At 66.1% G+C, this 54099-nt stretch carries 61 protein-coding genes and 1 pseudogene (2 of these 62 only partly in view); 37 read left to right on the forward strand and 25 right to left on the reverse strand.

Annotation, left to right across the window (positions count from 1 at the left end; all coding sequences use genetic code 11):
• A protein-coding gene (locus tag AmiPiv_RS15090) for a cation:proton antiporter domain-containing protein (protein WP_340038297.1) crosses the window boundary here: on the reverse strand, positions 1–1440 show its 5' portion. It extends 294 nt beyond the left edge of the window; only the first 1440 of its 1734 coding nucleotides appear in the window; its start codon is at positions 1438–1440; its stop codon lies beyond the left edge, outside the window.
• A gap of 205 nt (positions 1441–1645) precedes the next feature.
• Between AmiPiv_RS15090 and AmiPiv_RS15095 the strand changes: the two genes are divergently transcribed.
• Positions 1646–2008: a hypothetical protein gene (locus AmiPiv_RS15095; protein WP_340038298.1), complete on the forward strand. Its 363-nt coding sequence runs from the start codon at positions 1646–1648 to the stop codon at positions 2006–2008.
• Positions 2009–2067: 59 nt separating this feature from the next.
• On the opposite strand, the gene AmiPiv_RS15100 is transcribed toward AmiPiv_RS15095, so the two are convergent.
• Positions 2068–2478: a Kazal-type serine protease inhibitor family protein gene (locus tag AmiPiv_RS15100; protein ID WP_340038299.1), complete on the reverse strand. Its 411-nt coding sequence runs from the start codon at positions 2476–2478 to the stop codon at positions 2068–2070.
• Positions 2479–2901: 423 nt separating this feature from the next.
• Between AmiPiv_RS15100 and AmiPiv_RS15105 the strand changes: the two genes are divergently transcribed.
• The 4 genes from AmiPiv_RS15105 to AmiPiv_RS15120 all read left to right on the forward strand — a co-directional run bounded on the left by AmiPiv_RS15105 (position 2902) and on the right by AmiPiv_RS15120 (position 4749).
• A complete protein-coding gene (locus tag AmiPiv_RS15105) occupies positions 2902–3114 on the forward strand; it encodes a cold-shock protein (RefSeq protein WP_006202520.1) in 213 nt (70 codons plus the stop codon).
• Between the two features lie 176 nt (positions 3115–3290).
• The gene (locus tag AmiPiv_RS15110; RefSeq protein WP_340038300.1) at positions 3291–3698 is read left to right on the forward strand and encodes a hypothetical protein; all 408 of its coding nucleotides are present in this window, start codon (positions 3291–3293) and stop codon (positions 3696–3698) included.
• Between the two features lie 179 nt (positions 3699–3877).
• Positions 3878–4090 carry a cold-shock protein gene (locus AmiPiv_RS15115; protein ID WP_024925394.1) on the forward strand — a complete coding sequence of 71 codons (213 nt, stop codon included), beginning with the start codon at positions 3878–3880 and terminating at the stop codon, positions 4088–4090.
• 209 nt (positions 4091–4299) lie between these two features.
• Positions 4300–4749 (forward strand): BA14K family protein, encoded by a 450-nt coding sequence (locus AmiPiv_RS15120; protein ID WP_340038301.1) that lies wholly within the window; start codon positions 4300–4302, stop codon positions 4747–4749.
• Between the two features lie 88 nt (positions 4750–4837).
• Here AmiPiv_RS15120 and AmiPiv_RS15125 read toward each other — a convergent pair whose 3' ends face one another.
• The 3 genes from AmiPiv_RS15125 to AmiPiv_RS15135 form a co-directional block, all read right to left on the reverse strand.
• On the reverse strand, positions 4838–5479 hold the full coding sequence (locus AmiPiv_RS15125) for an MBL fold metallo-hydrolase (RefSeq protein WP_340038302.1): 642 nt from the start codon (positions 5477–5479) through the stop codon (positions 4838–4840).
• Between the two features lie 136 nt (positions 5480–5615).
• Positions 5616–5909: a hypothetical protein gene (locus AmiPiv_RS15130; RefSeq protein ID WP_340038303.1), complete on the reverse strand. Its 294-nt coding sequence runs from the start codon at positions 5907–5909 to the stop codon at positions 5616–5618.
• Between the two features lie 152 nt (positions 5910–6061).
• A complete protein-coding gene (locus AmiPiv_RS15135; RefSeq protein ID WP_340038304.1) occupies positions 6062–6955 on the reverse strand; it encodes a branched-chain amino acid aminotransferase in 894 nt (297 codons plus the stop codon).
• 238 nt (positions 6956–7193) lie between these two features.
• Here AmiPiv_RS15135 and AmiPiv_RS15140 point away from each other — a divergent pair, with 238 nt between their 5' ends.
• The 3 genes from AmiPiv_RS15140 to AmiPiv_RS15150 all read left to right on the forward strand — a co-directional run bounded on the left by AmiPiv_RS15140 (position 7194) and on the right by AmiPiv_RS15150 (position 9951).
• Positions 7194–7724: a MarR family winged helix-turn-helix transcriptional regulator gene (locus AmiPiv_RS15140; RefSeq protein WP_340038305.1), complete on the forward strand. Its 531-nt coding sequence runs from the start codon at positions 7194–7196 to the stop codon at positions 7722–7724.
• On the forward strand, positions 7714–8433 hold the full coding sequence (locus AmiPiv_RS15145) for a response regulator transcription factor (protein ID WP_340038306.1): 720 nt from the start codon (positions 7714–7716) through the stop codon (positions 8431–8433). The genes AmiPiv_RS15140 and AmiPiv_RS15145 overlap by 11 nt, the downstream gene beginning before the upstream one ends.
• Before the next feature lie 105 nt (positions 8434–8538).
• Positions 8539–9951, forward strand: coding sequence for an ATP-binding protein (locus tag AmiPiv_RS15150; protein ID WP_340038307.1), 1413 nt, complete (start codon positions 8539–8541; stop codon positions 9949–9951).
• A gap of 4 nt (positions 9952–9955) precedes the next feature.
• Here the strand turns inward: AmiPiv_RS15150 and AmiPiv_RS15155 are convergent.
• Positions 9956–10030, reverse strand: a pseudogene (locus tag AmiPiv_RS15155) (ABC transporter permease); the annotation flags it as partial.
• Positions 10031–10155: 125 nt separating this feature from the next.
• On the opposite strand from AmiPiv_RS15155, the gene AmiPiv_RS15160 reads away from it, so the two are divergent.
• Positions 10156–11160 (forward strand): glycosyltransferase family 4 protein, encoded by a 1005-nt coding sequence (locus tag AmiPiv_RS15160; RefSeq protein WP_340038308.1) that lies wholly within the window; start codon positions 10156–10158, stop codon positions 11158–11160.
• Between the two features lie 155 nt (positions 11161–11315).
• On the opposite strand, the gene AmiPiv_RS15165 is transcribed toward AmiPiv_RS15160, so the two are convergent.
• From AmiPiv_RS15165 to AmiPiv_RS15175, 3 genes are all read right to left on the reverse strand, one after another.
• Positions 11316–11675, reverse strand: a complete 360-nt coding sequence (locus tag AmiPiv_RS15165; RefSeq protein ID WP_340038309.1) for a tRNA-binding protein — start codon at positions 11673–11675, stop codon at positions 11316–11318.
• Positions 11676–11695: 20 nt separating this feature from the next.
• Complete coding sequence (locus AmiPiv_RS15170) at positions 11696–12196, reverse strand: YbjN domain-containing protein (RefSeq protein ID WP_340038310.1); 501 nt, start codon at positions 12194–12196, stop codon at positions 11696–11698.
• Positions 12197–12513: 317 nt separating this feature from the next.
• On the reverse strand, positions 12514–12828 hold the full coding sequence (locus AmiPiv_RS15175) for an accessory factor UbiK family protein (RefSeq protein ID WP_340038311.1): 315 nt from the start codon (positions 12826–12828) through the stop codon (positions 12514–12516).
• Positions 12829–13042: 214 nt separating this feature from the next.
• Here AmiPiv_RS15175 and lgt point away from each other — a divergent pair, with 214 nt between their 5' ends.
• From lgt to AmiPiv_RS15205, 6 genes are all read left to right on the forward strand, one after another.
• Positions 13043–13897: a prolipoprotein diacylglyceryl transferase gene (gene lgt / locus AmiPiv_RS15180; RefSeq protein WP_340038312.1), complete on the forward strand. Its 855-nt coding sequence runs from the start codon at positions 13043–13045 to the stop codon at positions 13895–13897.
• Positions 13894–14979, forward strand: a complete 1086-nt coding sequence (locus tag AmiPiv_RS15185; RefSeq protein ID WP_340038313.1) for a class I SAM-dependent methyltransferase — start codon at positions 13894–13896, stop codon at positions 14977–14979. The genes lgt and AmiPiv_RS15185 overlap by 4 nt, the downstream gene beginning before the upstream one ends.
• Positions 14980–15083: 104 nt before the next feature.
• Entirely contained in the window at positions 15084–15875 is a 792-nt protein-coding gene (gene pgeF, locus AmiPiv_RS15190; protein ID WP_340038314.1) for a peptidoglycan editing factor PgeF, read from the forward strand.
• 4 nt (positions 15876–15879) lie between these two features.
• Positions 15880–17031, forward strand: coding sequence for a M24 family metallopeptidase (locus AmiPiv_RS15195; RefSeq protein WP_340038315.1), 1152 nt, complete (start codon positions 15880–15882; stop codon positions 17029–17031).
• A gap of 45 nt (positions 17032–17076) precedes the next feature.
• Positions 17077–17667: a hypothetical protein gene (locus tag AmiPiv_RS15200; RefSeq protein ID WP_340038316.1), complete on the forward strand. Its 591-nt coding sequence runs from the start codon at positions 17077–17079 to the stop codon at positions 17665–17667.
• Positions 17668–17778: 111 nt separating this feature from the next.
• Positions 17779–18714, forward strand: a complete 936-nt coding sequence (locus tag AmiPiv_RS15205) for a ribose-phosphate pyrophosphokinase (RefSeq protein ID WP_340038317.1) — start codon at positions 17779–17781, stop codon at positions 18712–18714.
• 91 nt (positions 18715–18805) lie between these two features.
• Here AmiPiv_RS15205 and chrA read toward each other — a convergent pair whose 3' ends face one another.
• The 3 genes from chrA to AmiPiv_RS15220 form a co-directional block, all read right to left on the reverse strand.
• The gene (gene chrA / locus AmiPiv_RS15210) at positions 18806–20143 is read right to left on the reverse strand and encodes a chromate efflux transporter (RefSeq protein ID WP_340038318.1); all 1338 of its coding nucleotides are present in this window, start codon (positions 20141–20143) and stop codon (positions 18806–18808) included.
• A gap of 1 nt (position 20144) precedes the next feature.
• Positions 20145–20948: a chromate resistance protein ChrB domain-containing protein gene (locus AmiPiv_RS15215; RefSeq protein WP_445206962.1), complete on the reverse strand. Its 804-nt coding sequence runs from the start codon at positions 20946–20948 to the stop codon at positions 20145–20147.
• Between the two features lie 150 nt (positions 20949–21098).
• A complete protein-coding gene (locus AmiPiv_RS15220) occupies positions 21099–21863 on the reverse strand; it encodes a sulfite exporter TauE/SafE family protein (RefSeq protein WP_340038320.1) in 765 nt (254 codons plus the stop codon).
• A 269-nt stretch (positions 21864–22132) separates the two neighbouring features.
• Here AmiPiv_RS15220 and AmiPiv_RS15225 point away from each other — a divergent pair, with 269 nt between their 5' ends.
• The 8 genes from AmiPiv_RS15225 (at position 22133) to AmiPiv_RS15265 (ending at position 27371) form a co-directional block, all read left to right on the forward strand.
• Positions 22133–22744 (forward strand): 50S ribosomal protein L25/general stress protein Ctc, encoded by a 612-nt coding sequence (locus AmiPiv_RS15225; RefSeq protein WP_340038321.1) that lies wholly within the window; start codon positions 22133–22135, stop codon positions 22742–22744.
• Positions 22745–22771: 27 nt separating this feature from the next.
• Positions 22772–23509: an aminoacyl-tRNA hydrolase gene (pth, locus tag AmiPiv_RS15230; protein ID WP_340038322.1), complete on the forward strand. Its 738-nt coding sequence runs from the start codon at positions 22772–22774 to the stop codon at positions 23507–23509.
• A 129-nt stretch (positions 23510–23638) separates the two neighbouring features.
• On the forward strand, positions 23639–23890 hold the full coding sequence (locus AmiPiv_RS15235; RefSeq protein ID WP_340038323.1) for a hypothetical protein: 252 nt from the start codon (positions 23639–23641) through the stop codon (positions 23888–23890).
• Complete coding sequence (locus AmiPiv_RS15240; RefSeq protein ID WP_340038324.1) at positions 23880–24320, forward strand: PIN domain-containing protein; 441 nt, start codon at positions 23880–23882, stop codon at positions 24318–24320. The genes AmiPiv_RS15235 and AmiPiv_RS15240 overlap by 11 nt, the downstream gene beginning before the upstream one ends.
• A gap of 12 nt (positions 24321–24332) precedes the next feature.
• The gene (gene ychF / locus AmiPiv_RS15245) at positions 24333–25436 is read left to right on the forward strand and encodes a redox-regulated ATPase YchF (RefSeq protein ID WP_340038325.1); all 1104 of its coding nucleotides are present in this window, start codon (positions 24333–24335) and stop codon (positions 25434–25436) included.
• Between the two features lie 395 nt (positions 25437–25831).
• Entirely contained in the window at positions 25832–26161 is a 330-nt protein-coding gene (locus tag AmiPiv_RS15250) for a YMGG-like glycine zipper-containing protein (protein WP_340038326.1), read from the forward strand.
• Positions 26162–26451: 290 nt separating this feature from the next.
• Positions 26452–26916, forward strand: coding sequence for a MaoC family dehydratase (locus AmiPiv_RS15260; RefSeq protein WP_340038327.1), 465 nt, complete (start codon positions 26452–26454; stop codon positions 26914–26916).
• A complete protein-coding gene (locus tag AmiPiv_RS15265) occupies positions 26913–27371 on the forward strand; it encodes a MaoC family dehydratase (RefSeq protein WP_340038328.1) in 459 nt (152 codons plus the stop codon). The genes AmiPiv_RS15260 and AmiPiv_RS15265 overlap by 4 nt, the downstream gene beginning before the upstream one ends.
• A 145-nt stretch (positions 27372–27516) precedes the next feature.
• Here AmiPiv_RS15265 and AmiPiv_RS15270 read toward each other — a convergent pair whose 3' ends face one another.
• Positions 27517–28062, reverse strand: a complete 546-nt coding sequence (locus AmiPiv_RS15270; RefSeq protein ID WP_340038329.1) for an adenine phosphoribosyltransferase — start codon at positions 28060–28062, stop codon at positions 27517–27519.
• A gap of 136 nt (positions 28063–28198) precedes the next feature.
• Between AmiPiv_RS15270 and AmiPiv_RS15275 the strand changes: the two genes are divergently transcribed.
• Both AmiPiv_RS15275 and AmiPiv_RS15280 read left to right on the forward strand, forming a co-directional pair.
• Entirely contained in the window at positions 28199–28558 is a 360-nt protein-coding gene (locus tag AmiPiv_RS15275) for a hypothetical protein (protein ID WP_340038330.1), read from the forward strand.
• On the forward strand, positions 28539–28874 hold the full coding sequence (locus AmiPiv_RS15280; RefSeq protein WP_340038331.1) for a type II toxin-antitoxin system PemK/MazF family toxin: 336 nt from the start codon (positions 28539–28541) through the stop codon (positions 28872–28874). Before AmiPiv_RS15275 ends, AmiPiv_RS15280 begins: the two co-directional genes overlap by 20 nt.
• A 51-nt stretch (positions 28875–28925) precedes the next feature.
• Here AmiPiv_RS15280 and AmiPiv_RS15285 read toward each other — a convergent pair whose 3' ends face one another.
• The 8 genes from AmiPiv_RS15285 to AmiPiv_RS15320 form a co-directional block, all read right to left on the reverse strand.
• On the reverse strand, positions 28926–29741 hold the full coding sequence (locus AmiPiv_RS15285) for a cytochrome c1 (RefSeq protein ID WP_340038377.1): 816 nt from the start codon (positions 29739–29741) through the stop codon (positions 28926–28928).
• Between the two features lie 168 nt (positions 29742–29909).
• Positions 29910–31208 (reverse strand): cytochrome b, encoded by a 1299-nt coding sequence (locus tag AmiPiv_RS15290; protein WP_340038332.1) that lies wholly within the window; start codon positions 31206–31208, stop codon positions 29910–29912.
• Between the two features lie 19 nt (positions 31209–31227).
• Positions 31228–31791, reverse strand: coding sequence for a ubiquinol-cytochrome c reductase iron-sulfur subunit (petA, locus tag AmiPiv_RS15295; protein WP_340038333.1), 564 nt, complete (start codon positions 31789–31791; stop codon positions 31228–31230).
• Positions 31792–32113: 322 nt separating this feature from the next.
• Positions 32114–32422: a DUF6665 family protein gene (locus AmiPiv_RS15300; protein WP_340038334.1), complete on the reverse strand. Its 309-nt coding sequence runs from the start codon at positions 32420–32422 to the stop codon at positions 32114–32116.
• Between the two features lie 9 nt (positions 32423–32431).
• Positions 32432–34300: an ABC transporter ATP-binding protein gene (locus AmiPiv_RS15305; RefSeq protein WP_340038335.1), complete on the reverse strand. Its 1869-nt coding sequence runs from the start codon at positions 34298–34300 to the stop codon at positions 32432–32434.
• A gap of 205 nt (positions 34301–34505) precedes the next feature.
• Positions 34506–36383 carry an ABC transporter ATP-binding protein gene (locus AmiPiv_RS15310; protein ID WP_340038336.1) on the reverse strand — a complete coding sequence of 626 codons (1878 nt, stop codon included), beginning with the start codon at positions 36381–36383 and terminating at the stop codon, positions 34506–34508.
• Between the two features lie 604 nt (positions 36384–36987).
• A complete protein-coding gene (locus tag AmiPiv_RS15315; RefSeq protein WP_340038337.1) occupies positions 36988–38847 on the reverse strand; it encodes an ABC transporter ATP-binding protein in 1860 nt (619 codons plus the stop codon).
• Between the two features lie 154 nt (positions 38848–39001).
• Positions 39002–39202, reverse strand: coding sequence for a hypothetical protein (locus AmiPiv_RS15320; RefSeq protein WP_340038338.1), 201 nt, complete (start codon positions 39200–39202; stop codon positions 39002–39004).
• Positions 39203–39602: 400 nt separating this feature from the next.
• On the opposite strand from AmiPiv_RS15320, the gene AmiPiv_RS15325 reads away from it, so the two are divergent.
• Together AmiPiv_RS15325 and soxR are read left to right on the forward strand one after the other, a co-directional pair.
• Entirely contained in the window at positions 39603–40061 is a 459-nt protein-coding gene (locus tag AmiPiv_RS15325; RefSeq protein WP_340038339.1) for a tRNA (cytidine(34)-2'-O)-methyltransferase, read from the forward strand.
• A gap of 140 nt (positions 40062–40201) precedes the next feature.
• On the forward strand, positions 40202–40642 hold the full coding sequence (soxR, locus tag AmiPiv_RS15330) for a redox-sensitive transcriptional activator SoxR (protein WP_340038340.1): 441 nt from the start codon (positions 40202–40204) through the stop codon (positions 40640–40642).
• A 93-nt stretch (positions 40643–40735) separates the two neighbouring features.
• Here the strand turns inward: soxR and AmiPiv_RS15335 are convergent, their stop codons facing one another.
• Positions 40736–40993: a hypothetical protein gene (locus tag AmiPiv_RS15335; RefSeq protein ID WP_340038341.1), complete on the reverse strand. Its 258-nt coding sequence runs from the start codon at positions 40991–40993 to the stop codon at positions 40736–40738.
• A gap of 78 nt (positions 40994–41071) precedes the next feature.
• On the opposite strand from AmiPiv_RS15335, the gene hemF reads away from it, so the two are divergent.
• The 7 genes from hemF (at position 41072) to AmiPiv_RS15370 (ending at position 47317) form a co-directional block, all read left to right on the forward strand.
• Positions 41072–41986, forward strand: a complete 915-nt coding sequence (hemF, locus tag AmiPiv_RS15340) for an oxygen-dependent coproporphyrinogen oxidase (protein ID WP_340038342.1) — start codon at positions 41072–41074, stop codon at positions 41984–41986.
• A gap of 136 nt (positions 41987–42122) precedes the next feature.
• The gene (locus AmiPiv_RS15345; RefSeq protein ID WP_340038343.1) at positions 42123–42719 is read left to right on the forward strand and encodes a hypothetical protein; all 597 of its coding nucleotides are present in this window, start codon (positions 42123–42125) and stop codon (positions 42717–42719) included.
• On the forward strand, positions 42685–43776 hold the full coding sequence (locus AmiPiv_RS15350; RefSeq protein ID WP_340038344.1) for a helix-turn-helix domain-containing protein: 1092 nt from the start codon (positions 42685–42687) through the stop codon (positions 43774–43776). Before AmiPiv_RS15345 ends, AmiPiv_RS15350 begins: the two co-directional genes overlap by 35 nt.
• Before the next feature lie 112 nt (positions 43777–43888).
• Positions 43889–44152 (forward strand): helix-turn-helix domain-containing protein, encoded by a 264-nt coding sequence (locus tag AmiPiv_RS15355; RefSeq protein ID WP_340038345.1) that lies wholly within the window; start codon positions 43889–43891, stop codon positions 44150–44152.
• Between the two features lie 305 nt (positions 44153–44457).
• A complete protein-coding gene (locus AmiPiv_RS15360; RefSeq protein WP_340038346.1) occupies positions 44458–46338 on the forward strand; it encodes a DEAD/DEAH box helicase in 1881 nt (626 codons plus the stop codon).
• Between the two features lie 274 nt (positions 46339–46612).
• A complete protein-coding gene (locus AmiPiv_RS15365) occupies positions 46613–46876 on the forward strand; it encodes a DUF1344 domain-containing protein (protein WP_340038347.1) in 264 nt (87 codons plus the stop codon).
• A gap of 255 nt (positions 46877–47131) precedes the next feature.
• A complete protein-coding gene (locus AmiPiv_RS15370; RefSeq protein ID WP_340038348.1) occupies positions 47132–47317 on the forward strand; it encodes a DUF1059 domain-containing protein in 186 nt (61 codons plus the stop codon).
• 4 nt (positions 47318–47321) lie between these two features.
• Here AmiPiv_RS15370 and AmiPiv_RS15375 read toward each other — a convergent pair whose 3' ends face one another.
• From AmiPiv_RS15375 to AmiPiv_RS15385, 3 genes are read right to left on the reverse strand one after another with little or no spacing between them, the layout of a single operon-like run.
• Positions 47322–48581, reverse strand: coding sequence for a CCA tRNA nucleotidyltransferase (locus AmiPiv_RS15375; RefSeq protein ID WP_340038349.1), 1260 nt, complete (start codon positions 48579–48581; stop codon positions 47322–47324).
• Positions 48578–49210, reverse strand: coding sequence for a CoA pyrophosphatase (locus AmiPiv_RS15380; RefSeq protein ID WP_340038350.1), 633 nt, complete (start codon positions 49208–49210; stop codon positions 48578–48580). The genes AmiPiv_RS15375 and AmiPiv_RS15380 overlap by 4 nt, the downstream gene beginning before the upstream one ends.
• Positions 49210–49854: a DUF1285 domain-containing protein gene (locus AmiPiv_RS15385; RefSeq protein WP_340038378.1), complete on the reverse strand. Its 645-nt coding sequence runs from the start codon at positions 49852–49854 to the stop codon at positions 49210–49212. The genes AmiPiv_RS15380 and AmiPiv_RS15385 overlap by 1 nt, the downstream gene beginning before the upstream one ends.
• A 281-nt stretch (positions 49855–50135) precedes the next feature.
• Between AmiPiv_RS15385 and AmiPiv_RS15390 the strand changes: the two genes are divergently transcribed.
• The 3 genes in view from AmiPiv_RS15390 to AmiPiv_RS15400 are tightly spaced (each overlapping or abutting the next) and all read left to right on the forward strand, a layout consistent with a single transcriptional unit that may run on beyond the window.
• The gene (locus AmiPiv_RS15390; protein ID WP_340038351.1) at positions 50136–51140 is read left to right on the forward strand and encodes an AAA family ATPase; all 1005 of its coding nucleotides are present in this window, start codon (positions 50136–50138) and stop codon (positions 51138–51140) included.
• On the forward strand, positions 51140–52054 hold the full coding sequence (locus tag AmiPiv_RS15395) for a DUF58 domain-containing protein (RefSeq protein WP_340038352.1): 915 nt from the start codon (positions 51140–51142) through the stop codon (positions 52052–52054). Before AmiPiv_RS15390 ends, AmiPiv_RS15395 begins: the two co-directional genes overlap by 1 nt.
• Positions 52051–54099, forward strand: the 5' portion of a protein-coding gene (locus AmiPiv_RS15400; protein WP_340038353.1) for a DUF4159 domain-containing protein. 777 nt of this gene lie beyond the right edge of the window; 2049 of the gene's 2826 nt are visible here — the first part of the coding sequence; it begins with the start codon at positions 52051–52053; its stop codon lies beyond the right edge, outside the window. The genes AmiPiv_RS15395 and AmiPiv_RS15400 overlap by 4 nt, the downstream gene beginning before the upstream one ends.

The following is a 54099-nucleotide window of genomic DNA, read 5'->3' on the forward strand; positions in this document are numbered from 1 at the left end:
CGCGCCCGCATGGCTCAGGATCTCCGGGCGGGCGGCATCGCCGAGATAGACCTTGCGCCCGGCGGCACGCTCGCGCGACACCACGGCCGCATCGCGCTCCAGCGCCACGATGTCGGCGGCCTCGGCGTCGAGCATATGCGCGATGGTGCGGCCGACGCGGCCGAAGCCGGCGATCACCACATGGCCTGTGAGGTCGGGAAAGCACGCGGGGTCGACGTCTGCGCCGGCCGCCTCCTCGAAGCGGCCGGCGAGCCTGCGGCCGAGCCGCGCCATCAGCGGGCTGGCGAGCATCGACAGGCCGGCGACCCCGGTGACGGTGGTGGCGGTGGCCGCGTCGAGGATGCCGCCGCTCGCCGCCGTGGCCACCACGACGAAGGCGAATTCGCCCGCCGGCGCCAGCAGGAAGGCGGTCTCCACCGCATGCGCGGGGCGGACGCCGAAGGCGCGGCAGGCGGCGACGGCCACCAGCGCCTTGAGCGCCAGCAGTGCCGCAAGCCCCGCAAGCACCGCCGGCAGCCCGGCCAGCATGGTGGCGAGGTCGAGTCCGATCCCCACCGTCATGAAGAACAGGCCGAGCAGCAGCCCCTTGAACGGCTCGAGGTCGACCTCGGCCTGGTGCTTGAATTCGGTTTCCCCGAGCAGCAGCCCGGCAAGGAAGGCACCGAGCGCCAGCGACAGGCCGGCGGCTGCGGTCAGCACCGCGCCGCCGACGATGGTGAGCAGCGTCAGCCCCATCAGGAAATCACGGCCGCCGGCCCTTGCCGCGAGCCCGAAGGCGTCCCTCAGCACGAAGCGGCCGAACAACAGGATCACCGCCACCGCGATGCCGCCCTGGATAAGCGCCTCGAGCAGCGCGCTGAACAGCCCCCCGTCCCTGCCGGGCGCGAGGAAGCCTATCAGGATCAGGATCGGCGCGACGAGCATGTCCTGGAACAGCAGCACGGCGAGCGCCGAGCGCCCGACTGGCCCGGTGGCGCGCTTCTCCTCGGTCAGCGTCTGCATGACGATCGCCGTCGACGACAGCGCCAGCGCCAGGCCCACCGCCAGGGCGGCATGGCCGTCGAACCCGGCGAACACCAGCGCGACCGCGATCGCCGCGACGCTCGCCACCGCCTGGAAGGTGCCGGCGCCGAACACCAGGCGCCGCAGCATCCACAGCTTCTCGAACGACAGCTCCAGCCCGAGCAGGAACAGCAGGAACAGCACGCCGAGCTCGGCAAACGGCTTGGCGGCTTCGGGGTCGGAAAAAGCCAGATGGCCGAGCCACGGCCAGCTCTCGGCCAGCGCGCCCATGCCGAAGGGGCCGAGCGCCAGCCCGGCCAGGAGGAAGCCCAACACCGAGGGAACCCGTACCATGCGCAGCAGCGGCACCAGCACGCCGGCCGCGAACAGGAAGACCAGCGCGTCTTTCAGCCATATCGAGTGGAGGTTGTCGCCCATGAGTCGTCCCCGGTTCCGAGGCCGCACCATATCCGCAGCCGCATCGAAATGCAGGCGCGGCCTTCTCACGAAGGCGTGCGGTACGGGCCTTGCCCTGGCAACCGCGCGCTAACCCTGACTCCGCAGATTTGTCCCGCTGGGGCGGGCCGCCCTTGCGGCGCGTCGGTCCCGGTGCATAGCTCGGGACCACAGCCAGGAGGCTCAGATGAAGTTCTCGTCCTTGCCGTTGATGCTCGCCCTCGTCGTGGGCGCCCTCCCTGCGACGGCCGCGCCGATGCCACAGCCGCCCGCCGCGCCGGGCTTCGTCATCAAGGTCGGCGGCTGCCATCGCGACGTGCGCGACGGCTATGTCGAGGAGATCGGGCGCCGCGCCGCGCACTACCATCGTCCGGAGACCTGCCGGCCGGTGCTCGTCGAAGTCGACCGCCTGCCGCGCCGCCAGCCTGTGGATTGCCACCGCGACGTCCGCATCCACCGCATCGAGGGCCTGATGCTGCGCCACCGCCACGTCGGCGACGACTGCCGGGTGCGCGAGGTCAGGCGCGCCACCGAGTTCCCGGCCAACTGACGTTTCGGCCGGTCGCCTCCCGGAGCTTCGGGCCGGGAGGCCTGCCGGATCGCCTTCTTCTAGCAGGGGCCCCTGTCGACGACACGGAAGCCGGCGGAATCCGCCTCGCAGGCATTGGGGAAGGTGCGCAGCTGGCCGCCGCGCTGGCCGCAGACCGGCCGGTACTCCCTGGTGCAGAACTGCTGCCCGCCCTCGTCGTCCCAGCCGCCTTCCGCCCGGCAGGTGCCGCCGCGGATGATGCGGTAGCCGGCGGCTTCGGCCATGCAGGCATTGGCAAAGGTCTGGCGCTCGCCCCCGCGCCGCGCGCAGACCGGATCGTACTCGCGGGTACAGAACTGCGGTCCCGGGCCGGGGCGCGGCGGCCGCGGCCCCGGACCTTCGTCGACGACCACCGTACAGGCCACCGCCACGACCGCCAGCAGCGGCAGGAACCCTGCCCTGCGGGCAAATCTGCTTGCCGAAAATCTCATGTCACTCTCCCTCGTTCCCCCGTCCCCCGGCGAAAGATTGCCGCCGGCACGATCCTTACAAGACTTCCAGCGATTGTAACCCCCATGCGCGGCTTGTCCCCATCGTTGCCGCCGTCTGGCCGATGGCGGCCTGGCCGCAGGCGGGCATTCGCGATTTCCATGGCGGCGGCGCCGGCTGCTGCGACATCTTGCAACCTACACGTTTCCATGCAATACAAGCATTACTCGGGCATTTGCTGTCCCGGAGACTGGAACGTTTGGCACGACCCTTTCCCCGATACTGTGAATCTCTGACGACCCCGTTACTCGGCGGGGGGTTTTACCGTGCGCGAATGCATGACCGCCAAGCAAAACCACCGATCTGCCGCCGACGCCAGGCGGTCGGCAGGTCCAGACCACTGATAGGGTGAAGGAGTTCTCCCAATGGCCCAGACCGGTACCGTAAAGTTCTTCAACGCAACCAAAGGCTTCGGCTTCATCACGCCGGATGGCGGTGCGAAGGACGTGTTCGTGCACATCTCCGCCATCGAGGCTTCGGGCCTGCGCACGCTCGTCGATGGCCAGAAGGTCACCTTCGACGTCGAGCCTGACCGCATGGGCAAGGGCCCCAAGGCGGTCAACCTCCGCGCGGCCTGAGTTTCGCCTGTTCGCTTGAACGAAGGGCGCGGCGGGAAACCGCCGCGCCCTTTGTCTTTGCATCGCCTCTCCTGCGTCCGCCACAACCATAGGCTGACGACGCTGGCTGAACCTTCCATTTGATGGCATAGTTTGCCCGGGGGCACAGACCGCCCCCGCACAGGAGGAGGCCGACTATGAAATTCCTGAATTCCCTCGGCGCCGCACTGCTGGCCGCCGCACTTGGCTATGGCGGGCCGGCGTCCGCCCTGCCCTCAGGCGAGCCGCAGTCGGACAGCGGCCTGGTCGTGCAGGTGCGCGGCTGCCACCCGGAGGTCGTGCGCCACTATGTTCCGGAATATGGCCGGACGGCATGGCACCGGCACCGCCGCCCCGACTGCCGGCCGATCATCGTGCGGCAGCCGGTCGTGAGGGATTGCCATCGCAGCGTCGAGCGGCACTATCTGCCGCAATATGGTGCGCGCGTCACCCATCGCCATGTCGGCTCCAGCTGCCGGGTCAGGGTCTACGACCGCTACGATCCGTACCGGCCGCGGCCCGGCACGTGCATCCAGATCGGCCCGATCCGCTACTGCGAATACTGAGCCGGTGACCCGGTTTTGAAAGGGCGCGAAGCCTGCAAATCCCGGCAATGGCGCCGCTTCGGAGCGGCGCCGACCAGCAAAAGTTTCGCTTGCCGATCACCCAAAAATGAACGACAAATTTCACCTTCGGGCATTTGCCGGCCCGGAGACTGGAATTTATGGGATCAGAGGAGTTTCCCATGCCGCAGACCGGCACCGTCAAGTTCTTCAATCATGCCAAAGGCTTCGGCTTCATCACGCCGGACGACGGAGCGAAGGATGTCTTCGTCCATATCTCGGCCGTGCAGGCGTCGGGTCTTCCCGGTCTTGAGGATGGGCAGAAAGTTACGTTCGATACCGAGCCGGACAAGCGCGGCAAGGGCCCCAAGGCCGTCAATCTGACGGTAGGCTGAGCCCCGGGGCGGCCGGAGCCCATGGCGCCGGCCGATCGTCCATAAAGCGTCCGAAACCGGTATGCCGGAGAGGTACCGTTTGGCCTTCGGCGAGCCGCGTCAACGTCGGTAAATCCGTTCAGCTTGCGTTCAGGCTGGGTCCCCTAGACAGCTAGTCGACGCCAATCTCCCGCCCTTCGATACGGGCTGGACGGCGAAGGAGACCGAACATGAACCGCATCATCAAGACCATTGTCCTGTCGGCAGCTGTTGCCGCCACCACCCTTGCCGCCCTGCCCGCGGCCCAGGCCAGCGACGGCTGGAGGCACTACAAGCATCGCCGCGACAACACTGGCGCGATCGTCGCTGCCGGTGCGCTCGGGCTGATCGCCGGCGCGGTCATTGCCGGCAATGCCAACCGCTCGCGGCCGGTCTACGACGACTATTACGACTATGATTACCAGCCGCAGCCGCGCCGCATCTATCGCCAGGAATACTACCGCCCGGCGCCGCAGCAGCGCGTGATCTATTCCGAGAATTACGGCCGCGGCTATTCGTCGGTCGAGCCGTGGACCCCGGAATGGTACGAGTACTGCTCGGACCGCTACCGCAGCTTCAAGCCGCGCACCGGCACCTTCACCGGCTATGACGGCCAGCAGCACTTCTGCGTCGCCAACTGACGCCTTCGACACGGGTTCCCTGCCCCAGAAACAAAAGCGGCGCCACCTCGTGGCGCCGCTTTCGTTTTCCGGATGAGGCAGGCTGCCGTCAGACCAGGTAGGGATTGCCGCGCCGCTCGTCGCCGAAGCGGCCGCCGGGACCGTGGCCGCAGATGAAGCCGACGTCGTCGCCCAGCGGCAGGAGCTTGTCCTTGATCGAGCGGATCAGCGTTTCGTGGTCGCCGCCATAGAGGTCGGTGCGGCCGATCGAGCCCTGGAACAGCACGTCGCCGACATGGGCGAACCTGGCGGCGCGGTTGTAGTAGACGACATGTCCGGGGGCATGGCCGGGGCAATGCAGAACCTCGAAGACATGACTGCCGAACGACACCGTCTCGCCTTCGGTCAGGAACCTGTCGGGCGTGCAGTTGCGCACACTGCCGGCCAAACCGAACTTCTGGGCCTGCACCGCAAGATTGTCGAGCAAGGGCTTGTCGGCCTCGTGCGGGCCGACGATCTCGACGCCGAGCGCCTCCTTCAGCTCCATCGCGCCGCCGGCATGGTCGATATGGCCATGGGTGAGCCAGATCGCGGTGATCTTGATACCGCTGTCGCCGAGTATCGCCAGAATGGTCTCGACGTCCCCGCCCGGATCGACGACCACGCCGGTCTTGTCGTCGTTGTCGAAGAGGATCGTGCAGTTCTGCTGGAATGGCGTGACCGGCACGACGCCCGCGTTGAGCTGTCCCATGGCTGTCCCTTTTCTGATGCTGGCACCGAGATAGGGGCGCAGGCGCGCGCCGTCCATGCCTATTCGCGCCGGCCGCCGTCCGCGCAAACGAAAAGGGCGGCCGAAGCCGCCCAGTCGAGAGAACATTGGGATATTGTCAGGCCTTCTTCATCGCGCCCATGACGGCGCCGACGATCGCCGTGAGGATCGCGCCACCGCCAGCACCGCCGACGACGTCGCCGAGAATGCCGCTCAGTGCGCCCGCCGTGGCCGGATCGGCCGCGCCGCCCATCAGGCTGCCGAGAATCTGGCCGCCCGCGAGACCGCCGATACCGCCGGCGAGCAGCTTGCTCAACTGCCCCATCGCGGCCTGCTTGACGGCCGCGCCTACTGCCTGTCCACCGATTACGCCGGTCACGATTTGCACAATGATCGGAAGAAGCGTTTCCATTTACAATTCCCTCCAAAATTGCTGGCCGACCTCCGCCGGCCGACGACCACATGAGACCCCGAATTCCGCGAAAGTCAAATTCGCCTCAAATCAAACAGAAAGGGCGGTCGCAAGACCGCCCTTTCCTCAGATCAAGTCCTTGAACTTGCTATTTATTCTGCCGCGATCGCGCGCTTGGGCTGAACCGCCGCCGAATAGTCGTTCATCAGCGTCTTGGCGATTTCGCCGACCTCGAATCGGTACGGCCCGATCTCGGAAACGGGCGTCACTTCGGCCGCCGTGCCGGTCAGGAAGCACTGCTCGAAGCCTTCCAGCTCCTCCGGCATGATCGCCCGCTCGTTGACCTCGAGGCCACGATCCTTCGCAAGCCCGATCACGGTGCGCCGGGTGATGCCGTCCAGGAAGCAGTCCGGCTTCGGCGTGTGGATCTTGCCGTCCTTGACGAAGAAGATGTTGGCGCCGGTGGCTTCCGCCACCTGGCCGCGCCAGTCGAGCATCATCGCATCGGCATAGCCCTTGGCCTCGGCCGCATGCTTGGACAGCGTGCAGATCATGTAGAGGCCGGCCGCCTTCGACTTGGACGGAGCCGTGCGCGGATCGGGGCGGCGCCATTCGGCGAGGTCGAGGCGGATGCCCTTGAGCTTCTGCGCCGGGTCGAAATAGCTCGGCCACTGCCAGATGGCGATGGCGACGTTGATGCGGTTGTTCTGGGCCGAAACGCCCATCTGCTCGCTGCCGCGCCAGGCGATCGGACGCACATAGGCATCCTTGAAGCCCTGTTTCTTCAGCAGTTCCCGGCAGGCGTCGTCGATCTGGGCGACGGAATAGGGAACGGTGAAGCCGAGGAGCCGAGCCGATTCATGCAGACGCTCGGTGTGCTCGGTCAGCTTGAAGATCTCGCCGCCATAGGCGCGCTCGCCTTCGAATACGGCGCTTGCATAGTGCAGGCCATGGGTTAGGACGTGAATCTTGGCGTCTGCCCATTTGATGAACTCGCCGTTCATCCAGATGTGTCCATCGAGCTGGTCGAAAGGAACGGATGCCATGGTAAACCTTCCCGCAGGCCGGAGCCTGCCAATCGTTTTCGTATCGGGCTTGCCGGCCCAGAGGGCCGAAAGGGTAAAGCGTCGACGGCCAACAATACCAAAGCAAACTCACGATGTTTCGGAAAAAACCACCGTACCTTGCCTTTTCGTTCGCAATCCGCCGAAAAGCTTGGCAAAAATTACCATCGCACCTAATTTATGTCAACAGTGCTGACATAAATTGACGAGCAGGACTCCTATGGCACCACGCAGCGGCGCAGCCGCCCAACCGATCCGCACCGCAGTGACGGCCGACGACGGCGTCGACTTCACCATCATCGAGCTCTTGTACTTTGCCTATCGCGACTTCACGTCCGACCCGGACCAGATCCTCTCCGAATACGGCTTCGGCCGCGCCCACCACCGGGTGCTGCACTTCGTCAACCGCATGCCCGGCCTGACCGTTGCCGAACTGCTCGACGTGCTCAAGATAACCAAGCAGAGCCTTGCCAGGGTGCTCAAGCAGTTGATCGACGCGGGCTACATTATCCAGGTCCAGGGGCCGCGCGACCGCCGCCAGCGGGAATTGTATCCGACGGCGAAGGGGCGCACGCTGACGCTTGAACTCGCCCGGCCACAGTCGCGCCGCATCCATGCTGCATTGGAAGGCGCAGGTGAGGCCGAACGCGCCTCGATCGAGCGATTCCTCAAGGCGATGGTCAACCCCGAGCTTCGGGCCCAGATCGATCATCTGCCCGGAAACAAGCCTGGGAGAGACGATGGAAAATAGAGACGGGACGGGAGCCGCCGCAGCGATGAACGACGACGCACCGCATCTGCTCGTGGTTGACGACGACACGCGCATCCGCAACCTGCTCAAGCAATATCTCACGGAAAACGGCTTCCGTGTCACGGTCGCCGGCAACGCCGACGAGGCACGGCGCAAGCTGGCCGGCCTCGACTTCGACCTGCTCGTCCTCGACGTCATGATGCCCGGCGAAAACGGCGTCGACCTGACCAGGTCGCTGCGCGACGAGAAGGACGTGCCGATCCTCATGCTGACCGCGCTGTCCGAGACCGACAGCCGTATCGCCGGTCTCGAGGCCGGCGCGGACGACTATCTGCCCAAGCCCTTCGACCCGCGCGAGCTGATCCTGCGCATCAACAACATCCTGAGGCGCGGCGGCCCGGTGACCACGCCCAAGGTCGAGCAACTGGTGTTCGGACCCTACACCTTCCAGATCGCGCGGCGCGAGCTGAAGCGTGGCGGCGAGGCGCTCAAGCTCACCGACCGCGAGCAGGAAATCCTCGCCATCTTCGCAGCAAGGGCCGGCGAGACGATCCCGCGCCACGAGCTGGTGACCGGCGATGCGGAAGTCGGCGAGCGCACCATCGACGTCCAGATCAACCGGCTCAGGCGCAAGATCGAGCGCGATCCGGCCAATCCCGTCTGGTTGCAGACCGTGCGCGGTATTGGGTATCGGCTGAGCGTCGAATAGGAGTGCCGCGGGGCCAGCCTTGCAGGGCCGGGCGGCGTAGATCGAAGTTGTTGGAGTGCCTTTGCGCGTCCTGATGGAGGCGCAGCACTCCAGGCGGAAGGGCGGATGGCGACCACGGAGATGCAACGGCCGGACGGAAGCGGTCTCGGCGGACGCGTGTGGCGCGCGCTGGCGGCAGTACCGCGGAGCTGGAACCGCTTCTGGCGGCTCGTCTCGCTCTACATGCCGAAGCGGCTCTACGCCCGCTCGCTGCTGATCGTCATCACCCCGATGATCCTGCTGCAGTCGGTGGTGGCCTTCGTGTTCATGGAACGCCACTGGCAGACGGTCACGGTCCGCCTGTCGCAGGCGGTGACGCGCGACATTTCCGGCATCATAGACCTTCTCGACACCTTTCCTGGGCCGGAGAACTACGCCCAGATCATCCGCATCGCCCAGGAGCGCATGTCGCTCAAGATCGACCTGCTGCCCGCCGATCCCCTGCCCCCGCCCGGGCCGAAGCCGTTCTTCTCGATCCTCGACCAGGCCTTGTCCTCGGAGATCCGCAAGCAGATCAACCGGCCGTTCTGGCTGGATACCGTCGGCAACTCCAACATCGTCGAGGTCCGCGTGCAGCTCAACGACAAGGTGCTGCGGGCCTTCGTCCGCCGCAGCCAGGCCTATGCCTCCAACACCCACATCTTCCTGCTCTGGATGGTCGGCACGTCGCTGGTGCTGTTGACCATCGCCATCCCCTTCCTGCGCAACCAGATCCGGCCGATCCTGCATCTCGCGGAGGCGGCCGAGAGCTTCGGCAAGGGCCGGCCGATGCCGCCCAACTTCCGGCCGCGGGGTGCCGAGGAAGTGCGCCGCGCCGGCTTCGCCTTCATCCAGATGCGCGAGCGCATCGAGCGCCAGATCGACCAGCGCACGGCCATGCTGACCGGCGTCAGCCACGATTTGCGCACCATCCTGACCCGCTTCAAGCTGCAGCTGGCGCTGTCGGGCAACAAGATCGACCGCGAGGCGCTGAGCCAGGATGTCGACGACATGCAGTCGATGCTCGAGGCCTACCTCGCCTTCGCCCGCGGCGAGGCCGCCGAGGATCCCGGCCGCTTCGACCTGGGGTCCTGCCTCGACCGGCTGGGCGACGAGGCCAAGCTCAGGAAGCGCAAGCTCAAGGTGACGCTGGTCGGCGAGCCGGAGGTGCATGTGCGCCCCAATGCCTTCACGCGCCTCCTGCAGAACGTCGTGGGCAACGCCTTCCGCTATGCCAAGGAGGTCGAGATCAAGGCCGTGCACGACCGCGGCATGCTGGTGGTGATGGTCGACGACAACGGCCCCGGCATCCCCGAGGAAAAGCGCGAGGAGGTGTTCAAGCCCTTCTACCGTCTCGACGAGGCACGCAACCTCGATGCCACCGGCACGGGCCTCGGGCTGTCGGTGGCGCGCGACATCGCCCGCAGCCATGGCGGCGACATCAAGCTGAGCGACAGCCCGCTCGGCGGGCTGAGGGCGATCATCCGCGTGCCGGCCTGAGGCGTCAGCCGCGGTGGTCGAGCCGCGCCACCAGTCTGTCGCCGATCCACTGGATGCCGCAGACGAGCACGATCAGCACCACGGCGCACCGTCATCCGCACGTCATTGAAGCCTGCTCAAAGGCCACTCGCAACGAACGCGACCGCCGCTGATTCCCGCGAGGCCCGAAGCCAGGCAGGACACGGCCCGAGGGGAAGACGATCCGTGCGCATCCTGATGGTCACCGACGCCTGGCGTCCGCAGATCAACGGCGTCGTGCACACGCTCGAACGGCTCGCCGAAACGCTGACGGCGTTCGGCGCGGAGGCCGATTTCCTCACCCCGAACATCTTCCGCACCCTGCCGATGCCGACCTATCCGGACATTAGGCTGGCGCTGACCACGCCCGGCAACGTCGCCCGCATCATCGAGGAACGCCGGCCCGACCATATCCACCTGGTCACCGAAGGCCCGCTCGGCATGATGGCGCGGCGCTATTGCCGCGCCAACGGCCGGCCCTTCACCACCAGCTACCACACCCGCTTTCCCGAATATGTCAGCGCCCGCCTGCCGCTGCCGGAAAGCTGGACCTACGGGCTGTTGCGCAACTTCCACAATTCCGGCCAGGGCTGCATGGTGGCAACGCAATCGCTCGCCGACGACCTCGCCGCGCGCGGCTTCGAGAAGCTGCGACCATGGACACGCGGCGTCGACATCAACCACTTCCACCCCGACAAAAAGGTCGAACTGGATTTTCCGCGGCCGGTCTTCCTCTGCGTCGGCCGCATCGCGGTGGAAAAGAACCTGCCGGCCTTCCTCGACCTCGACCTGCCCGGCAGCAAGGTGCTGGTCGGCGACGGGCCGGAGATCGAGCGCCTGCGCGCCAGATACCCCGACGCGCATTTCCTCGGCCGCCGGCCGAGCGACGAACTCGCCCGGATCTATGCCTCGGCCGACGTCTTCGTCTTCCCCAGCCGCACCGACACTTTCGGCAACGTCATCATCGAATCCCTGGCGAGCGGCACGCCGGTCGCCGCCTATCCGGTGACCGGCCCGATCGACATCGTCGGCGACGGCATCGGCGGCGTGGTTTCGGAGGATCTGCGGGAAGCAGCGCTGGCGGCGCTCAAGATCGACCGCACGGAAGCACGCGAGCGCGCCATGCGCTACACCTGGACGGCCTGCGCCGAGATGTTCCTGGACAATGTGCGGGCGGCCTACGCGGCGTGAACCTATCCGGCCAAGCCGTATCGAGATTCAGGTCAGGCCCGGTCGAAAATGGTGGATTCCGAGAACCGGAACGGAGCGTACGTTTGGGTACGTGAGTACCGGAAGCGCAGGAAGCCACCATTTGCAGACGGGCCTCACCTGAATATCGGTACGGCTTAGAACAGCCTGACGCCGTCAGGCACCTTGCGCTCGATGGCGCCGAGCACGACCTCGCCTTCGGTGTCGGGGAAGCCGAGCGTCAGCACTTCCGACATGAACTTGCCGATCTGGCGCGGCGGGAAGTTGACCACGGCAAACACCTGCCGCCCGACGAGCGTCTCCGGCGAATAGTGCCTGGTGATCTGCGCCGACGACCGCTTCACGCCGATCTCGGGGCCGAAATCGATCGTCAGCTTGAAGGCCGGCTTGCGCGCCTCCGGATACGGCTGGACCTCGACGATCGTGCCGGCGCGGATGTCGACCTTGTCGAAATCGGCGTAGGTGATCTCGGGCTTGCGCCCGCCATGTGCACTCATGGGAATTCTCTGGGCAGTTCTCAGGCGTTGCCTTGCGTCTCGAACAGCACGCTGGCGAGCGCGTCCTTGGCCGAGGTGCCGGACCAGACGACGAACTGGAACGCCTGGAAATAGCATTCGCAGGCTTCGAGGGCGGACGACAGCAGCACTTCGACCTGCTGGCTGGTGGGCTCGACGCCGCCGGCGAGCAGCAGCGACTGGCGGAACATGATCGCGCCCTCGCTCTCCCACAGGTCGAAATGGCCGAACAGCATCTGCTCGTTGATCATCGACAGCAGGCGCAGGACCTCGAGCGTCCGGTTCTCCGGCACCTTGATGTCGAAGGCGCAAGCGAGATGCAGCGCCTCGAAATCCTCCATCCAAGAGAAGGAGATCTGGTAGTCGGTCCAGTTGCCGACGACCGAAATGGAAATCTCGTCGTCGCCGGCCCGCTCGAACGACCAGTCGTTGTTGTGCGCCACCTGTTCGATGACATCCACCGGGTGGATTTCGCGGGAGAACTCGAGTTCGAGAAGTTCCATCAATTCTTCCTGTCGTTTCGGGCACGCCTTCGCGCTCCGCGCGGGGGACACACACGACGAACATTATTCTTGAACTCGGACGACCAGCGCTGCCGGACTCAATACCCCCCAGCCGGACCGCGCCATCCGGTGCACGATTCCGTTTCGAATCGTGCAGTAAATTCAGTGTATTGATCGGGAGTCTCGTGAACAGCCCAATTTTTCGCACTGCCGCATTCGGGTGTGGAAACAGGCTGCGGCGCAAGCTCATCAAGCGCCGGTAAGCGATTCACGACAAAGCACTTTTTCGATTGGCGCTTTGTGGAAAAGTTAATGAATTATTTCTTCGCGCGGGGCTTCGGCGACGCTGCCGGTGTAGCCGCCTCGCCGGGCTGACCGGCGAGCGAAGCGAGCTTGGCCTCCAGGGCCTCGATGCGAGCCGCGAGCGCCTTGTTTTCGGCGCGCGCCTTGATCGCCATCTCGCGCACGGCCTCGAATTCCTCGCGCTGCACGACCTCGAGCGAGTTCATCACGCGCTCGGCCTGCGAGCGGAAGGCGGTCTCGACCTCGCGCTTGACGCCCTGCGCAGCACCGGCGGCATCGGTCATCAGCTTGGCGAACTCATCCAGGATACGGTTCGGTCCGGTCGTCATGGCAAAACCTCGCGTTGTGGTTTCGACGTAGTGGGGCAAGGCAGGGAATGCAAGGGCGTTGCCGCCACGCCGGCATTCCGCCGCACCCTCGTCGCGACAAGTATAGTGTCAACCGCTGACCAATGACATCTTGGTGAGCGACATCGGCCCGCCTTGACCGTGCCAAAACCCTGCCCCATGGTCCGCGCGCGATCGCTTATGTCCGGAGATTGAATTGAGCGAATATTTGGCCCTGCAGATGGCTGCCCTGACCTTCCCGAACATCGATCCGATCATCTTCCAGATAGGTCCGCTGGCCATACGCTGGTACGGCCTGGGCTACATCGTCGGCATCCTGTTCGCCTGGTGGTACGGCAAGCGGCTCCTGACCAACCCGAAGCTCTGGTCCAACGGCCAGGCGCCGATGAAACCCGAAGCCCTCGACGACTTCGTGCTGTGGGCGGCGATCGGCATCGTGGCGGGCGGCCGCATCGGCTACATCCTGTTCTACGATCTCGCCCGCTACCTCGCCAACCCGATGGACATGATCGCCGTCTGGGAAGGCGGCATGTCGTTCCACGGCGGCCTCATCGGCGTGACGATCGCCATGGTGCTGTTCGCCCGCAAGCACCGCATCCACGTCTGGTCGCTGATCGACGTCATCGCCGCCGGCGTGCCGGTCGGGCTCGGCCTCGTCCGCATCGCCAACTTCATCAACTCGGAACTCTGGGGCCGGGTGACGAATGTGCCGTGGGCCTTCGAGTTCCCCACGGGCGGCCCCTTCCCGCGCCATCCGAGCCAGCTCTACGAAGCCCTGCTCGAGGGCCTCGTGCTGTTCCTGGTGCTGCGCATCCTCACCCACTCCCGCCTCAAGCTGAAGACGCCCCGCTTCGTCGCCGGCGCCTTCATCTGCGGCTACGGCCTGTCGCGCATCTTCGTCGAGTTCTTCCGCGAGCCCGACCAGCAGATCGGCTTCCTGTTCGGCGGCTGGCTGACGATGGGCATGGTGCTGTCGACCCCTATGGTGCTGATCGGCATCTGGGCGATGATGTCGGCGAAGCCGGTGGCTCACGCCGCCAGCCCGGCATGACGGCGCTCAAAAAGCGCATAGCCAGACTGATCGCCGCTTCCGGTCCGATCAGCGTCGCCGACTACATGGCGACGTGCCTTTTCGACCCCGAAGACGGCTACTACACCACGCGCGAGCCGTTCGGCGCCGCCGGCGACTTCACCACCGCCCCGGAGATCAGCCAGATGTTCGGCGAACTCGCCGCCGTCTGGCTCTATGCGGCCTGGCAGGCACTGGGGCGCCCGGTGCGCCCCACCCTGGCCGAGATCGGCCCCGGCCGCGGCACGCTGATGCGGGACATGCTGCGGGTGCTCTCCAAGCTCGACCCCGCCTTCGTCGCGGATGCCTCGGTCGCCTTGATCGAAACCAGCCCAAGGCTGCGCGAGGTACAGAAGGCCACGCTCACCGCAAGCAGCATCGACATCGCCTGGCACGAAAGCGTAGCCACCCTGCCGGAAGCGCCGCTGCTGATCATCGGCAACGAGCTGTTCGACGCCATCCCGATCCGCCAGTTCGTCAGGGTCGGCGCGGACTGGCGCGAACGCGCCATAGGGCTCGACGAGAACGGCGACCTCGCCTTCGTCACCGGCGTCGCATCGCTGGAGCCCGGCTTGCTGCCGCCCGGAGCCGCCGCTGCCGCGCCGGGCGCCGTGTTCGAATTCGCGCCCGCACGCACCGCCGTGATGGAGGCCATCGCCGAACGCATCGCGGCCTCCGGCGGCGCCGGGCTGTTCTTCGACTATGGCCATCTGGTTCCCGGCATCGGCGACACGCTGCAGGCCCTGCGCCGACATCGCTACGAGGACGTGCTCACGAGCCCGGGCGAGGCCGACCTCACCTCGCATGTCGACTTCGCCGCCCTCGCCGGCGCGGCACGCGCGCACGGCCTCGACGCGCATCTCGCCACCCAGGGCGAATTCCTTCTCGCCATGGGGCTGCTCGAGCGCGCCGGCAAGCTGGGCGCCGGGGGGAGCGACAATGCACGCGACAAGATCCGCGCCGAGGTCGAGCGGCTGGCCGGGCCCGACGCCATGGGCACGCTGTTCAAGGTTCTGGCGGTCGCAACGGCGGGGACCAGAGTGCCCTTCCCCGGCGCCGGTTGACAGCTTGCTTGCCGCGGCTCCACTGTCCGCGCTCAACGATGAAGCAGGACCGAGACAAGCGGCCCTGCCTTGACGAAACTGCCCTGGGGGACGACAAGGCGGCAATGCTGAACGACTCGAAGCCGGATCCGGTCCGGTCCAACTTGCTCGCCAGCGCGGAAGCCCAGGGCATCCGCCACGGTTACTTCACCCGGGCCGGCGGGGTCTCGCAAGGCATCTACAAGGGCCTCAACATCGGCACGGGCTCCGCCGACGACCAGGCGCTGGTGGCCGAGAACCGGCGCCGCGTGGCAAGCTGGATGGGCGTCGCGCCCGACCGCCTGCTCACCGCCTACCAGATCCATTCGCCCGACGTGATCGTCGCCACCGGCCCGTTCGCCGGCGAGCGCCCCAAGGCCGACGCCGTCGTGACCGACCGCCCCGGCATCGCCGTGGGCGCCTCGACCGCGGACTGTGGGCCCGTGCTCTTCGCCGACCCCGAGGCGCGCGTCATCGGTGCCGCCCATGCCGGCTGGAAGGGCGCCTTGAGCGGCGTTCTCGAAAACACCATCACCGCCATGGAGGGCCTGGGGGCCAGGCGCGAGCGCATCCTCGCCGTGCTCGGTCCTTCGATCAGCGCCGCCAACTACGAGGTCGGGCCGGAGTTCGTCGCCCGCTTCACCGGCGAGGACGCCGACAACACGCGCTACTTCACCGCCTCCGCCAATGCCGGCCACGCCATGTTCGACCTCAACCAGTACACGGTGGATCGACTTCGCCGCGCCGGCATCGTGGCCGACATGCTTGGCCGCTGCACCTATGCGGAGGAAGACCTCTTCTACTCTTTCCGGCGCACCACGCATCGCAGGGAGCCGGACTACGGACGGCAGGTTTCGGCAATCGCATTGGAGGAATGACCGTATGGCGCTGCATTTCGAACGATCCGAATTCGACGCCCGCCGCGACCGGCTGATGATCGAGATGGCCGAGAAGAAGCTCGACGCCATCGTGCTCTTCGCCCAGGAAAGCATGTACTGGCTGACCGGCTACGACACCTTCGGCTTCTGCTTCTTCCAGGCGCTGGTGGTGAAGGCCGACGGGGCGATGACGCTGCTCACCCGTTCGGCCGACCTGCGCCAGGCGCGCCAGACCTCGATCATCGACAACATCGTCGTCTGGACCGACCGCGACAACGCCAACCCGACGCTCGACCTGCGCAACCTGCTCAACGATCTCGACCTGCTGGGCACGCGCATCGGCGTCGAATACGACACGCACGGGCTGACCGCCTTCAACGGCCGCCGCCTCGACGAACAGCTGCAGACCTTCGGCCAGATCGTCGACGCCTCGGGCATCGTCGGACGGCTGCGCCTGTTCAAGAGCCCGGCGGAAATCGAGAAGGCCGAGAAGGCCGCCGCCCTCTCCGACGACGCGCTCGACGCGGCGCTGCCGCTCATCAAGCAGGGCGGCGACGAGGCCAAGATCCTGGCGGCGATGCATTCCGCGATCTTTTCCGGCGGCGGCGACTACCCGGCCAACGAATTCATCATCGGCTCCGGCCCCGACGCGCTTCTGTGCCGCTACAAGTCCGGGCGCCGCAAGCTCAACAAGAACGACCAGCTGACGCTGGAATGGTCGGGCGTCTACAACCACTACCACGCGCCGATGATGCGCACGATCCTGACCGGCAAGGTGTCCAAGCGCCACCAGGAGCTCTACGACGCCTCGCTCGCGGCGATGGTCGCGGTCGAGAAGGCGATGACCCCGGGCAACAGCTTCGGCGACGTGTTCGACGCCCATGCGCGCACGCTCGAGGCGCACGGCCTGACCAAGCACCGGCTCAATGCCTGCGGCTATTCGGTCGGCGCGCGCTTCACCCCGTCCTGGATGGACATGCCGATGTTCTACCAGGGCAATCCCGAGCCGATCGCGCCGAACATGACCCTGTTCGCGCACATGATCATCGCCGACTCGGAGACCGAGACGGCGATGACGCTGGGTCGCACCTACCTGACCACCGAATCTGCCCCCCGGCCACTTTCCCGCCATGATCTCGACTTGATCGTGCGGTGATTGGCGATGGGCGCTGAGGGGCGTTTGCCAGGGAGATCACGGCAGATGAGACGTTGGTTCGGAGCCGCGGCATGCCTGTCCGCGCTTGCCGCCCTTTCCGCATGCAACAGCTCCAAGGACGTGCTCGAGCCATCCGCCATCGCGCCGACGGAACAGTCGAACGCGCTCGCCAGGACGGAAGGCACCGACACCCCGCCGGCCCCCGCGACGGCCGCGGAAGCCGGCGCGCCCCAGAATGCCGCGCAGGTGGCGGCGGTCGTCGCCAGGACGCGCGTGCAGTTCGCCCCGATCGTCGGGACCCCGGTCGAGGCGGCCACGCCGCTGACCGAGCGGCTCGGCGTCCAGGCCCGCGCCCGCGGCATCACGCTTGCCGGCAGCACCGACACCTCGCCTCCGGGCATCATCATGCGCGGCTACTTCTCGGCAATCACGGAAGGCAGCGACACCACCGTGGTCTACGTCTGGGACGTCTACGACCCGGCCGGCACCCGCCTCCACCGCATCAACGGCCAGCACAAGGCGGCCTCGGCGGGCGGCGGCGACGGGTGGTCGGCGGTCGCCGCCTCGACCATGCAGGCCATCGCCGACAGCACGATCGACGACCTCGCCAGCTGGCTGGCGACGCGATCGGGCTGAACCGCGCTCCCGCTCGGGAAGGTCGGTTTTTTAACATTTCGCGCGGACTCGGCTTGCAATACGGCTCAAGGCCGCTAAAAGCCCGCTCATATTCACTTCCAGGATCGGCGTATGAAACTCTTCGCGGGCAATTCCAACCGGGTGCTGGCAGAGTCTGTCGCACGTTATCTCAACATTCCCCTGGGCAAGGCGAGCGTGAAGCGCTTCGCCGACCAGGAAATCTTCGTCGAGATTCAGGAAAACGTCCGCGGCGAGGACGTCTTCATCCTGCAGTCGACCTCCTTCCCGACCAACGATCACCTGATGGAACTGCTCATCATGATCGATGCCTTCATGCGTTCGTCGGCACGGCGCATCACGGCGGTCATCCCCTATTTCGGCTACGCCCGGCAGGATCGCCGCGCTTCGGGCCGCACGCCGATCTCGGCCAAGCTCGTCGCCAACATGATCGCCCGCGCCGGCGCCAGCCGCGTGCTGACGCTCGACCTGCATGCCGGCCAGATCCAGGGCTTCTTCGACATCCCGACCGACAACCTGTTCTCGGTCCCGGTGATGGCCCGCGACGTCAAGGCCAAGTACAAGCAGCTCGACAACGTCATGGTCGTTTCGCCCGACGTCGGCGGCGTGGTGCGTGCGCGTGCGCTGGCCAAGCGCCTCGACGCCCAGCTCGCCATCGTCGACAAGCGCCGCGAGCGTCCCGGTGAATCCGAGGTCATGAACGTCATCGGCGACGTCAAGGGCAAGGACTGCCTCCTGATCGACGACATCGTCGATTCCGGCGGCACGCTCTGCAACGCGGCCGACGCGCTGCTCGCCAAGGGCGCCACCAGCGTCACCGCCTACATCACCCACGGCGTTCTCTCGGGCGGTGCGGCCGCCCGCATCACCGGCTCGCAGCTGCAGGAACTGGTCATCACCGACTCGATCCAGCCGACCCAGGCGGTGATGGACGCGCACAACATCCGCGTCGTCTCGATCGGCGACCTGATCGGCGAGGCGATCTCGCGCACGTCGACCGAAGAATCGGTGTCGAGCCTGTTCGACTGATCCGGCCTTCAGGCCTTTATCCGAATTGGAGCCCCATTCCGGAACACCGGGATGGGGCTTTTCGTTGCCGGGTCCGGTTGAACCTGCCGAGCTATGAGAACTGCCAGGCCATGCCGGCAAGCGCGGATACCGCCAGAACGACGATCATGTTGGCGTGGTAGCGGATCAGCGCCACGCCGGCGCCGAGCGCGATGATCGCCGCCGCCCAGTCGAAGCCCGTGAAATCGAGCACCGGCAGCGCGAACGGACCCCACGCCATCTCGCCGACGGTTCCGAACAGCACGTGCAGGCCGAACCAGACCGCGAGGTTGGCGATGATGCCGACGACCGCCGCGGTCACCGCCGATAGCGCGCTCGCCAGCCAGCGCACGTTGCGCACCGTCTCGACATAGGGCGCGCCGACGAAGATCCACAGGAAGCAGGGCACGAAGGTGAACCACAAGGTCACCGCCGCGCCGCCGACGCCGCCGGCGAGCGGCGCGAGCGCCGAAAGCCGCGCGCCGCCGAGGAAGCCGACGAAGACCAGCACGAGGATCAGCGGCCCGGGCGTGGTTTCGGCGAGGCCGAGGCCGGTCAGCATCTCGTCCGGCTTCAGCCAGCCATGCACCTCGACCGCCTGCTGGGCGACATAGGCGAGCACCGCATAGGCGCCGCCAAAGGTGACGGTCGCCATCTTGGAGAAGAACACCGCCTCCGCCGTGAAGACGTGACCCGCGCCGAGGAACTGCCAGAGCAGCGCCAGCGGCACCAGCCAGATGGCTAGCCACACCGCAAGCGTGGTGAAGAAGCGCCGCGCGCTCGGCCGGGTCCATTCCGGCATGACGTAGCCGGCGTCGCCGCTGGTTTCGGGCTTGGCCGTCCCGCCGTTGCCGACGCCCGCCAGGTGCATCAGCGCGCCGATCACCGCCGCCGCGAGGACGATCAGCGGGAACGGCAGCTTGAGGAAGGCGATGGCGACGAAGGCCGCGACCGCAAGCGCCACCATGAAGCCGTTCTTCAGCGCCCGCTTCGACACCTTGATCAGCGCCTCGAGCACGACGGCGAGCACCGCAGCCTTGAGGCCGAACAAAAGGCCTTGCACCAACGTGACATGGCCGACCGTGAGATAGATCGCCGAGAGTGCCGTGATGACGAGCGCGCCGGGCAGGACGAACAGCAGGCCGGCGACGAGCCCTCCCCGCACGCCGTGCAGCAGCCAGCCGGCATAGGTGGCGAGCTGCATCGCCTCCGGCCCTGGCAGGAGCATGCAGTAGTTGAGCGCATGCAGGAAGCGCGGCTCGTCGAGCCAGCGCTTCTCGTCGACCAGGATCTTGTGCATCAGAGCGATCTGCCCGGCCGGCCCGCCGAAGGACAGCAACCCGATCTTGCCGAAGACCCGTGTCGCCTCCCCGAACGAGGGATGCGCTGCCGCGGTCGGCGTGGTGTCCATGTCAGATCGCCTTTGCTGGCCAGTTGTGGGTTTCGGCCGTCGCATAGCGGCACCAGCCATAGAGCGCATCGTAGATCGGCATGCCTTTTTCCAGCTGGACGAGATCGTCTTCTTCAATAGCAGAAAGACCCAGCGATATGGCAAGCAGTCCCGCCGCCTGCGGTTCGAGATCGGGCCGCGCGGTATCGGCCCCGCGCACGATGCGCGCCAGGTGAAGCAGGGCCGGATCGTTCAGGCCGAACTCCGATATCAGCGTGTCGAACGTGCATTCGTCGCCGCGATGCGAGTAGTGCACGTCCTTGATGTCGAACGGGATCGCGCCTGTCTCGTCGGCGACGTCCTTGACCCACTCGGCCGTGACGAAGTGGAAGACGGCGAGCGGATCGACGAAGCGGCGGATGAGCCACGGACAGGCGATGCGGTCGATCTTCGGCCGCGCCCGCGTCACCCAGACGCTCGGCCGCGGCAGCCCCGTTTCCAGGCCGGGCGCCTCGCGCGCCACGACGGGGCCGCCGGCAGCCAGCCAGGCATCGATGCCGCCTTCGAGCATGAAGGCATCGGCGCCGGCGGCCTGCAGGCGGGCGAGCGCGATCTCGCTGACATTATGGCCGTGGGCGCAATAGACGACGATCGTGCTGTGCTGAGGCAGCTGCGGCAGCCACTCGTCGACCTTCATGTGATCGCGCCACAGGGCGCCGGCGATCCTTGTCGGCGCGGCCGCGAAGGCTTTCTCGCGGCGCACGTCGACGATCAGCGGGCAGCGGTCGGTGCCGACGAGGCGGATCAGGTTTTCAGATGAAATCATACGGGGCATGGTCTTTCCTCCGCGCAAGAATGCGAAGGCGGAACTTGGGCCACCTGGCCTCACGGGGAGTCCACCATGCCCCCGATATGCGAATTCTATTTGAAAGCGGCCCGGGCTTCAACGAAAAGAGTTGCGTCGGCCGGCAGTGCGCTACCGCAGTACGCCGTCCAGCACGGGCAGGCCGATGATCGCCGCGGTCGCGATCAGGCCGTAGCAGATGCGGCGGAACGTGGCCTCGTTGGCGCGGCTGAACAGGCGCGAACCGATGAACAGCCCCAGCGCGAAGGTCGGCCCGATCGCCAGCGACAGCCCCACCGTCTCCCAGGTCAGCAACCCGGCGACGAGGTAGCTCGAAATCGACAGCACGCTCGAGATCGCGAAGTAGAGCACGATGTTGGCGCGCACCGTCTGCGGCTGGAAGGCGCCGCCGAGCCAGTAGGCGACGACCGGCGGTCCGCCGACCTGGGCAGCCCCCGAAAACAGCCCCGAGGTCATGCCGACGACCGCCGTCAGGCTGGCGTGGGGCCGGCCGTGATAGCGCCAGCCCGACATCAAGAGCGCGAGCAGCCCGGCCACGATGGCGACGATGGCCCAGCGGATCACCACGCCGTCGACATGGGTGAGCAGGTAGGTGCCGGTCGGCACGCCGACTGCCGCGCCGAGCGCCATGACGCCGACATTGGCGCGGTCGGCGTTGCGCCAGGCCTTGGGGATCAGCCCCGGGGTCAGCACCAGGTCGACGATCAGGAGCAGCGGCACCGCAAGCTTCGCGCCGATCAGCGAGCTTGCAACCGGCACGAAGATCAGCGCGCCGCCGAAGCCCGAGAAGCCGCGCGCGCAGCCGGCGACGAACGCGGCCACGACCAGCACCAGGATGGTGCCTGCCGGAAAGTCGAGCGGGAAAAGGTCTGACATGGCTGACATCGGGTTCGCGAACGTTTCGAGCGGCGTGATACAAGCTCGGCAGCGCCTGCGCGAGCAGCCACGGCGGCGCCAAGACGGAGCCAGCCCCGGACTGCCCCGACAGTTGCACTTTTTGCCACCTTCCGTTATAGAGCCGCCACCCGCGTAGACACCCTTGGAGGCAACGCGGCGGAAGGCCGCCCGATCCGGCGGCTTTCGACGTTTACGGACATGGCGTCAAGCCAACCCGTAGGCGCTCCATACAACCGAAAGGAAATGCCATGAGCGAAACTTACGAGCTCAAGGCCGAAGCACGCGAACTGGTCGGTAAGGGGTCCGCCCGTGAAGTTCGCCGCAACGGCAAAGTGCCTGCAGTCATCTACGGCGACAAGCAGCCTCCCCTGGCCATCGCCCTGTCCTACAAGGACATCTTCTACAAGATCCATGGCGGCGGCTTCCTGACCACCGTGGCGACGATCGACGTCGACGGCAAGAAGATCAAGGTCCTGCCGAAGGACTACCAGCTCGACCCGGTCCGTGACTTCCCGATGCACGTCGACTTCCTGCGCGTCGGCGCAAACACCGAAGTCAACGTCCAGGTTCCGGTTCACTTCATCAACGAAGAGAAGTCGCCCGGCATCAAGCGCGGCGGCACGCTGAACATCGTCCGTCACGAAGTCGAGCTGCACTGCCCGGCCAACGCGATCCCCGAGTTCATCACCGTCGACCTCGACGGCACCGACATCGGCGACTCGATCCACATCTCGGCCGTCAAGCTGCCGAAGGGCGCCAAGCCCATCATCTCCGACCGCGACTTCACCATCGCGACGATCGCCGGCACCTCGGCATCGAAGTCGGAAGAAGGCGCGTCCGAGGCTGCTGCAGAGGCATAATCGGCAGCACTTCCGGAGGACCCGAACATGCTGCTCTTTGCAGGTCTCGGCAATCCGGGCGCGCAATACGCGAACAACCGGCACAATGTCGGCTTCATGGCGGCGGACGCAATTGCCCGCCGCCATTCGTTTTCGCCCTGGACGAAAAAGTTCAAGGCGCTGGTCGCCGAAGGCAACATCGCCGGCGAAAAGATCATCCTGATCAAGCCGCAGACCTTCATGAACCTGTCCGGCCAGTCGGTCGGCGAAGCCATGCGCTTCTACAAGCTCGCCCCCTCCGATCTCACCGTCTTCTATGACGAGCTCGACCTCGTTGCCGGCAAGGTGCGCGTCAAAGTCGGCGGCGGCGCCGGCGGCCACAACGGCATCCGCTCGCTCGACCAGCATGTCGGCAAGGACTATCGCCGCGTCCGCATCGGCATCGGCCATCCCGGCGTCAAGGAGATGGTGCACGGCCATGTGCTGGGCGACTTCGCCAAGGCCGACAGGGCCTGGCTCGAGGCGCTGCTCGACACCATCGCCGACAATGCCGACCTCGTCGCCAAGGGCGACGACAGCGGCTTCATGAACAAGGTGACCGTCGGGCTGCGCGACACGCTTCAACCGACGGGCGACGACGACACGCCGCCGCCGAAGGCCCCCAGAGCACAGGCACCCAAGGCCCAGAGCCACATCCGCCAGGCCCGCCCCAGCCAGCCGGCGGTCAAGGTTCCCGAGACCGGCCCGATGGCCGCGATGCTGAAGAAGCTGCTCGGCAAGGAGTGAAGGTTCCGGGGTCGCCTGGCAGCGCATTGACCGGCCGATCTTAGCCCTCTTCTCGCCAAGCTTGAGTTTTGCATCCGCCATCACTATATCACAGGAACACGAACTTCGTGTTTCCGTGTGGAGGCTCAGATGAAAAACGTCACAATCTCCATGAAGGATGAGATGCTCAGCGAACTTCGCGTTGAAGCCGCCAAGGCGGGGAAAAGCGTGTCGCGCTTTGTTGCAGATCTCATCGAGGCGAGCATTCACAAATCGGCGCCCGCCGCACCGATGTCTCGCAATGCCCAGATGGAAGCGCTGGAGCGTATCCTTAGCGGGCCCAAGTGGAGCGTGATGCGCGACGGCCGCATGCCAACCGCCGAAGAGCGCAATGAACGATAGGACTTTCATCGACAGCAACGTCTTCCTATACGCTGCGGAAGAAGGAACCGCGCCAAAATCAACTGTTTCGGGAGATTGGCTACGCTACCTCCTTCACACCGGTCTTGGCGTGGCCAATCTCCAGGTCCTGAACGAAGTGACCAACGTCCTCGTCAAGCGAGGCAACAAGCCTCCAGAGGCAATCTTCACGATCATCGACGGATTTGCCCTCTTCGGGACCAGTTCCATCAATCTCGAAACCGTCGCCGCGGCACGCCTACTGCACTTCGAGAACCAATATTCCTGGTGGGACTGCCTGTTGCTCGCATCCGCTATCGAATTGCAGTGCCGCTTCTTCCTGTCCGAGGATATGCGGAACGGACATCAAATACGTGGGTTGACGATCATCAACCCATTCCGGCATAGCCCTCCACAAATCCCGCTCCACTAGGACCAAAAGACCATGGGTTTCAAATGCGGCATCGTTGGCCTGCCCAACGTTGGCAAATCGACGCTTTTCAACGCGCTGACGCGCACGGCGGCCGCGCAGGCGGCGAACTACCCGTTCTGCACCATCGAGCCGAACACCGGTGAGGTGGCGGTTCCCGATCCGCGCCTCAAGCTGCTCGCCTCCACCGCCAAGTCGAAGGAGATCATCCCGACCCGCATCTCCTTCGTCGACATCGCCGGCCTCGTCCGCGGCGCCTCGAAGGGCGAAGGCCTGGGCAACCAGTTCCTCGCCAACATCCGCGAGGTCGACGCCATCGTGCACGTGCTGCGCTGCTTCGAGGACGACGACATCACCCATGTCGAGGGCCGCATCGATCCCGTCGCCGACGCCGAGACGGTCGAGACCGAACTGATGCTCGCCGACCTCGAGAGCCTCGAGCGCCGCATCGTGCAGATCCGCAAGCGCGCCCAGGGCAAGGACAAGGAAGCCACCACGGTGCTGCCGATGATGGAGCAGGCGCTCGCGCTGCTCCAGGACGGCAAGCCGGCGCGCCTGTTGCTCAAGGGCATCGCCGCCGAGGACCTCGCCATCCTCCAGGGCCTGAACCTTCTGACCTCGCACCCCGTGCTCTATGTCTGCAACGTCGCCGAGGGCGATGCCGCGACCGGCAACGAGCACACTGCCGCAGTGCAGGAGATGGCCGAGGCGCAGGGCGCGGGGGTGGTCATCATCTCGGCGGCCATCGAGGCCGAGGTGGCGCAGCTGCCCGACGAAGAGGCGCAGGAATTCCTCGCCGACATGGGCCTCGACGAGCCGGGCCTCGATAAGCTGATCCGCGCCGGCTACGAGCTTTTGCACCTCATCACCTACTTCACCGTCGGCCCGAAGGAGACGCGCGCCTGGACCGTCCACAAGGGCGCCAAGGCGCCGCAGGCGGCGGGCGTGATCCACACCGACTTCGAACGCGGCTTCATCCGCGCCCAGACCATCGCCTACAACGATTTCGTCACCCTCGGCGGCGAAGTCGCGGCCAAGGAGGCTGGCAAGGCGCGCGACGAAGGCAAGGAATACGTCGTCCAGGACGGCGACGTGATGCTGTTCAAGTTCAACACCTGAGGCCTTGGCGGGATGGTGGCGCAAGCTGCGTGCCCCGAGACCGATCTCGGGGTGGTGCGGGATGCGTCGGCAGCGATGAGGCAGGAGCGGGCAAGTTCTGCCGCCGGCCGCCGGAACAGCCTTGAACAGGCTGACGCCCCTTTAAACATTCGTTAACCATCCCCATATACACCGTCATGGAGATTGCAGATCGTCTCCTCCTTTGACCACGGATGTACTGGCACTGGATGTCGAGATGTAGAGAAAGGTCGGGTTAGCCCCGGCCTTTTTTGTTGCGAGGTCCATCGACTTTGCGCGGCACGCTTCCTGGCCCATGCCCGCGGGCTGGGACCGCCCATGTTCCGCCGCAATGCGCCGGCATTTGAACCAAAGGGGCTCAAGGAGAGGATTTGATCGTGAAATTCAATGGAATAGCTCTCGCTACCGCGCTGCTCGTGACGCTGGCAGCCTGTGCGCAGACGCCGCAGCAGCAGGGTGCCGGGACGGGCGCCCTCGTGGGTGCGGCCGGCGGAGCGCTGGTCGGCCAGGCCATCGGCGGCAACACCAAGAGCACCGTGATCGGCGCCGCCAGCGGCGCCCTGCTCGGCGCGGTCGTCGGCTCGTCGGCAGCACCCCGGCAAGGCCGTGAAGTGCGGCGCGGCGAAGAGATGTGCCGCTACCGCGCACCGGACGGCAGCATCTATGTCGACCGCTGCGACGACCGCTACTACAACGGCAACTATTGATCCCGGTCCCGATGCGGCAACGCATCGGAAAGCGATCCATCAGCGCGCGGCAGGCTGACCTGCCGCGCGTTTTTGTTTGGCGGTTGCCCGGCCATGCCGGAACTCAGATGGATGCTCGGCAACCCGATGGCGCTCGGGCTGATGGTGGTCTCGGCGATCTTGCCGTCATGGTGCTTCCGCAGCCGCGGCTGGCTCTGAGCCAATCGATCCCCCCGACCGGCCCCTGTCGGCCTTGCGCGGCATGCCGGGCCGGTCCATGGTGGATCGTACAAGTTTGAACAGGAATGCCGATGACCGCCAGAAAATGGGCTTTCGAGGATTTCGCCGAGGGCGTCGAGATCGACCTTGGGACCAAGACCGTCGAGGCCGGCGAGATCGTCGAATTCGCCAGCGAGTTCGACGCCCAGCCCTTCCACCTCGACGAGGAGGCCGGCAAGGCGAGTATCCTCGGCGGGCTCTCGGCATCGGGCTGGCACACCTGCGCCATGTTCATGCGCATGCTGTGCGACGCGTTCCTGCTCAATTCGACCTCGCAGGGCGCGCCGGGCGTCGACTTCGTGAAGTGGAAGAAGCCGGTGCTCGCCGGCGATGTGCTCGCCGGCCGGCTGACGGTCCTTTCCGGCCGTTTGTCCAGGACGCGACCGGGCATCGGCTTCGTCACCTGGCGGGCGGAACTGAAGAACCAGAAAGACGAATTGGTGTTCGAATTCCAGAACACCTGCATGTTCCTGACCCACGAGGCGGCCGCGGCATGACCCTCGAGTACTATCTCGGCATCGGCAGGACGATCACCCTCGGCAGCTACCTTTTCGAGGCCGAGGCGATCAAGGCGTTCGCCCGCAAATACGATCCGCAGCCCTTCCATGTCGACGAGGAGGCCGCCCGCAACAGTGTCTTCGGCCGCCTCTGCGCCTCGGGCTGGCACACGACCGCGGTGTGGATGAAGCTCAACCTCGCCTTCCGCGGCGAGGCGTGGGCGGGCCACGGCCCGGCACCCGAATTCGGCCCCTCGCCCGGCTTCAAGAACCTCAAATGGCTGAAGCCGGTCTATGCGGGCGAAACCGTGACCTTCACGCGCACGGCGCAGGATCTCCGTCCGCTGGCATCGCGCCCCGGCTGGCGTATCCTGACGCTGCACTCGGAAGGCTTCGACAGCACCGGCGACAAGGTCATCGAGTTCGACAGCGCGGTGCTGGTGAAGGCCGGGTAGCCTACTATTGTTGTCCAGGACGATGAGCGTAGATGCTTGAGCGCGCCCCTTCTCCATATGGACCGCCTCATTCCTTCCCGCCCCCTCTGCCCTGCCGGGCATCTCCCCCTCAAGCAGGGAGATTGGCAGCTTCGGCGGCAGCCGCTCAGTCCCCCTCATAGGCTATGAGGGTGCGGACCTCGACGCCGAGGGCCTCGAGCTTCCTGCGGCCGCCGAGGTCGGGCAGGTCGATGACGAAGCAGGCCGCGACGATGTCGGCCCCCATCTGGCGCAGCAGCTTCACCGCAGCCTCCGCCGTGCCGCCTGTGGCGATCAGGTCGTCGACGAGGATGACCCGTTCGCCGGGCGTCACCGCGTCCTTGTGCATCTCCATCTCGTCCAGGCCGTATTCCAGGCTGTAGGCGATGCGCACCGTCTCGTGCGGCAGCTTGCCCTTCTTGCGGATCGGCACGAAGCCGGCGGACATCTGGTGGGCGATGGCGCCGCCGAGGATGAAGCCGCGCGCCTCGATGCCGGCGATCTTGTCGATCTTCGATCCCGCGTGCGGATGCACGAGTTCGTCGATGGCGCGGCGGAAGGCGCGCGCATCGCCGAGCAAGGTCGTGATGTCGCGGAACATGACGCCGGGACGGGGATAGTCCGGGATGGTGCGAATGGACGAAAGCAGCGTCTGTTCGAGAGAGGTGTTCATGGTACGCCTTGTGAAGAGTCCCCTTCTTCTAGATGCTCGCTCGCGGGATGAAAAGTCGTGCCGGCGACGAATGCTTGACGCCACCCCCACCCCACCCCTACCTTCACATCGGCATCCGCGACATCTGGAGGCAGCCATGCTTATCGAGATCAAGGACGACGTGATCTGGGCGAAGCACCTGAAGGCAAGCCCGGCCCTGTACGAAACCGTGGTCGGCCTCGCTCCCGAAGAGACGATCAGCCTTTCGGTCGACGGCATCGTCGGCAAATGGGCCAGGATGAGAAGTGGCGCGGACGGCCGCCCGACGCTTGGGCTGAAGCCGGTCGGCGCCATGGCCACCGTATGGAAGCGCCTGCAGGAACGGCGTGGCGAGAAGGTTCACCTGACCTGGCCTGACGACGACACGGATGCCCTGCTGCGTCTCGCCGACATGACCTTCGATGAATGGTATTCGGCTGAAGACGAAGAGGCGTTCGGTGACCTACGACCGATTTGACGTCATCCTGGTCAACTTCCCCTTCACCGAAAAGCGCGGCCAGAAGCAGCGTCCGGCGATCATCCTAAGCAACCGCTCGTTCAATCGTGCGCATGGCCATTCACTGACCACGATGGTCACGACGGCCAGCAACACGAAATGGCCGAGCGACCTGCCGATCATCGACTTCGCCGACGCCGGATTGCGAACCCCGTGTGTCGCCCGAATGAAGCTGTTCACCATCGCCGACGACCTCATCATCGGCCGCCTAGGAACATTGTCAGGCGGCGATCAGGGCCGGCTGGCTGAAGCGATCGGCAAGATGATCAGCGCATAAAAGCAAAGGGCGCCTCGCAGCGCCCTTTCATTTCTTGGCAATCGCGCCCGGTCAGTGGGCGACGTTCGCCCACACCTTGCGCTTGGTCGCATAGAGCAGGCCGCCGAACAGCGCCAGGAACAGCAGGACCTGGAAGCCGGTCTGCTTGCGCTCCGGCAGGTGCGGCTCGGCCGCCCACATCAGGAACGCCGCGACGTCCTTGGCATACTGGTCGACCGTCTCGGGCGTGCCGTCCTCATAGGTCACCTGGCCGTCCGAGATCGGCTTGGCCATGGCCAGCGACTTGCCGGCGATGAAGGCCGGGTTGTAGTGCGTGCCTTCCGGGATCTCCATGCCGGCCGGCGGCTGCTGGTCGTAGCTGGTCAGCAGCGCGTGGATGTAGTCAGGACCGCCTTCGGCATACTGGGTGAAGATGTCGAAGACGAAGGTCGGGAAGCCGCGGATGACGCCGCGCGCCTTGGCGATCAGCGAGAAGTCCGGCGGCACCGCGCCGTTGTTGGCGGCGGCGGCAGCAGCGCTGTTCGGGAACGGCGACGGGAAGCGGTCGCCCGGCAGCGCCTTGCGGGTGAACATCTCGCCGTCGGAATTCGGACCGTCCTGGACCTCGTACTCGGCGGCGAAGGCCTTGACCTGCGCCTCGGTGTAGCCGAGGTCCTCGAGCGTGCGGAAGGCCACCAGGTTCATCGAGTGGCAGGCCGCGCAGACTTCCTTGTAGATCTTCAGGCCGCGCTGCAGCTGGGCCTTGTCGTAGGTGCCGAACGGCCCCGCGAACGTCCAGTCCATCTCCTTGGGCGCGTTGATCGGGAAGTGCGTCGGCTCCGCGAGGTTGTGCTCCGACGGGGCCGCCATGCCGGCCATGCCGGCCATGCCGCCCGTGCTGCCGGCGCCCATCTTGGACATGTCGTGCGGCTGGGTCGCGGGCGCGTTCTCCTGAGCCAGCGCTGCGCCGGCGGTTGCGGCGAGCAGCAGGCCGATGGCAGCCAGGCCGTTGAGAATCTTGTTCATTCGAAAAATCCCTCTCAGATTCTCGTTGGCTCAGCCGCGGGTTTCGGGCGCTGCGGTGGCACCGGCCGGGTGGGCCGAACCGCCCTTGTTCTTCTCGAGCACCGCCTCGGTGATCGAGTTCGGCAGGCGGCGCGGCGTCTCGATGAGGCCGAGCACCGGCATGACGATCAGGAAGAACGCGAAGTAGTACAGCGTCGAGATCTGCATCAGCGGGATGTAGACGCCTTCCGCGGGCTTCGAGCCGAGCCAGCCGAGGAAGATGGCGTTGGCGACGAAGAGCCAGAAGAACAGCTTGTACCACGGACGGTAGACGGCCGAGCGGACCTTCGAGGTGTCGAGCCACGGCACCACGAACAGCACCGCGATGGCGCCGAACATGGCGAGCACGCCGCCGAGCTTCGAGTCGATCGGCCCGATGTTGAAGGTGACGGCACGCAGGATCGCGTAGAACGGCAGGAAGTACCATTCCGGAACGATGTGCGCCGGCGTCTTCAGCGAGTCGGCCATGATGTAGTTGTCGGGGTGGCCGAGGTAGTTCGGGATGTAGAACACGAAGTAGGCGAAGGCAGCGAGGAACACGATCATCGCGAACGCGTCCTTGATGGTCGCGTAGGGCGTGAAGGCGACGGTGTCGGTCTTCGACTTGACCTCGATGCCGGTCGGGTTGGTCTGGCCGGTCACATGCAGCGCCCAGACGTGCAGAATGACGACGCCCGCGATCATGAACGGAAGCAGATAGTGCAGCGCAAAGAAGCGGTTCAGCGTCGGGTTGTCGACGGCGAAGCCGCCGAGCAGCAGCTGCTGGATCCAGTCGCCGACCAGCGGGATGGCGGTGAAGAAGCCGGTGATGACCGTCGCGCCCCAGAAGGACATCTGACCCCACGGCAGCACGTAGCCCATGAAGCCGGTGGCCATCATCAGCAGGTAGATGATGCAGCCGAGGATCCAGAGCAGCTCACGCGGCGCCTTGTACGAACCGTAGTAGAGGCCGCGCATGATGTGGACATAGACGGCGATGAAGAAGAACGACGCGCCGTTGGAGTGCAGGTAGCGCAGCAGCCAGCCGGAATTGACGTCGCGCACGATCTTCTCGACCGACTGGAAGGCGAGCGAGGTGTCCGAGGCGTAGTGCATCGCAAGCACGATGCCGGTCAGGATCTGCACGCCCAGCATGATCGAAAGGATGCCGCCGAAGGTGTAGGCGTAGTTCAGATTGCGCGGGACCGGATACGAAACGAAGGAATCGTGCACCAGCCGCGGCAGCGGCATGCGCGCATCGAACCAGCGGCCGATGCCGGTCTTGGGCGAATAGGTCGAGTGTCCGCTCATGGAAATAAGTCCCCCTGCCTCAGCCTATCCGGACCATGGAGTCGGAAATGAACTGGAATGTCGGAATTGCGAGATTTTCCGGCGCCGGCCCTTTGCGGATGCGGCCGGCCGTATCGTAGTGCGAGCCGTGGCACGGGCAGAACCAGCCGCCGAAATCGCCCTGCTGGCCGAGCGGCACGCAGCCCAGATGGGTGCACACGCCAACCATGATCAGCCAGTTTTCCTTGTCCTTGCCGGCGGAACGGTCGATGTCGGTCGCCTGGGCATCCGGCGCGACGTTGGCGTTGCGCGCGACCGGATCCTTGAGATCGGCGAGCGGCACTTCCTGGGCGGCCTTGATCTCTTCGGGCGTACGGTTGCGGATGAAGACCGGCTTGCCGCGCCACTTGACCGTCAGCGACATGCCCGGCGTGACCGACGAGACGTCGACCTCGATCGAGGAAGCGGCCAGGGTCGATGCGTCCGGGCGCATCTGGTCGATGAAGGGCCACGCCACGGCGCCAGCACCGACCACGCCGGCCATACCGGTGGCCACATAGAGAAAATCGCGGCGATTGGGCTCGCTCGTATCGGTTGCGCTCACGGGACCTGATCCTTCTGCCTCAATTCCACCGGAGGCCGAGCACGTGTCCCCGCTCAACGCCGCTGGCCCGACAGCGCATGGCAACCAGGCTAGCGAAATTCCTCCGGCATTTGGAGTTCGGTTTATGCGTGAAGCCCGTTTTTGTCCAGACAAGACAGGAGACGTGGGCAGATTGTCGCGGGGATGGCGATATCCGTGGAAAACCCCAGCAATCTGGCGGTTTCCAGCTTTTTTGCACATCTTTGCGCAGCCTTGGCTGCAGCTGCGCGACCGCGCCCGCCGCTGCCCCCTCCAGTACCGGCAAGGTTTTCCCCTGCGCCGTTCAGGCAGCGCCGAGTCGCGCCAGCACCTCGCGCGGGATGCCGTAGTGGCGGATGGCGTCGTCGTGACGCCGGTAGCCGCAGAGCTCGCGCTGGACGAAATAGCCGTAGACGGCGTCGGCCGCGGCCTTAACCAGGACACGGCGAGCCTCGGCATCGCCCGAATGGGCGCCGAGCCTGGCGAGCGCCTCGCCGACCCGTTCGCCGGCCCGGCCAAGCGCGGCGGCCTTCTCGGCCAGGAGCTCATAGTCGAGCACGTTGAGGCTCTGCTCCTGGCGGTTGGAAAACAGGCTGGGCGGGCGCACGGACATGAGGCGATCCTACTCCGCGGCGAGGCGATCGGCGAGGAACCCGCCCGACTGGCGCTTCCACAATTGCGAATAGAGCCCGCCCTTGGCGATGAGCGCGTCGTGGGTGCCCTCCTCGACGATGCGCCCCTCGTCGAGCACGATCAGCCGGTCCAGAGCCGCGATGGTCGACAGCCGGTGGGCGATGGCGATGACGGTCTTGCCCTCCATCAGCTTGTAGAGGTTCTCCTGGATCGCCGCCTCGACCTCGCTGTCGAGCGCCGAGGTCGCCTCGTCGAGGATGAGGATCGGGGCGTCCTTGAGCATCATGCGCGCGATCGCCACGCGCTGACGCTGGCCGCCCGAGAGCTTCACGCCGCGCTCGCCGACATGGGCGTCGTAGCCGCGGCGGCCGCGCGGATCGGCCACGCCGACGATGAAATCGTGGGCGGCGGCGCGCTTCGCCGCCTCGACGATCTCGGCCTGCGAGGCCCCTGCCCGGCCGTAGCCGATGTTGTCGGAGATCGAGCGGTGCATCAGCATCGCCTCCTGGCTGACGACCCCGAACTGGGCGCGCAGCGATGCCTGGGTGACCGAGCGCACGTCCTGCCCGTCGATCAGGATGCGGCCGGCCTCGACGTCAAACAGCCGCAGCGCGAGGTTGACGATGGTGGTCTTGCCGGCGCCCGACGGCCCGACGAGGGCGACGCGCTCGCCCGGGCGGATGTGCAGGTCGAGGTTGTCGATCACTCCGCCGCCCTTGCCATAGTGGAAGGAGACGTTCTCGAACACGATGTCGCCCATGGCGCGCGGCAGCAGCCGTGCGTCGGCCGCGTCGCGGATCGCCGGGCGGACGGAGATGGTGCGGGTGGCGTCCTGCACGGTGGCGTAGTTGCGCACCAGCCCGTTGATGTTGAACATCATCCAGCCCGACATCTGGTTGAGGCGGAAGACCAGGCCCAGCGCCGCGGCGATCGCGCCGGTCGAGATCTGGCCCTGGCTCCAGTTGACGAGGCAGATGGCGGCCACCGCCGCCATCATGAAGCCGTTGAGCAGGGCGACCGTCGAACGCACCGTGGTGATCGAGCGCGTCAGCCGGACGACGGCGCCGAGATAGCTCTCGAGCCCGTCGCGGACATAGGCGTGCTCGTGCCGGCCGCTGTCGAACAGCTTGACCGCCATGATGTTGGTGAAGGCGTCGACGAGCCGGCCGTTGAAGATCGAGCGCTGGTCGGCGGTGGCGCGGCCGGCCTGGCGCATGCGCGGCAACAGGTAATAGATGATCGAGGCATAGCCCGCGAACCACAGCCCCACCACCGCCCCCATCAGCGGGTCGAGCGATACCAGGATGGTGACCGACAGGAACACGAAGGTGAGGAAGCCCCACATCGTCTGCAGCACGCTGACCATGAAGTCGCCGACGGCCTCGCCGCCCTGCATGATCTTGGTGGCGATGCGGCCGGCGAAGTCGTTCTGGTAGAAGTCGTAGGGCTGCTCGATGACGCGCCGGAACGCCTGCCAGCGCACCATGGAGAAGAAGCCGGGCACCACGATCTGCTGTTCGACTACGGCCGAACCGACGATCACGACGGTGCGGACCACCAGGATCAGCACGAGCAGGCCGGCGAGCGCCGGCCAGTGGTCGGTGAACAGCCGCTGCGGCGAGCTGGAATCGAGCAGGTCGATGAGCCAGCCCACCGACCAGTAGAGCGCGGCGTCGACCGCGCCCGCGAGGAAGCCGGTGATCAGGAGAAGGATGAACGGCCCCTTCGCCTGCCGGGCGAAATAGAGGATGAAGGCCCAGGCGCTTTCGGGCAGCACTTCGCGGTCGGTATCCTGGAACGGGTCTATGGCGCCCTCGAAGCGGCGCCAGAGACGTTCCTGGAAAGGATCGGGGGTCATCGGGACGGCCCCCTAGGTTCGCGTGAGGCACCCCCCTCTGGCCTGCCGGCCATCTCCCCCTCAAGGGGGGAGATTAGCAGCGTCCACGCCTGCGCTCGTCTTGCACTCTCGGCGATTGGCGAAGGCAGAGGTGACAGCTGATCTCCCCCCTTGAGGGGGAGATGGCCGGCAGGCCAGAGGGGGGTACATAGCGCCATCGTCACCATCACGCCGGCCTCGTCTCTTCGAGCGGGTTTTCCTCGTGGAACAGGAAACCGCCGGACTGGCGCTTCCACAGCCGCGCATAGAGCCCGTCGAGAGCAAGAAGCTCCTCGTGCGTTCCTTGTTCCACGATGCGGCCGCGATCGAGCACGACCAGCCGGTCGAGCGCGGCGATTGTGGACAGCCGGTGGGCGATGGCGAGCACGGTCTTGCCGGCCATCAGCGCGGTGAGATTTTCCTGGATCGCCGCCTCGATGTCGCTGTCGAGCGCCGAGGTCGCCTCGTCGAGGATCAGGATCGGCGCGTCCTTGAGGAAGACGCGGGCGATGGCGATGCGCTGGCGCTGGCCGCCCGACAGCTTGACGCCGCGCTCGCCGACATAGGCGTCGTAGCCGGCGCGGCCGCGATTGTCTTGGAGCGCGCCGATGAACTCGTGTGCTTCCGCCTTGCGGGCGGCGGCGAAGACCTCGGCGTCGGAGGCGTCGGGCTTGCCGAGCTTGATGTTGTCGCGCAGCGAACGGTGGAACAGTGCGGTGTCCTGGCTGACCACGCCGATCTGGCTGCGCAGCGAATCCTGCGTGACGGCCGAGACATCCTGACCGTCGATGAGGATGCGCCCGCCCTCGAGGTCGTAGAGGCGCAGGATGAGGTTGGCGAGCGTGGTCTTGCCGGCGCCCGAGGGGCCGACGATGCCGACCTTCTCGCCCGGCCTGACCGTGAGCTCGATGCCGTCGAGCACGCCGCCGCCCTTGCCGTAATGGAAGACGACGCGGTCGAGCTTGACCTCGCCGCCATCGACCGCCAGCTCGCCGGCGCCCGGCCTGTCGGTGAGCCCCAGCGGCTGGGAGATCAGCGCCTTGGAGTTTTCGAGCACACCGAGGTTCCTGAGGATGCCGTTGAGCTGCATCATCAGGCGGCCGAGCAGCATGTTGAGACGCAGCACCAGGCTGAGCGTGAAGGCGACGGCGCCGACAGAGATCGCGCCCTCGACCCATAGCTGGATCGAATACCAGGCGATCAGCGTGATCATGACGCCCGACAGCGCGGTGAGCGCCATGCGCACGCCGGTGAGCTTGCGGGTGAAGGGCCTGAGCGCGCCGAGATAGATGTCGAAGCCGGAGCGGATATAGCGGTCGTCGCCGTCAGAGGCGAAGAGCTTGAGCGTCTGGATGTTGGAATAGCTGTCGACGATGCGGCCGTTGATCATCGAGCCGGCTTCGGCGGTCGCCTCGGCATGCTTGCGGATGGTGGGCAGGTAGCGCCTGGCGAGGAAGCCGAAGGCGACGATCCAGACCACCACCAGCGCCGCCAGCCGCCAGTCGAGGCCGGCGACGACCGCGAGCGTGGTGACGGTGTAGACGAGCATGAACCAGACCACCTCGATGAAGCTCTCCATCAGGTCGCCGGTCGCCTGCCCCGCCTGCCAGACCTTTGTCGCGATGCGGCCGGCGAAGTCGTTCTGGAAGAAGGAATAGGACTGGCGCGAGACGTGGCGGTGGGCCTGCCAGCGCACGAGGTTGTAGAAGCCGGGCGTGATCGTCTGCTCGTCGACCAGCGCCGACATGCCGACGACGATGGTGCGGATGACGAGCACGGTCGCTGCCATGAACAGCAGTTCCGGGCCGGCATGCTCCCACAGCGACGCCCAGCTGCGGTCGGCCGGCATCTGGTCAAGTATGTCGACGAGGCGCCCTACGAAATAGAAAAGCCCCGCTTCGACAAGCGGGGCGATGCCACCGATGACCAGCATGGCGAAGAAGGCGAGCCGCGCCTGGCCGACATAATGCCAGAGGAAGCCCCACACCGACGACGGCGGCCTGAGATTCTTCGGCTCCCGGAAGGGATAGACCCAGTTCTCGAACCAGTCGTAGATCTTGTTCATGAGCGCTCGGGACCAGGCCGGATGGACGCGACGCCACCACGAATACCGGGCGTCGACTCGCGATTGTCGGCCCAAACGGGCCGGCGAGGCAACCGCCGCCTGTCAGCAGCCTGCCTGCAACCGGGCGATTTTCGGGCGGGGCGGTCACATTGAGATGAGGACGGAGAAGGGCCGAGGCGTGAATGCTTCCCACCTTGCCGGCCGGCGGCAACCTCGCAGCAGCCCTTGCATTAGCGGTCTGTGTGAAGGTGGTTCATCCTGAGGGCTACGGAGGCGCCTCCGCCAAGCTTCGACGCAGAGCGCGCGGGATCCGGAACACTGCAGACCGACGAGAGCGATCCCCTCCCTCTTAGGCAGCCGCGCAGCAGGGGTGGGGGTGATTCAAGACACATGGGCAGAATGTGATGAACGCAACTTGCGACGAAACGGTCGAGGATACCCACACCCTCAATCCCTTCCCACAACGGGGAGGGAGGCCGGGCGGTGGCGCTACCGCCTTGCCGGGCAACACAGCCCCCGATCCAGGCTGCGACGTAGCAGGCCCCCTCCCTCTTGTGGGGAGGGGTCAGGGGTGGGGGTAATTCCCTCCCCATAGAAGGAGCCCCTACTCCGCCGCCTGGGCCTCGACGCCATCGGCCTCTTCGAGCAGGAAACCGCCGGACTGGCGCTGCCACAGCGAGGCGTAGAGCCCGCCTTTGGCGACCAGCTCGTCGTGGCTGCCCTGCTCGATGATACGGCCCTTGTCCATGACCACCAGGCGGTCCATCGCGGCGATGGTGGAGAGCCGGTGGGCGATGGCAATCACGGTCTTGCCCTCCATCAGGCGATAGAGGTTTTCCTGGATCGCCGCCTCGACCTCGCTGTCGAGCGCCGAGGTCGCCTCGTCGAGGATCAGGATCGGCGCGTCCTTGAGCATGACGCGGGCGATGGCGATGCGCTGGCGCTGGCCGCCCGACAGCTTGACGCCGCGCTCGCCGACATGTGCCTCGAAGCCCTTGCGCCCCTTGGGGTCGGCCAGCGTGGCGATGAAGTCGAGCGCCTCGGCGCGGCGCGCCGCCTCGACCATCATCGCCTCGGACGCATCGGGACGGCCATAGAGGATGTTGTCGGCGACCGAGCGGTGCAACAGCGACGTGTCCTGCGTGACCATGCCGATCTGGGCCCGCAAGCTGTCCTGCGTGACCTTGGCGATGTCCTGGCCGTCGATCAGGATGCGGCCCTTCTCGAGGTCGTAGAAGCGCAACAGGAGATTGACCAGCGTCGACTTGCCGGCGCCCGAGCGGCCGACGATGCCGACCTTCTCGCCCGGCTTCACGTCGAGCGTGAGATTCTCGATCACCCCCTTCCGCTTGCCGTAGTGGAAGCCGATCTGGTCGAACGAGATCGCGCCCTTGTCGACGACGACGGTCTCGGCGTCGGGTTCGTCCTCGACCAGGCGCGGCATCGAGATCGAGGTGATGCCGTCCTGGACGGTACCGATGCTCTCGAACAGGCCCGAGACCTCCCACATGATCCACTGCGACATGCCCCAAAGGCGCAGGACGAGGCCGAGCACCACGGCGACCGCACCGATGGTGACGACCTGGTCGAGCCACAGCCAGATCGACAGCACGCCGACCGACAGAAGCAGCGTCGAGTTGAGCAAATAGAGCACGCCGTAGAGCGAGGTCACCAGCCGCATCGACCGGTAGACGGTGCCCATGAACAGCGACATGCCTTCCTTGGCAAAGGACGCCTCGCGGCGCGAATGCGAGAACAGCTTGACCGTCTGGATGTTGGTGTAGCTGTCGACGACGCGGCCGGTCATGGTCGAGCGCGCATCGGCTTGCTCTTCGGCGAGCTTGCCCAGGCGCGGCACGAAATAGCGCAGCAGAAGCACGTAGCTGACGAGCCACACCACCAGCGGTGCTGCAAGGCGCAGGTCGGCCGAGCCGACGATGATCAGCACGCCGATGAAATAGACGATGACGTAGTTGAGCACGTCGATCAGCTTGACCACGCATTCGCGCACGGCGAGCGCGGTCTGCATCAGCTTGGTGGCGATGCGGCCGGCGAATTCGTCCTGGTAGAAGCTCATCGACTGCTTGAGCAGGTAGCGGTGCACCTGCCAGCGGATGCGCATCGGATAGTTGCCCATCAGCGTCTGCTGGTTGACCAGCGACTGCAGCACGACCATGCCCGGAAGGATGACCATGACGATGAAGGCCATGCCGGCGAGCTTCCAGCCTTCGTTCTCAAGGAAGGTCTCGCGGTTCTGCGCCGACAGCCAGTCGACGATGTTGCCGAGGAAGCCGAACATCCACACTTCGGCGAGCGCGATCAGCGAGGTCAGCAGCGCCGCAATGATGATGTAGGGCCACGCGCCCCTGGTGTAGTGCAGGCAGAAGGCGACAAGCGTCTTCGGCGGCTCGACCGGTTCCTCCGACGGGAACGGATTCAGTCTGTTTTCAAACCAGCGGAACATTTCAGTCTCTCATTCGGTATGGCACGCGGCGGATCCGCGTGGGCTGTGCATCAGAGGGGCCGCTGGTACGGCCACTGGGCGCCGCTTACGGGTCGAAAACCGGTGCGGCGGCGGCCACCAAAATGTAGGTGGCCGCTGAGGATTCGGCGAATCTTCAGCGGTTGCCTCCTGACATCGTCCTGGCAGCAGGCCGGGCAGCGCCCGACCGGCCGGCGAGCCGACCGATCAGCTTTGCCAGCCGCTTGAACAGCGGCCGGTAGTTGGGGTCGGGCACCACCCGCGACATGTCGACGTCGGGCAGCATGCCGCGATGCGGGCGCCGCGGCGCGGCTGGCGCCTGCGGGACTTCGCCCATCGACAGCGCCCAGGCCGCATGCCTCGCTTCGGAGAGTGCGTTCGACCGGACTGGGCTTACAGAGTCGCGTTGGCTACGGGCAACTTGCCCGTTGAAGATGTTGGCAAACATCGGAATTGTCCTTCGAAAACCGGAACAGGAATTCGGCGGATCGCGATGCGAGGATGCCTGTATATGTCAGGAATGTCGTCGAACCGGGCCGCCGCTCAGGCAGTTCGTCGCCCACAGAGGGGGCGGTGAATGTCTATGGCCATCATGTGTCCCATGCCCTCCTCCTTCGGTTCGAGTTGACAATGGCGGCCGTATACTCCCATTCGCGACAGAACGCCACACGAGCCCATTCACTTTCTTCTTTGGCGGAACTTGCTGTTGCCCTGCAGCCACAGATTAGGAAAGCCAAATGAACGAGAAGCTGCGCATCGCCCTCTACCAGCCGGACATCGCCGGAAACACCGGCACCATTCTCCGCATGGCCGCCTGCCTAGGGCTCGGCGTCGACCTGATCGAGCCCGCCGGCTTCGACATCTCCGACCGGGCTCTCAAACGCGCCGGCATGGACTATCTCGAAATGGCGGCCCTGACCCGGCACATCGACTTCGACCGCTTCGAGCACTGGCGCCAGAGCGAAGGCCGCCGCTTGATACTGATGTCGACCAAGGCCGCGCTGCCTTATGCGGATTTCCGCTTCGAAACCGGCGACATCGTCATGCTTGGCCGCGAATCGGCTGGCGTGCCGGACCACGTCCACGATCTCGCCGACCAGCGGCTGATCATCCCGATGCCCGGCGGCGGCCGCAGCCTCAACGTCGCGCTGGCTGCCGCGATGGTGGCAGGCGAAGCGCTGCGCCAGATCGGCTGAGGCCAGCGCCGCAAGATCGCCCGGCGCCGCGCCGCATGAACTCCGGTTCCAGTGTGTCGCCATGCTCTGTATCCTTCTCTTGCAACGTCATGGCCTATTCCGTACAACCTCAACTAAACTTGAGGTCAAGCGGGAATTTCATGGCGCAGGAACTGACTGTCGGCGAAGTGGCGCGGCGCAGCGGCGTCGCGGTTTCGGCGCTACATTTCTATGAGACGCGCGGGCTGATCCACAGCCATCGCACGGCGGGCAACCAGCGGCGCTATGGGCGCGACGTATTGCGCCGCGTGGCGGTGATCCGGATCGCGCAGGAGGTGGGCATCTCGCTCGCCGACATTGCCGTCGCATTGGCCACCCTGCCCGACGGACGCACGCCGACGCGCGAGGATTGGAGTCTGCTTTCAACGGCTTGGCGACACGACCTCGACCATCGCATCGAGCAGTTGAAGAAGCTGCGCGACGGGCTGACCGACTGCATCGGCTGCGGCTGCATGTCGATCGACAAGTGCCCGCTGCGCAACCGCGAGGACAGGCTGGCGCGCCAGGGCCCGGGACCGAGAAGGCTGATCGTGAAAGAGTAGGGCGTGTCGAGATTCAGGCTGGGTCGAGCCGGGAACGTTGGGTTCCGGGAACATCGGAACGGAGCCTACATTCGAGTGCCGCCTGAATACTCGCTAGTCCGACGTCGGCAGGCGGCGGATGGTAAATTCGATGACGTCGCCGGGGCGCTCGAACCAGCTTTCGATCTCGGTCCAGTAGGCCTGCTTCGGCCAGCGGGTGAACCACTCCTGCGCCTTGGCGCGCGCATCGTTGCGCGGCAGCACGAACGTCTCGCGCAGGAACCCGTCGCGCGGCTTGCCGGCACGTTCGGCGCGGCTGCGCTGCAGCCGCTTCCTGAGGTCGTCCAGCGGCGGTCTGGTCGGGGTGCCCATAAAGAACTCCTTGACCCTGTCGAGAAGGAGATTAGGGATCGCGCCGGAAAATTACGAGTCATTTGTACGGAGCCCAAATTGCAGCGCCCAGAAATACCGGCTGGACTTCCGGCCGACATAGAAGACCGCAAACTGCGCGCCCGCGCCTGGTTCGAGGAACTTCGCGATCGCATCTGCCAGACCTTCGAGACGCTGGAAGATGAAGTGCAGGGACCGCTGGCGAGCTGGGCGCCCGGCCGCTTCGAGCGCACGCCGTGGCAGCGCGACGAAGGCAAGGGCGGCGGCGGCACCATGTCGATGATGCACGGCCGCGTGTTCGAGAAGGTGGGCGTGCACACCTCGACCGTGCACGGCGAGTTCTCGCCCGAGTTCCGCCAGCAGATGCCCGGCGCCGAGGAAGACCCGCGCTTCTGGGCCTCGGGCATCTCGCTGATCGCGCACCCGCAGAACCCGAACGTGCCAGCGGTGCACATGAACACGCGCATGGTCGCGACCTCGCGCTGGTGGTTCGGCGGCGGCGCCGATCTCACCCCGGTGCTCGACCGCCGGCGCACCCAGGAGGACGCCGATACGGTCGCCTTCCACAAGGCCATGCAGTTCGCCTGCTCCAAGCACGGCGGCGTCGCCGACCACCAGAAATACAAAGACTGGTGCGACGAGTATTTCTTCCTGCCGCACCGCAACGAGCCGCGCGGCACCGGCGGCATCTTCTTCGACTGGCAGCATTCGGCCGAGGAGAAGGGCGGCTGGGACGCCGACTTCCGCTTCGTGCAGGATGTCGGCCGCGCCTTCCTCGTCGCCTACCAGCACCTGGTCCGGCAGAACTTCAACTCGAACTGGACCGACGCCGACCGCGACGAGCAATTGGTGCGCCGCGGCCGCTATGTCGAGTTCAACCTGCTCTACGACCGCGGCACGATCTTCGGGCTCAAGACCGGCGGCAACATCGCCTCGATCCTGTCGAGCCTGCCGCCCGAGGTCAGGTGGCCGTAGGCGGCGCGCGACGTCTCATTTGACTCCACGACGCTCGTACAGCTTTCGGGGACGCCGGTTATTTTTCCAGTTATATTTTGCATTGATTTAGCTCAAGATTTGGAGCAAGGTTTGGCTTCGAATCATGGAGCACGCCATGCTTGATCGTGAGACAGACCAGAACGAAGCGATGGAGGCCGCAGCGCCAGTTCTGCCGCTTGTCTACCGCATTCTCGACGAATCCGTCTCTTTCTACTTCAGCGATGCCTATTCGAACGAAGCGCGTGCCGAGCATGACAATCGCGCAATGGCGAATTGCATCTACTCACACGCAGAGAAACGCATGATCGGGGCATCCGACGAGATGGCAGGTCTGCATTCGATCAAGGTAAAGGGCCTGCACGTCCTGAACTACATGGATTGCATCCTTACTCGCTTCAAGAAGGTCGGGGCAAACGGAAGGCACAGCAACTACCCGACCCGCCAGCAGCAGGATTACGACGATCAGAGGACGCTGCCGGGAATCCCCGAGCCGGCCTATCGGCTCACCGCCGGTTATCAGATGGACGCCTCCGGTAGCGCCTTGGAGCGTATCATGATCGCGCGACCAATGGGCCGCAGTATTTTGTGGACGGCGCAAGTCACGATGATCGAGGGCGTCGCTCGGTGGGATGACATTACGCCGAGGAGGTTCGGCGGCATGGAGGGGGTAGACTTCGATGCAGAGCGAGCAAGAGAGAGGCGCGGTGGGTAGCGAGGTATTCAACCCTGATATGCTCAAGCTTGCGCGGGATGCGCGCCAGCTTACGCAGGCCGAGTTGGCGCAAAAATCTGGAATAACACAGGCATTCATTTCCAAACTTGAGCATGGCCTAAACACTCAACCAGGTGACGATGCCTTGGACCGCATGTCGGCGGCACTGGGCTTTCCGCGAGCCTTTTTCTTTCAACGCGAGAGGGCGTTGGGATTCCCTCACTTCCATTTCAGGAAGCGTGCCAAGCTCGGCGCTAAACCACTCGCGCGGATTGGCGCTGTGATCAACATCCGCCGACAGCATATTGCAAAGCTTTTGCGCTCTTATGAATTTGAGGTGGCAAAACCCATTCCTCAAATAGATCTGGACGAAAGTGGGCTGACGCCGGAGAAAGTTGCCGAGCGGCTTCGCGAATACTGGATGGTGCCGCGCGGCCCAATACAAAGTGTTGTCGAACTAATCGAGAATGCTGGCGGGATAGTCATTCTCGCGCGCTTTGGCACCAACCTTCTAGACGGTCTAAGCTTCCGCCTTGAAGGAATGCCTCCCCTGTTCTTCATGAACAAGGACGTACCCGGTGACCGTTTCCGTTTTTCCCTTGCTCACGAACTTGGGCACATGGTGATGCACTCGGTTCCTGATGAAGACGAGAAAATGGAGAGTGAGGCGCATCGTTTCGCCGCCGCCTTTTTGATGCCCGCCGCTGAAATCAAACCGTACCTCGCCGGTGCAAAAATCGGAAACCTTGGCCGGGTAAAGGCTTATTGGAAAGTTTCGATCAAGGCTCTCATCCGGCGAACACACGATCTTAAGATAATTACCCCATCCCAGTACAAATTCATGAGCATTCAGTACAATAAGATTTTCCATGGCGAGGAGCCAATAAGCATCGAAATAGAGGCGCCTACCCGCCTCAGGAGGATCGTAGAATTTCACCGGGAAACGCTAAGGTATTCAACCGACGATCTGGCCGAACTTTTAGCTTTCAGGTCTGAAGACGTTGAGCGGCTCTATCTCGGAGGCCGCCAAGGTATCCGCCTCGTCGTTTCGAACTGAACGTTTTCGAACGACCGTTGCAAGACGTGGACGTTACTGCACCAACAGCGTGGTAGCCGGAGTTATCAAGCGGAGGTACCACGGAAGGCCAACGACCGGGAGATAGCAAGATATGGTCGATGATGCAGACAGCCGCGACTGGACAGAAGCGAAGACACGCGCCCTCGATGCGGCCGCCAAGCTGAAGTTCGTGCGCGGACTGCTGGAGATGAGCCAGGGCGACTTCGCGACCCTGCTCGGCATCCCCGTCGCCACCCTGCAGAACTGGGAACAACGCCGCACCGAGCCCGATGCGGTGGCGCGGACGCTGATCGACCTGATCTACGACGACCCGAAGGAGATGCGGGCGCGGATGCTGCGGCGCAACGCGGCTTAGACCTCGCTGACACTCGCCCCCGCAAGGTTCGATTTTGGTACCCCCACCCCTACCCCTGCCCATCAAGGGGGATCCTCCCCGACCTGCCTCTCGAAGGCTTGCTCGACCTTTATCGTCCGGCGCCAAATCCCCCTCCCCCCTTGTGGGGAGGGTTAGGGGTGGGGATATTCTAAAACTAGCCGGAACGCCTCCAAAGCCACGGCAAAACCCGCCGTCGCATTGACGCGGCGGCGGCGAGCCTTTAGAGAGCGCGTTTTCCTTGGCCCTCCCCATGTGACGGGCCTTGCTCTCATTGGAAGAATTCGGTGACGATTTTCGACAACATGGTTCCGGCGCTGGCCGGGGCACTCGCCGCGCGTGGCTATGAAACGCTGACCGCGGTGCAGACGGCGGTGCTGGCTCCGGAGGCAGCCGACGTCGACCTGCTGGTCTCGGCCCAGACTGGCTCGGGCAAGACGGTGGCCTTCGGCATCGCCATTGCGCCGACGCTGCTTGCCGACCGCGAACGCTTCGAGCCGGGCAGCGCGCCGAGCGCCGTCATCATCGCTCCGACGCGCGAACTGGCCATCCAGGTACGTCGAGAATTCGAGTGGCTCTATGCCGGAACCGGCGCGCGCATCGCCTCCTGCGTCGGCGGCATGGACATGCGCAAGGAACGCCGCGCGCTCGACGAGGGTGCGGACATCGTCGTCGGAACGCCCGGCCGTCTGCGCGACCACATCACTCGCGGCTCGCTGGACATCGCGGCACTTCGCGCCGTCGTGCTCGACGAGGCCGACGAGATGCTCGACCTCGGCTTCCGCGAGGACCTCGAGTTCATCCTGGCGGCCGCTCCCGAAGAGCGCCGCACGCTGCTGTTCTCGGCCACCGTTCCCCCGCAGATCGCCCAGATGGCCAAGCGCTTCCAGCGCAACGCCCTGCGTATCACCGCGGCCGGCGAGAGCCGCCAGCACGACGACATCGAATACCGCACCATCCTGGTGGCGCCTGCAGACCGCGAGAACGCCATCATCAACTCGCTGCTCTATTTCGATGCGCCGAGCACCATGGTGTTCTGCTCGACCCGCGAGGCGGTGAAGCATCTTGCAGCGCGCCTCGCCAATCGCGGCTTCCACGTGGTGGCGCTGTCGGGCGAGTTGAGCCAGGCCGAGCGCAACAACGCGCTGCAGGCGATGCGCGACGGCCGCGCGCGCGTCTGCGTGGCGACCGACGTCGCCGCCCGCGGCATCGACCTGCCCAATCTCGACCTTGTCATCCACGCCGACCTGCCGTCGAACCCCGAGACGCTGCTGCACCGTTCGGGCCGCACCGGCCGCGCGGGACGCAAGGGCGTCTGCGCCCTGATCGTGCCGTTCCACCGTCGCGGCAGCGCAGCGCGCCTCCTGAAGATCGCCAAGCTCCAGGCGGAGACGCAAGCCGCGCCCGGCCCGGCGGAGATCGATGCGCGCAACCACGAGCGCATGCTGGCCGAGCTTGCCGGCATCGAAGCTGCGGCCGAGGACGAGGCCGCACAGGTGGCCGAACTGCTCGCCGCGCATTCGCCCGAGACGCTGGCGCTCGCCTGGCTGCGCCAGCAGGCAACCTTGCGCCCGGCCGCGGAAGAACTGTCCGACGGCCCCACCCCCACCTTCGACGCGGGCAAGGCGGAGCGGCCCGACAACCGCTTCGAGAGCGGCGTCTGGTTCTCCGTCTCGGTCGGGCGCAAGCATCGCGCCGAGCCGCGCTGGCTCCTGCCGCTGATCTGCAAGGCCGGCCGCGTCACCAAGCGCGAGATCGGCTCGATCCGCATCTTCGACACGGATTCGCATTTCGAGGTCATCGCCGAGCGCGCCGACGCCTTTGCGCGTGCGGTCGAGGAACAGGGCACGCTGGAAAAGGGCGTCGCCATCCGCCGCGTCGACGGACCGCCGGCGCCTGAGACGCCGCGTGGCCCGAAGAAGCCGCATCGCAAGGGCCAGTTCGATCCGTCTGCCAAGCCGCCGTTCAAGAAGAAAGCCTTCGAAAAGGCGCCCTTCGACAAGCGCTCGGGCGACAGGTTCGACAAGCGCGGCACCGACAAGGGCGGCTTCGACAAGCCCAAGGGCGAGAAGCCCTGGAACGACAGGCCGAAGGGCGACGGGCCGAAGGGCGACGGACCGGCGAAAAAGTTCAAGCCGAAGAAGAAGCCGGCGAAATTCGACCGCTAGGACATGCCAGGGGATGCGACTTTTAGCTGCATCCGCTGCCGCCACAATCGACGCCACAATGTGCAATTTCGGCGAAGATTGTGGCTAACCGACTGCGAATAAATATCTTTTTCGTCTAATATTCCCGGCCGGGGGCAGGTTTATCTCTATTGCCGGGCCGGGAAACGCCGGCGGTTCCTTACACCCCGGAGCCGCGACCCGACGTGACCTGACGGCCCAACACCCAGGCGGGCACCAGGCCCAAATGGTGCCCGCACCTCCGGAGAGCATTGCCATGCGCAAGCTTTTTGTCCCGGCAGTAGCAGCTGCCGTCCTCGCCTCCTCCGCCCTCGCCTTCGCAGCCTCGGCCCAGCACACCAACGGAACGATCAAGACCGTCGATATGAAGGCCATGAGTCTGGTGCTGGACGACGGCTCGACATATGTCCTGTCAAAGAAGTTCAAGGACCCCGGGCTGAAGGCCGGCGAGAAGGTCGCGGTGACCTGGGACACGAGCGGCAAGGACAAGGTTGCAGAGGTCGTCAAGATCCTCAAGTAGCGCTGCTGCGGCGAAAGCATGCCAAAGGGGGCGGGACGGTTCGTTCCGCCCCCTTTTTCGCGCATCGCCCGAGCAAGCGGAATCACCTTATCGACGTTTCAACACAAGCCATTGAAGAAGCTTGATTTTTGCCAGGACAAGAGGTCTCTTCACGGCGAATTGTCGCCGTTCCGGCGAGCCGGGCAACCAATCGCTCCCTCGCGTGTTATAGTTCGCCCCCGAACAGAGCGAGGACGTAAGGAAAGGAGACCTCCGATGAAGGAATTTCAATGCGGGTCGCTGGTCCCCGGCTGCCAATGGCATACCCGCCACGAGGACGAAGCCGAGATCATGCGCCGCGTGGCCGAGCATATGCGCGAGACGCATGGCGAAACCGTCATCCGCGAGACGATGATCGAAGCGATCCGCTCGCGCATCGAGAAAGTGCCTGACGCGGCCTGACGCCTCAGGCCTTGGCCAATTCCGCGGCGCGTTCGAGCAGCGCGTCGCGCTCCAAAAGGAACCCGCCCTCGACCCATTCGGCCTCCAGCGCCTTGAGCAGCGCGCCAAGACGCGCGCCCCCGACCCCAAGCGGCGCGACGTCGCCGCCGCGCACCGGAAACTGCGGCTTTTGCCATTTGCCGGCGAATGCGAGCAGGCGGAAATAGCCGCCGGCCTCGACCATCGCCTTGTCGTCCTGCACGGCGCGCCCGCGCGCCGAAGCCAGGTCGAGGCGCAGCCGATCGACATGCCCCTGGAGGTCGCCGCGGTAGAGCCGCTTGGCAAGCCCGCCCTCGGTGACGGTCGCCTCGACCCTGGACGTAGACGCCCACTGTACCAACCGCTCCGCTTCGGCGTTGGACAGCCTGAGCCTCTCACCCAGCGCCTTCATCCGCGCCGCATCCGGCGGCACGATCGCCGCCAGCCTGAGCAGCGGATCGGCCGGCCAGCCGAGATCGGCCTCGGCGCGGACCAGCGCGTGGATGGCGTCGATGCCCCACTTCTCGGTTTCGGGAAGCACTGCCGTCAGCACGCCGACCTGGCGCATCCAGAGCAGCGCCCGCGACGGGTCGGGGGCCGAGAGCATCTTCTTCAGCTCCGACCAGACGCGCTCGGCCGAAAGCCGGGAAAGTCCCTCCTTGAGGCGGGCGCATGCCTTGAGCCCCTCGGCATCGGGCCGTCCCGAGCCGTACCAGGCAAAGAAGCGGAAGAAGCGCAGGATGCGCAGATAGTCCTCGCGGATGCGCGTCTCGGCGTCGCCGATGAAGCGCAGCGTGCGGCTCTCGAGGTCGGCGAGGCCGCCGACGAGATCGACCACCGTGCCGTCGGCCCGGGCGTAGAGCGCATTGATGGTGAAGTCGCGCCGCTCGGCGTCGAGTTTCCAGTCGCGGCCGAAGACGACCTTGGCGCGGCGGCCGTCGGTCTCGACGTCGGCGCGCAGCGTGGTGACCTCGAAGGGCCGGCCGCCGGCAATCACCGTGATGGTGCCGTGCTCGGCCCCGGTCGGCACCGTCCTGAAACCCGCCGCCTCGGCGCGGAACACCGTTTGCGCGGGCAGATTGGTGGTCGCGATGTCGATATCGGCGACCGCCTCGCCGAGCAGCGCGTTGCGCACGGCGCCGCCGGCGATGCGCGCCTCCTCGCCGTCGGCCTCGAGCGCCGCAAGCAGCTGCTGCAGATGGGGGTCGTCCAGCCAGCCGGCCTTGTCGGCGATCGAAGCGCTCACGCGTAGAGCCTTTCATAAAGCGCCCTGATGATGCCGGCAGTGACACCCCAGATGTAGCGCTCCTCGTAGGGCATGGCGTAGAAGAAGCGTTCCTGGTCCTGCCAGACGCGGCTGGCGCGGTTGTGGTTGAGCGGGTCCATCAGGAAGCCCAGCGGCACCTCGAAGGCATCGTCGACCTCGTCGGCGTTGAGGGTGAGCTCGAAGCCGGGACGGACGATCCCGAGCACCGGCGCGATGCGGTAGCCCGAGCCGGTGACATAGTCGGGAAGTCGGCCGATCACGTCGACGAATTCGGACGTCAGCCCGATCTCCTCGACCGTCTCGCGCAGCGCGGCGGCTTCCGGCGAGGCATCGGTCGGATCGATGCGGCCGCCGGGGAAGGCGATCTGGCCGGAATGGCTCTTCAGCTTGTCGGCGCGCTTGGTCAGGATGACGGTCGAGGCATCGCCGTGGTCGACGACGGGGATCAGCACCGCGGCGTCGCGCAGCCGGTCATGGACGAAGACCTCGCGCAGGCCGGGATTGAGCGTGTGGTCGCCATAATCGGCGGCGGCATCGTTGAGATGCTCCTGCGCGGCGCGCTGGCGGAAATCCTGCGCCGAATAATGCGCTGCAGGAGCATGGACCATCACGCGCTCAACCGCTCCAGCCGCTCCCAGGGCATGACCGGATAGATCTCGCCCTTCGAGCGGATCGCGAACATCGCTTCGCCGCCGATCTCGATGCGTTCGCCGATGCCCGCCATCTCGTACATCACCGGCCGCGCCACCAGCGCCTCGAGCCGGCCGCGCACCAAAAGATAGGGCTTGAGCCCGCCGGTCTCCGGCTCGTCGACGAAGCGCAGCGGATGGCCGGGGCCGGCCTCGACGACGTCGCCGACATTGGTGCGGAAGGTCAGCACCTGGTCGGCACCCTCGCCCGCGACATTCATCTCGACGGCGACGAAGGGCGCGTCGACGACGCGGATGCCGACGCGCTCGACCGGGGTGACCAGGTAGGTCTTGCCGTCGGAGTCCTTGCGCAGGACGGTGGAAAAGAGTTGCACCAGCGGCGCCCGGCCGATCGGCGTGCCGAGATAGAACCAGGTGCCGTCGGCGCGGATTTCCATGTCGAGATCGCCGCAGAAATCAGGATTCCAGCGCTCCACTGGCGGCAGGCCCTTGCCGGCGCGGGCGGCGCGCGCGATCAGCGCCTCGAGCCCGGCCGCGTCCCCGGCCCGGGTGAGCCCGGTCTCGGCGATGGCCTCGCGGCTATGGTCCAGGTCGGCGGTCATGGTCACGAAATAGTCACTGTTGTTGCGCTTGTCAGCATAGGCGAGTGATTTAAGTTGAACATGAAGACCTCGCCAAGGTGCGAGTCGGGAGTTGCGACGCCCAGGACGTTTGACCTTCGGGAACTGGGCGGCAGGCGCCACGTCCGAACGGACGGCGCAGTAGACCGAAGGGGCGGATGGTCTTGAGCCTGGCACTTCGATAGTTTGAGTTGGCGCATGCTTCCTTCCGCTGTCGGAAGCGATTCTGGGATCGATGCGCGAGTAGAAGGATCGGGCCCCGCATGAGCGTGATGATCAAGGAAACAGCTGTCAGCGAACGCGACATGATCGCCGCGGCCGAGCGCGCGCTGGCCGACATATCGAAGGTGCGCCAGGGCGTCGGCCGCGTCATCTTCGGCCAGGAAAGCGTGGTCGAGCGCGCGCTGGTGGCGCTGCTCGCCGGCGGCCACGCGCTGCTGGTGGGCGTGCCCGGTCTCGCCAAGACCAAACTGGTCGAGACGCTGGGCGTGGTGCTGGGGCTCGACGCCCGCCGCATCCAGTTCACCCCGGACCTGATGCCGTCCGACATCCTCGGTTCCGAGGTGATGGAGCAGGACGAGCAGGGCAAGCGCTCCTTCCGCTTCATCTCCGGCCCGATCTTCGCCCAGCTGCTGATGGCCGACGAGATCAACCGCGCCAGCCCGCGCACCCAGTCCGCGCTGCTGCAGGCGATGCAGGAATATCATGTGACGGTCGCCGGCGAACGGCACGACCTGCCCGCCCCCTTCCACGTGCTGGCGACGCAGAACCCGCTCGAGCAGGAAGGCACCTATCCCCTGCCTGAGGCGCAGCTCGACCGCTTCCTCATGCAGATCGACATCCTCTACCCCGACATCGAGGCCGAGCGCCGAATCCTGCTGGAGACCACGGGCATCGAGGACGCCAAGGCGCAGAACGTGCTCGATCCGGAGCGGCTCAAGGACATCCAGAGGCTGATCCGCCGCATGCCGGTGCCCGAAAGCGTGGTCGAGGCGATCCTGAAGCTGGTGCGCTCGGCCCGCCCCGGCCAGGGCAATACAGATACCGACAAGCACGTGTCGTGGGGGCCGGGCCCCCGCGCCAGCCAGGCGCTGACTTTGTGCGCCCGCGCCCGCGCGCTGTATGACGGGCGGCTGGCGCCGTCGATCGACGACATCAAGGCACTGGCAGAGCCGGTTCTGCAGCATCGCATGGCGCTGACCTTTGCCGCCCGCGCCGAAGGCATGAGCGTGCGCGACGTGATCGCAAGGCTGGCCAAGGACGTGTGATGGCACGCATCGGCGAGGCATCCGCACCAGTCGCGACGAGCGATGCACTCGCGCGCGGGCGGCTGCGCGCCTCGCTGGTGCCGGACCTTTTGGTCGAGGCCCGCCGCATCGTCAACACCGTCATCGCCGGCTGGCACGGCCGCAAGAAGCGCGGCATCGGCGAGAACTTCTGGCAGTTCCGTCCCTATGTGCAGGGCGAATCCATGGCGCGCATCGACTGGCGCCGCTCGGCCCGCGACGATCACACCTATGTGCGCGACCGCGAATGGGAGGCGGCCCACACCGTCTGGCTGTGGGCAGACCTCTCGCCGTCGATGCTCTACAGGTCGAAGACCGCCTCGGTGTCGAAGGAATCGCGCGCGCTGGTGCTGATCCTCGCTCTGGCCGAGCTTTTGTCGCGCAGCGGCGAGCGCATCGCCTGGCCCGGCCTGACCGACCCGTTCTCGGCGCGCAACGGCGCCGAGCGGCTCGCCTCGCATCTCGCGCAGGCGATCGGCATGCCGGCGCGGCCGGACCTCGCCGCCATCCGCCGCTTCTCCGACGTCATCCTCGTCGGCGACTTCCTCGATCCGGTCGAGGAGACGATGGCCTGGCTCGACACGCTGGCGCGCCATGGCGCCCGCGCGCACCTGGTCGAGGTGGCCGATCCGGCCGAGGAGAGCTTTCCCTATTCGGGGCGCACCGAATTCACCGACCCCGAGACCGGCGACAAGCTGACCGCCGGGCGGGCCGAGCAGTTGGCCACCGCCTACCGCAACCTCTATCAGGCCCGCCGGCAGGAGCTTGGCGCCTGGTGCAAGCGGCTCGGTTGGAGCTACACGGTCAACCACACCGACCGGCTGGCCTCGGAGGCGCTGGTGCATGTCCACATGGCGATGACCGCAGAGGGCCACGGGCCGGGAGGCCGCCGATGAACTGGCTGCCGCTCTCCTTCGGTGCGCCGGCGGTGCTGTGGGGCCTGCTCACCCTGCCCGTCATCTGGTGGCTGCTCAGGCTGACGCCGCCCAAGCCGCAGGCGGAGATCTTCCCGCCGCTGAAGATCCTGGCTCGCGTGTTCAGGAAGGAAGAGACGCCGCACCGCAGCCCGTGGTGGCTGACGCTGCTGCGCCTGCTGATGGCGGCGCTGGTGGTGCTGGCGCTGGCCGAGCCGATCTTCAACCCGCGCGAGAAGCTGCCGACCGGCGGCACGGCCCTGGCACTGGTGGTGGACAATGGCTGGGCGAGCGCGCCCGACTGGAAGCGCCGCGTCGCCACCGCCGAAAGGCTGATCGCCGATGCGGGTGCAGCCGGCCAGCCCGTGGTGCTGGCGCTGACCGCCGAGAAGCCTAACGCCGAGGTCGGCCCCTTCAACGCCCAGGCCGCACTCGACCGGCTGCGCGCCGCAGAACCCCGGCCGGTGCCCACCGACCGCCGCGCCGTCTTTGCCCGCGTCGCCGGCGTGCTCGCCACCCTGCCCGGCGCGAGCCTCGCCATCCTCGACGACGGCCTGGCCAGCGAAGGCGACGAACAGGCCTTCGCCGCGCTGCTCGGACAGAACCCGGCGAACCTGCTCTGGGCCTCGCCCGAACGGATCGACGTCGCCGGCCTGACGGCGGCCGAAAACGAGATGGACGGCTTCGCCCTGACCGCCATCCGCGCGCCGGGCGACCCGGCGCCGGGCGCGGTCACCGCCGGCGCCTTCGACGACAAAGGCCGGCGCATCGCCGACGCCACGCTTTCCTTCGCCCCAGGCGAGACGGTGGCCAAGGGCACGATGGCGGTGCCCTTCGAACTGCGCAACGACTTCGCCTCCATCGCACTCGACGGCCAGCCCCAGGCGGGCGCAGTGCGGGTGCTCGACGACAGCTCCAAGCGCCGCCGCGTCGGGCTGCTGTCGCAGGTGGATTCCGAGGAATCCCAGCCGCTCCTGGCGCCGCTCTATTACATCCGCCGGGCCATCGAGCCCTTCGCCGACCTGATCGAGCCGTCGACGTCGGACCTCGCCGAGGCGATCCCGCAGCTGATCGAGCAGAAGCCGGCGATGATCATCATGGCCGATGTCGGCACCATTCCGCCCGCCGCCCGCGAAAAGCTGATCGCCTGGCTGAACGAGGGCGGCACGCTGGTGCGCTTTGCCGGTTCGCGGCTGGCCGCCGCCGGCAACGACGAGGAACTGTTGCCCGTGCGGCTGCGGCTCGGCGAACGCTCGCTCGGCGGGGCGCTGTCCTGGACCTCGCCGCAGCCGGTCTCCGACTTCCCGCCGTCCGGCCCCTTCGCGGATCTCTCGCCCCCCAACGAGGTGACGGTGAGCCGCCAGGTGCTGGCCGAGCCGACGCCGGACCTCGCGCAGAGCACCTGGGCCAATCTCGCCGACGGCACGCCGCTGGTGACCGGCGCGCGCCGCGGCAAGGGAACGCTGGCGCTGTTCCACATCGCGCCGCAGGCGACCTGGTCGAACCTGCCGATCTCGGGCAGCTTCGTCGAGATGCTGCGCCGCATCGTGCAGCTGTCGCGCAACCAGGGCACCGCGGCCGCCGGCGTCGAGGGCCAGCCGGCCTCGCTCGCCCCCTACCGTATGATCGCCGCCGACGGCCGCCTGGTGCCGCCGACGCCGGACGCGCGGCCGCTGGTCGCCGGCCGGGGCGCGGTGCCGGTGACGCTCGAGAACCCGCCCGGCCTCTACGGCACGGCAGAAGGCGTGCTCGCCCACAACCTGCTCAAGGCCGACAGCAGGCTTGAGCCGCTGGTGCGGCCCGAGGTCAGCGTGCCGGTGACCGGGATCCGCTACGCCTTCGACGAATCGCGCGACCTCAAGGGCCCGCTGGTCGCCGCTGTGCTTGCGCTGATGGTGCTCGACACGCTGGCGGTGATGTGGATGGGCGGCATGTTCTCCCGCCGCGGCGGCCGGGGCGCCAGGATGACCGGCACCGCGGCAGCCGTGCTGCTCGCGCTCGGCACCGTGCTCATGCAGCCCGGCCTC

The sequence above is a fragment of the Aminobacter sp. Piv2-1 genome (assembly GCF_037625995.1).
In the GTDB taxonomy this organism is placed as follows: domain Bacteria; phylum Pseudomonadota; class Alphaproteobacteria; order Rhizobiales; family Rhizobiaceae; genus Aminobacter.

What these genes read in the sequence shown, in the direction of transcription:
- AmiPiv_RS15095 (WP_340038298.1), top strand. Translation starts at nt 1,646, where the DNA reads ATGAAGTTCTCGTCCTTGCCGTTGATGCTCGCCCTCGTCGTGGGCGCC.
- AmiPiv_RS15100 (WP_340038299.1), bottom strand. Translation starts at nt 2,478, where the DNA reads ATGAGATTTTCGGCAAGCAGATTTGCCCGCAGGGCAGGGTTCCTGCCG.
- AmiPiv_RS15105 (WP_006202520.1), top strand. Translation starts at nt 2,902, where the DNA reads ATGGCCCAGACCGGTACCGTAAAGTTCTTCAACGCAACCAAAGGCTTC.
- AmiPiv_RS15110 (WP_340038300.1), top strand. Translation starts at nt 3,291, where the DNA reads ATGAAATTCCTGAATTCCCTCGGCGCCGCACTGCTGGCCGCCGCACTT.
- AmiPiv_RS15115 (WP_024925394.1), top strand. Translation starts at nt 3,878, where the DNA reads ATGCCGCAGACCGGCACCGTCAAGTTCTTCAATCATGCCAAAGGCTTC.
- AmiPiv_RS15120 (WP_340038301.1), top strand. Translation starts at nt 4,300, where the DNA reads ATGAACCGCATCATCAAGACCATTGTCCTGTCGGCAGCTGTTGCCGCC.
- AmiPiv_RS15125 (WP_340038302.1), bottom strand. Translation starts at nt 5,479, where the DNA reads ATGGGACAGCTCAACGCGGGCGTCGTGCCGGTCACGCCATTCCAGCAG.
- AmiPiv_RS15130 (WP_340038303.1), bottom strand. Translation starts at nt 5,909, where the DNA reads ATGGAAACGCTTCTTCCGATCATTGTGCAAATCGTGACCGGCGTAATC.
- AmiPiv_RS15135 (WP_340038304.1), bottom strand. Translation starts at nt 6,955, where the DNA reads ATGGCATCCGTTCCTTTCGACCAGCTCGATGGACACATCTGGATGAAC.
- AmiPiv_RS15140 (WP_340038305.1), top strand. Translation starts at nt 7,194, where the DNA reads ATGGCACCACGCAGCGGCGCAGCCGCCCAACCGATCCGCACCGCAGTG.
- AmiPiv_RS15145 (WP_340038306.1), top strand. Translation starts at nt 7,714, where the DNA reads ATGGAAAATAGAGACGGGACGGGAGCCGCCGCAGCGATGAACGACGAC.
- AmiPiv_RS15150 (WP_340038307.1), top strand. Translation starts at nt 8,539, where the DNA reads ATGGCGACCACGGAGATGCAACGGCCGGACGGAAGCGGTCTCGGCGGA.
- AmiPiv_RS15165 (WP_340038309.1), bottom strand. Translation starts at nt 11,675, where the DNA reads ATGAGTGCACATGGCGGGCGCAAGCCCGAGATCACCTACGCCGATTTC.
- AmiPiv_RS15170 (WP_340038310.1), bottom strand. Translation starts at nt 12,196, where the DNA reads ATGGAACTTCTCGAACTCGAGTTCTCCCGCGAAATCCACCCGGTGGAT.
- AmiPiv_RS15175 (WP_340038311.1), bottom strand. Translation starts at nt 12,828, where the DNA reads ATGACGACCGGACCGAACCGTATCCTGGATGAGTTCGCCAAGCTGATG.
- AmiPiv_RS15185 (WP_340038313.1), top strand. Translation starts at nt 13,894, where the DNA reads ATGACGGCGCTCAAAAAGCGCATAGCCAGACTGATCGCCGCTTCCGGT.
- pgeF (WP_340038314.1), top strand. Translation starts at nt 15,084, where the DNA reads ATGCTGAACGACTCGAAGCCGGATCCGGTCCGGTCCAACTTGCTCGCC.
- AmiPiv_RS15195 (WP_340038315.1), top strand. Translation starts at nt 15,880, where the DNA reads ATGGCGCTGCATTTCGAACGATCCGAATTCGACGCCCGCCGCGACCGG.
- AmiPiv_RS15200 (WP_340038316.1), top strand. Translation starts at nt 17,077, where the DNA reads ATGAGACGTTGGTTCGGAGCCGCGGCATGCCTGTCCGCGCTTGCCGCC.
- AmiPiv_RS15205 (WP_340038317.1), top strand. Translation starts at nt 17,779, where the DNA reads ATGAAACTCTTCGCGGGCAATTCCAACCGGGTGCTGGCAGAGTCTGTC.
- chrA (WP_340038318.1), bottom strand. Translation starts at nt 20,143, where the DNA reads ATGGACACCACGCCGACCGCGGCAGCGCATCCCTCGTTCGGGGAGGCG.
- AmiPiv_RS15215 (WP_445206962.1), bottom strand. Translation starts at nt 20,948, where the DNA reads ATGATTTCATCTGAAAACCTGATCCGCCTCGTCGGCACCGACCGCTGC.
- AmiPiv_RS15220 (WP_340038320.1), bottom strand. Translation starts at nt 21,863, where the DNA reads ATGTCAGACCTTTTCCCGCTCGACTTTCCGGCAGGCACCATCCTGGTG.
- AmiPiv_RS15225 (WP_340038321.1), top strand. Translation starts at nt 22,133, where the DNA reads ATGAGCGAAACTTACGAGCTCAAGGCCGAAGCACGCGAACTGGTCGGT.
- pth (WP_340038322.1), top strand. Translation starts at nt 22,772, where the DNA reads ATGCTGCTCTTTGCAGGTCTCGGCAATCCGGGCGCGCAATACGCGAAC.
- AmiPiv_RS15235 (WP_340038323.1), top strand. Translation starts at nt 23,639, where the DNA reads ATGAAAAACGTCACAATCTCCATGAAGGATGAGATGCTCAGCGAACTT.
- AmiPiv_RS15240 (WP_340038324.1), top strand. Translation starts at nt 23,880, where the DNA reads ATGAACGATAGGACTTTCATCGACAGCAACGTCTTCCTATACGCTGCG.
- ychF (WP_340038325.1), top strand. Translation starts at nt 24,333, where the DNA reads ATGGGTTTCAAATGCGGCATCGTTGGCCTGCCCAACGTTGGCAAATCG.
- AmiPiv_RS15260 (WP_340038327.1), top strand. Translation starts at nt 26,452, where the DNA reads ATGACCGCCAGAAAATGGGCTTTCGAGGATTTCGCCGAGGGCGTCGAG.
- AmiPiv_RS15265 (WP_340038328.1), top strand. Translation starts at nt 26,913, where the DNA reads ATGACCCTCGAGTACTATCTCGGCATCGGCAGGACGATCACCCTCGGC.
- AmiPiv_RS15270 (WP_340038329.1), bottom strand. Translation starts at nt 28,062, where the DNA reads ATGAACACCTCTCTCGAACAGACGCTGCTTTCGTCCATTCGCACCATC.
- AmiPiv_RS15275 (WP_340038330.1), top strand. Translation starts at nt 28,199, where the DNA reads ATGCTTATCGAGATCAAGGACGACGTGATCTGGGCGAAGCACCTGAAG.
- AmiPiv_RS15285 (WP_340038377.1), bottom strand. Translation starts at nt 29,741, where the DNA reads ATGGCCGGCATGGCCGGCATGGCGGCCCCGTCGGAGCACAACCTCGCG.
- AmiPiv_RS15290 (WP_340038332.1), bottom strand. Translation starts at nt 31,208, where the DNA reads ATGAGCGGACACTCGACCTATTCGCCCAAGACCGGCATCGGCCGCTGG.
- AmiPiv_RS15300 (WP_340038334.1), bottom strand. Translation starts at nt 32,422, where the DNA reads ATGTCCGTGCGCCCGCCCAGCCTGTTTTCCAACCGCCAGGAGCAGAGC.
- AmiPiv_RS15305 (WP_340038335.1), bottom strand. Translation starts at nt 34,300, where the DNA reads ATGACCCCCGATCCTTTCCAGGAACGTCTCTGGCGCCGCTTCGAGGGC.
- AmiPiv_RS15310 (WP_340038336.1), bottom strand. Translation starts at nt 36,383, where the DNA reads ATGAACAAGATCTACGACTGGTTCGAGAACTGGGTCTATCCCTTCCGG.
- AmiPiv_RS15315 (WP_340038337.1), bottom strand. Translation starts at nt 38,847, where the DNA reads ATGTTCCGCTGGTTTGAAAACAGACTGAATCCGTTCCCGTCGGAGGAA.
- AmiPiv_RS15320 (WP_340038338.1), bottom strand. Translation starts at nt 39,202, where the DNA reads ATGGGCGAAGTCCCGCAGGCGCCAGCCGCGCCGCGGCGCCCGCATCGC.
- AmiPiv_RS15325 (WP_340038339.1), top strand. Translation starts at nt 39,603, where the DNA reads ATGAACGAGAAGCTGCGCATCGCCCTCTACCAGCCGGACATCGCCGGA.
- soxR (WP_340038340.1), top strand. Translation starts at nt 40,202, where the DNA reads ATGGCGCAGGAACTGACTGTCGGCGAAGTGGCGCGGCGCAGCGGCGTC.
- AmiPiv_RS15335 (WP_340038341.1), bottom strand. Translation starts at nt 40,993, where the DNA reads ATGGGCACCCCGACCAGACCGCCGCTGGACGACCTCAGGAAGCGGCTG.
- AmiPiv_RS15345 (WP_340038343.1), top strand. Translation starts at nt 42,123, where the DNA reads ATGCTTGATCGTGAGACAGACCAGAACGAAGCGATGGAGGCCGCAGCG.
- AmiPiv_RS15350 (WP_340038344.1), top strand. Translation starts at nt 42,685, where the DNA reads ATGCAGAGCGAGCAAGAGAGAGGCGCGGTGGGTAGCGAGGTATTCAAC.
- AmiPiv_RS15355 (WP_340038345.1), top strand. Translation starts at nt 43,889, where the DNA reads ATGGTCGATGATGCAGACAGCCGCGACTGGACAGAAGCGAAGACACGC.
- AmiPiv_RS15365 (WP_340038347.1), top strand. Translation starts at nt 46,613, where the DNA reads ATGCGCAAGCTTTTTGTCCCGGCAGTAGCAGCTGCCGTCCTCGCCTCC.
- AmiPiv_RS15370 (WP_340038348.1), top strand. Translation starts at nt 47,132, where the DNA reads ATGAAGGAATTTCAATGCGGGTCGCTGGTCCCCGGCTGCCAATGGCAT.
- AmiPiv_RS15380 (WP_340038350.1), bottom strand. Translation starts at nt 49,210, where the DNA reads ATGGTCCATGCTCCTGCAGCGCATTATTCGGCGCAGGATTTCCGCCAG.
- AmiPiv_RS15385 (WP_340038378.1), bottom strand. Translation starts at nt 49,854, where the DNA reads ATGACCGCCGACCTGGACCATAGCCGCGAGGCCATCGCCGAGACCGGG.
- AmiPiv_RS15390 (WP_340038351.1), top strand. Translation starts at nt 50,136, where the DNA reads ATGAGCGTGATGATCAAGGAAACAGCTGTCAGCGAACGCGACATGATC.
- AmiPiv_RS15395 (WP_340038352.1), top strand. Translation starts at nt 51,140, where the DNA reads ATGGCACGCATCGGCGAGGCATCCGCACCAGTCGCGACGAGCGATGCA.